Source organism: Methanobrevibacter boviskoreani JH1 (assembly GCF_000320505.1).
GTDB classification, from domain to species: Archaea; Methanobacteriota; Methanobacteria; order Methanobacteriales; family Methanobacteriaceae; genus Methanarmilla; species Methanarmilla boviskoreani.
In genome coordinates, this window is the sequence record NZ_BAGX02000007.1 from 57,672 (window position 1) to 115,342 (window position 57,671).

The 57,671-nt window shown below is 28.7% G+C and carries 42 protein-coding genes and 1 tRNA gene (1 of these 43 only partly in view); 31 read left to right on the top strand and 12 right to left on the bottom strand.

The window, feature by feature from the left end; all coding sequences use genetic code 11:
- Positions 1-235 precede the first annotated feature (235 nt).
- From ON24_RS00960 to ON24_RS00980, 5 genes are all read left to right on the top strand, one after another.
- On the top strand, positions 236-1,258 hold the full coding sequence (locus tag ON24_RS00960) for an adenylosuccinate synthetase (protein ID WP_040681617.1): 1,023 nt from the start codon (positions 236-238) through the stop codon (positions 1,256-1,258).
- 416 nt (positions 1,259-1,674) lie between these two features.
- Entirely contained in the window at positions 1,675-2,064 is a 390-nt protein-coding gene (locus tag ON24_RS00965) for a transposase (RefSeq protein ID WP_016358797.1), read from the top strand.
- A gap of 562 nt (positions 2,065-2,626) precedes the next feature.
- Complete coding sequence (locus ON24_RS00970) at positions 2,627-3,571, top strand: ABC transporter substrate-binding protein (RefSeq protein ID WP_040681618.1); 945 nt, start codon at positions 2,627-2,629, stop codon at positions 3,569-3,571.
- 366 nt (positions 3,572-3,937) lie between these two features.
- Complete coding sequence (locus ON24_RS00975) at positions 3,938-4,681, top strand: ABC transporter permease (RefSeq protein ID WP_040681619.1); 744 nt, start codon at positions 3,938-3,940, stop codon at positions 4,679-4,681.
- A gap of 21 nt (positions 4,682-4,702) precedes the next feature.
- Positions 4,703-5,434 carry an ABC transporter ATP-binding protein gene (locus ON24_RS00980; protein ID WP_040681620.1) on the top strand — a complete coding sequence of 244 codons (732 nt, stop codon included), beginning with the start codon at positions 4,703-4,705 and terminating at the stop codon, positions 5,432-5,434.
- 527 nt (positions 5,435-5,961) lie between these two features.
- On the opposite strand, the gene thiD is transcribed toward ON24_RS00980, so the two are convergent.
- From thiD to proS, 3 genes are all read right to left on the bottom strand, one after another.
- Positions 5,962-6,705: a bifunctional hydroxymethylpyrimidine kinase/phosphomethylpyrimidine kinase gene (thiD, locus tag ON24_RS00985; RefSeq protein ID WP_040681621.1), complete on the bottom strand. Its 744-nt coding sequence runs from the start codon at positions 6,703-6,705 to the stop codon at positions 5,962-5,964.
- Positions 6,706-6,901: 196 nt separating this feature from the next.
- Positions 6,902-7,582: a 2-phospho-L-lactate guanylyltransferase gene (cofC, locus tag ON24_RS00990; RefSeq protein ID WP_040681622.1), complete on the bottom strand. Its 681-nt coding sequence runs from the start codon at positions 7,580-7,582 to the stop codon at positions 6,902-6,904.
- A 17-nt stretch (positions 7,583-7,599) separates the two neighbouring features.
- Positions 7,600-9,012: a proline--tRNA ligase gene (gene proS, locus ON24_RS00995; RefSeq protein WP_040681623.1), complete on the bottom strand. Its 1,413-nt coding sequence runs from the start codon at positions 9,010-9,012 to the stop codon at positions 7,600-7,602.
- 338 nt (positions 9,013-9,350) lie between these two features.
- On the opposite strand from proS, the gene ON24_RS01000 reads away from it, so the two are divergent.
- From ON24_RS01000 to ON24_RS01015, 4 genes are read left to right on the top strand one after another with little or no spacing between them, the layout of a single operon-like run.
- Positions 9,351-10,394: an NAD(P)-dependent glycerol-1-phosphate dehydrogenase gene (locus ON24_RS01000; protein ID WP_016358790.1), complete on the top strand. Its 1,044-nt coding sequence runs from the start codon at positions 9,351-9,353 to the stop codon at positions 10,392-10,394.
- 10 nt (positions 10,395-10,404) lie between these two features.
- Positions 10,405-10,842: a UPF0179 family protein gene (locus tag ON24_RS01005; RefSeq protein ID WP_016358789.1), complete on the top strand. Its 438-nt coding sequence runs from the start codon at positions 10,405-10,407 to the stop codon at positions 10,840-10,842.
- A 28-nt stretch (positions 10,843-10,870) separates the two neighbouring features.
- Entirely contained in the window at positions 10,871-11,542 is a 672-nt protein-coding gene (rpiA, locus tag ON24_RS01010; protein ID WP_040681624.1) for a ribose-5-phosphate isomerase RpiA, read from the top strand.
- A gap of 25 nt (positions 11,543-11,567) precedes the next feature.
- A complete protein-coding gene (locus ON24_RS01015; RefSeq protein WP_016358787.1) occupies positions 11,568-11,765 on the top strand; it encodes a hypothetical protein in 198 nt (65 codons plus the stop codon).
- Between the two features lie 405 nt (positions 11,766-12,170).
- Here the strand turns inward: ON24_RS01015 and ON24_RS01020 are convergent, their stop codons facing one another.
- Positions 12,171-13,502, bottom strand: coding sequence for an FAD-dependent oxidoreductase (locus ON24_RS01020; RefSeq protein WP_016358786.1), 1,332 nt, complete (start codon positions 13,500-13,502; stop codon positions 12,171-12,173).
- 432 nt (positions 13,503-13,934) lie between these two features.
- Here ON24_RS01020 and mch point away from each other — a divergent pair, with 432 nt between their 5' ends.
- From mch to ON24_RS01040, 4 genes are all read left to right on the top strand, one after another.
- Entirely contained in the window at positions 13,935-14,903 is a 969-nt protein-coding gene (gene mch, locus ON24_RS01025) for a methenyltetrahydromethanopterin cyclohydrolase (RefSeq protein WP_016358785.1), read from the top strand.
- Between the two features lie 333 nt (positions 14,904-15,236).
- The gene (locus ON24_RS01030) at positions 15,237-15,647 is read left to right on the top strand and encodes a secondary thiamine-phosphate synthase enzyme YjbQ (RefSeq protein ID WP_016358784.1); all 411 of its coding nucleotides are present in this window, start codon (positions 15,237-15,239) and stop codon (positions 15,645-15,647) included.
- A gap of 125 nt (positions 15,648-15,772) precedes the next feature.
- Positions 15,773-16,498, top strand: coding sequence for an epoxyqueuosine reductase (locus ON24_RS01035; protein ID WP_040681626.1), 726 nt, complete (start codon positions 15,773-15,775; stop codon positions 16,496-16,498).
- Between the two features lie 781 nt (positions 16,499-17,279).
- On the top strand, positions 17,280-19,082 hold the full coding sequence (locus tag ON24_RS01040) for a right-handed parallel beta-helix repeat-containing protein (RefSeq protein ID WP_040681627.1): 1,803 nt from the start codon (positions 17,280-17,282) through the stop codon (positions 19,080-19,082).
- A 602-nt stretch (positions 19,083-19,684) separates the two neighbouring features.
- On the opposite strand, the gene ON24_RS01045 is transcribed toward ON24_RS01040, so the two are convergent.
- The 3 genes from ON24_RS01045 to ON24_RS01055 all read right to left on the bottom strand — a co-directional run bounded on the left by ON24_RS01045 (position 19,685) and on the right by ON24_RS01055 (position 24,419).
- Positions 19,685-21,595 (bottom strand): right-handed parallel beta-helix repeat-containing protein, encoded by a 1,911-nt coding sequence (locus ON24_RS01045; RefSeq protein ID WP_016358781.1) that lies wholly within the window; start codon positions 21,593-21,595, stop codon positions 19,685-19,687.
- A gap of 737 nt (positions 21,596-22,332) precedes the next feature.
- Positions 22,333-23,991 carry a phenylalanine--tRNA ligase subunit beta gene (gene pheT, locus ON24_RS01050; RefSeq protein WP_040681628.1) on the bottom strand — a complete coding sequence of 553 codons (1,659 nt, stop codon included), beginning with the start codon at positions 23,989-23,991 and terminating at the stop codon, positions 22,333-22,335.
- A gap of 71 nt (positions 23,992-24,062) precedes the next feature.
- A complete protein-coding gene (locus ON24_RS01055) occupies positions 24,063-24,419 on the bottom strand; it encodes a hypothetical protein (RefSeq protein ID WP_016358779.1) in 357 nt (118 codons plus the stop codon).
- 327 nt (positions 24,420-24,746) lie between these two features.
- On the opposite strand from ON24_RS01055, the gene ON24_RS01060 reads away from it, so the two are divergent.
- The 8 genes from ON24_RS01060 (at position 24,747) to cysS (ending at position 34,723) form a co-directional block, all read left to right on the top strand.
- Complete coding sequence (locus tag ON24_RS01060; protein ID WP_016358778.1) at positions 24,747-27,476, top strand: valine--tRNA ligase; 2,730 nt, start codon at positions 24,747-24,749, stop codon at positions 27,474-27,476.
- Between the two features lie 201 nt (positions 27,477-27,677).
- Positions 27,678-29,042 (top strand): 3-phosphoshikimate 1-carboxyvinyltransferase, encoded by a 1,365-nt coding sequence (aroA, locus tag ON24_RS01065; protein WP_016358777.1) that lies wholly within the window; start codon positions 27,678-27,680, stop codon positions 29,040-29,042.
- A gap of 2 nt (positions 29,043-29,044) precedes the next feature.
- Positions 29,045-29,692, top strand: coding sequence for an endonuclease III (nth, locus tag ON24_RS01070; protein ID WP_201415758.1), 648 nt, complete (start codon positions 29,045-29,047; stop codon positions 29,690-29,692).
- A gap of 484 nt (positions 29,693-30,176) precedes the next feature.
- On the top strand, positions 30,177-31,166 hold the full coding sequence (cysK, locus tag ON24_RS01075; RefSeq protein ID WP_016358775.1) for a cysteine synthase A: 990 nt from the start codon (positions 30,177-30,179) through the stop codon (positions 31,164-31,166).
- A gap of 179 nt (positions 31,167-31,345) precedes the next feature.
- Positions 31,346-32,029, top strand: coding sequence for a serine O-acetyltransferase (gene cysE / locus ON24_RS01080; RefSeq protein WP_016358774.1), 684 nt, complete (start codon positions 31,346-31,348; stop codon positions 32,027-32,029).
- 399 nt (positions 32,030-32,428) lie between these two features.
- Complete coding sequence (locus tag ON24_RS01085; RefSeq protein ID WP_016358773.1) at positions 32,429-32,806, top strand: transcriptional regulator; 378 nt, start codon at positions 32,429-32,431, stop codon at positions 32,804-32,806.
- Positions 32,807-32,925: 119 nt separating this feature from the next.
- Positions 32,926-32,997 (top strand) — tRNA-Cys (locus ON24_RS01090).
- Positions 32,998-33,259: 262 nt separating this feature from the next.
- A complete protein-coding gene (gene cysS, locus ON24_RS01095; RefSeq protein WP_040681630.1) occupies positions 33,260-34,723 on the top strand; it encodes a cysteine--tRNA ligase in 1,464 nt (487 codons plus the stop codon).
- A 567-nt stretch (positions 34,724-35,290) separates the two neighbouring features.
- Here cysS and ON24_RS01100 read toward each other — a convergent pair.
- Together ON24_RS01100 and ON24_RS01105 are read right to left on the bottom strand one after the other, a co-directional pair.
- Positions 35,291-36,805, bottom strand: a complete 1,515-nt coding sequence (locus ON24_RS01100) for a radical SAM/SPASM domain-containing protein (protein ID WP_040681631.1) — start codon at positions 36,803-36,805, stop codon at positions 35,291-35,293.
- Positions 36,806-37,341: 536 nt separating this feature from the next.
- Positions 37,342-37,575 (bottom strand): hypothetical protein, encoded by a 234-nt coding sequence (locus tag ON24_RS01105; protein WP_016358770.1) that lies wholly within the window; start codon positions 37,573-37,575, stop codon positions 37,342-37,344.
- A 456-nt stretch (positions 37,576-38,031) separates the two neighbouring features.
- Here ON24_RS01105 and ON24_RS08890 point away from each other — a divergent pair, with 456 nt between their 5' ends.
- The 5 genes from ON24_RS08890 (at position 38,032) to nifU (ending at position 45,912) form a co-directional block, all read left to right on the top strand.
- Positions 38,032-38,601: a TetR/AcrR family transcriptional regulator C-terminal domain-containing protein gene (locus ON24_RS08890; RefSeq protein ID WP_050553506.1), complete on the top strand. Its 570-nt coding sequence runs from the start codon at positions 38,032-38,034 to the stop codon at positions 38,599-38,601.
- Between the two features lie 695 nt (positions 38,602-39,296).
- Positions 39,297-41,393: an acetate--CoA ligase alpha subunit gene (acs, locus tag ON24_RS01115; protein ID WP_040681632.1), complete on the top strand. Its 2,097-nt coding sequence runs from the start codon at positions 39,297-39,299 to the stop codon at positions 41,391-41,393.
- Positions 41,394-42,028: 635 nt separating this feature from the next.
- Positions 42,029-43,384 (top strand): O-acetylhomoserine aminocarboxypropyltransferase/cysteine synthase family protein, encoded by a 1,356-nt coding sequence (locus tag ON24_RS01120; protein ID WP_040681633.1) that lies wholly within the window; start codon positions 42,029-42,031, stop codon positions 43,382-43,384.
- Positions 43,385-44,253: 869 nt separating this feature from the next.
- Positions 44,254-45,459, top strand: coding sequence for a cysteine desulfurase NifS (gene nifS, locus ON24_RS01130; RefSeq protein WP_040681635.1), 1,206 nt, complete (start codon positions 44,254-44,256; stop codon positions 45,457-45,459).
- 69 nt (positions 45,460-45,528) lie between these two features.
- Complete coding sequence (gene nifU / locus ON24_RS01135; RefSeq protein ID WP_016358765.1) at positions 45,529-45,912, top strand: Fe-S cluster assembly scaffold protein NifU; 384 nt, start codon at positions 45,529-45,531, stop codon at positions 45,910-45,912.
- Positions 45,913-46,382: 470 nt separating this feature from the next.
- Here the strand turns inward: nifU and ON24_RS01140 are convergent, their stop codons facing one another.
- The gene (locus tag ON24_RS01140; RefSeq protein WP_040681636.1) at positions 46,383-47,234 is read right to left on the bottom strand and encodes an MBL fold metallo-hydrolase; all 852 of its coding nucleotides are present in this window, start codon (positions 47,232-47,234) and stop codon (positions 46,383-46,385) included.
- Positions 47,235-47,279: 45 nt separating this feature from the next.
- Complete coding sequence (locus ON24_RS01145) at positions 47,280-48,242, bottom strand: MJ0548 connectase family domain-containing protein (RefSeq protein WP_040681637.1); 963 nt, start codon at positions 48,240-48,242, stop codon at positions 47,280-47,282.
- Positions 48,243-48,611: 369 nt separating this feature from the next.
- On the opposite strand from ON24_RS01145, the gene ON24_RS01150 reads away from it, so the two are divergent.
- The 3 genes from ON24_RS01150 (at position 48,612) to ON24_RS01160 (ending at position 52,838) form a co-directional block, all read left to right on the top strand.
- Positions 48,612-48,995, top strand: coding sequence for a desulfoferrodoxin (locus tag ON24_RS01150; protein ID WP_016358762.1), 384 nt, complete (start codon positions 48,612-48,614; stop codon positions 48,993-48,995).
- Positions 48,996-49,329: 334 nt separating this feature from the next.
- Complete coding sequence (locus ON24_RS01155) at positions 49,330-51,555, top strand: DHH family phosphoesterase (protein ID WP_040681638.1); 2,226 nt, start codon at positions 49,330-49,332, stop codon at positions 51,553-51,555.
- Positions 51,556-52,301: 746 nt separating this feature from the next.
- A complete protein-coding gene (locus ON24_RS01160) occupies positions 52,302-52,838 on the top strand; it encodes a flavodoxin family protein (RefSeq protein ID WP_040681639.1) in 537 nt (178 codons plus the stop codon).
- Positions 52,839-53,302: 464 nt separating this feature from the next.
- Here ON24_RS01160 and aroC read toward each other — a convergent pair whose 3' ends face one another.
- Positions 53,303-54,412 carry a chorismate synthase gene (gene aroC / locus ON24_RS01165; RefSeq protein ID WP_016358759.1) on the bottom strand — a complete coding sequence of 370 codons (1,110 nt, stop codon included), beginning with the start codon at positions 54,410-54,412 and terminating at the stop codon, positions 53,303-53,305.
- A 924-nt stretch (positions 54,413-55,336) separates the two neighbouring features.
- Here aroC and ON24_RS01170 point away from each other — a divergent pair.
- Both ON24_RS01170 and hemB read left to right on the top strand, forming a co-directional pair.
- Positions 55,337-56,068 (top strand): endonuclease III domain-containing protein, encoded by a 732-nt coding sequence (locus tag ON24_RS01170; RefSeq protein WP_016358758.1) that lies wholly within the window; start codon positions 55,337-55,339, stop codon positions 56,066-56,068.
- An 877-nt stretch (positions 56,069-56,945) separates the two neighbouring features.
- Positions 56,946-57,671 carry the 5' portion of a porphobilinogen synthase gene (gene hemB, locus ON24_RS01175; protein ID WP_040681640.1) on the top strand. Its footprint extends 288 nt past the window's final position, so the window shows 726 of its 1,014 coding nt (coding positions 1-726); the start codon lies at positions 56,946-56,948; the stop codon falls past the right edge of the window.

Here is a 57,671-nt window from a genome sequence, read left to right on the forward strand (position 1 = left end):
TATTTTTTTCATGACTTCAACTTTAGATTTGACCTATTTTTATAGTTTTCTATATTTTTATTTCTTTTTAAAATTTATTTAAGTCATTTATATGAATTTTTCTAAAACTTTATAAACTTTAACAAAGTAATATTACAATGGTTTAAAAACAATTTTTTAATATATGTATTTTTTAAAAAAAGGTCTTTTTAAAGATTTAATTTAATAATGACATTTATAATGTAGGAGATTTTAAATGACTTGTAGTATTTTAACCGGTGGAGCATGGGGAGATGAAGGTAAAGGAAAATGTATAACTTACCTTTGTAATAATGACAAACCTGATATTATAGCACGTGCTGGAGTAGGTCCTAATGCAGGACATTCTGTAGAATTCAATGGAGAGAAATATGGGTTAAGACTTATTCCTTCTGGTTTTGTTCATACTGGTGCTAAACTTATGATTGGTGCAGGGGTTCTTGTAGATCCTGAAGTTTTCTTCCATGAATTAGAATATTTAAATAAATATGATGTGAAAGGTAGAACATTGGTAGATGGTCGTTGTGCTATTATTAAACCTGAGCATCGTGAAAGAGATAAACACTCTGATTACTTATCCAAAAAGATAGGAAGTACTGGTTCCGGCTGTGGTCCAGCTAATTCTGATAGGGTATTAAGGATTGCAGATTTAGCAAAAGATGTTCCTGAACTTGAGGATTATATTACCGATGTATCTTTAGCTATTAATGAAACACTTGATGAGGGTAATGATGTATTTGTTGAAGGCTCCCAGGGATTTTCATTATCTTTATACTATGGTACCTATCCATATGTAACTAGTAAAGACACCTGTGCCAGTACTTTTGCTGCTGATGTTGGTGTAGGTCCAACTAAAGTTGATGAGGTAATCACTGTATTCAAATCATATATCACTCGTGTAGGGGCAGGTCCTTTCCCTACAGAAATCACTCAAGAAGAGGCAGAGGCTAAAAATATTGAGGAATATGGTGTAGTGACTGGTAGACGTAGAAGGGTAGGTCTTTTTGACATGGATCTTGCAAAGGAATCTTGTAGAATTAATGGTACTACTCAAATCGCATTGACCTGTGTGGATAAATTATATCCTGACTGTGCTAAAACACAGGATTTCTCTGATTTATCAGGTGAAACCAAGAAATTCATTGATGATATTCAAACTGAAACTGGTGTTCCAGTAACTATTATTTCAACTGGTCCAGATTTAAAAGATACAATCGATTTAAGAGATGAATTATTATAATTCATTATCCCTTTTTAATATTTTTTTAAACCCTGATAGATATCTTATTTTTTTTATTAATTGATTATTCCTATAACTATGCTTTTTTTTAAATAGGATTATTCCGTTAACTTATTATTGTTTTTTAAAGTTAATTTTTAGTATTTTCACCATTTTTTAAAATAGAACTATATATTATTTATTGCCATTTTTCAAATCGGTTTTATAATTATTATTTTTAAATTATTTTTCTCATTTTAAAAGGCTTATTTTACTTATATTCTAATTTATTTTTATTTAAAATATATTTTAATAGATTGATATTCTTGTTTCTAATTTAAAACTCTTTTAATCTTTTATTATTTTAATATACTTGATTTTTTTTAATAAAATTTAAGTCAAAAATTTTATATTTAATCTTAAACTAAGATTATTATATGACAGAATCTTTGAATGACAGTATTAAAACTCCAAACGATAAGGTTGCTATGGCCTTTTTTAGAAGTCTAAGATGGGTCAATGGGGTTTATTGTCCACAATGTAAATCATATAATATTGTTAACAGGGGTCAACAGGGGAGAGTTCGAAGATATTCCTGTAAAGAATGTGGTTCTAACTTTAATGATTTTACAGGTACTATATTTCATAAAAGCAGAATGCCAATGGGGATGATGTTGTACGTTTTATTTAATATGGATGATAAAACAATTACACAATTATCTGAGGAAACTGGTTATTCTAGACAATGTATTTCTCGTTTGACTCATTTATTTAAAGAGAAATTAATTAATAATCCAGAATTTTATTCCGATGAAGACGGAGCTTGATTTTTTATAAGTTTAATAACCTTTTATTATTTTTTCATTATCTTGTTTAAACAGTGAATGTTAGTTTATTGAAATAATACTTTTTTAATGAATAATATTACTTTTTCACATTCCCTATTTTTTTTAAATTTAATCATTGTTTTAAATGTCTATTTTTTCATATTGTTCTTTTTAGAAACTTTATTTTTTCCAATTAATTGATTTTATTTTAAATTACTCATTTTATATTAAAATTAAAACTTCTCATTGATTTTTTGAAATTTTTTGTATGGTTTTTATTTTTCCATTTTTCTATCATTCTTATTGGTTTCATAAATTTTTTAAGTAAAATATATTGGATTTTGAACTAATAATTTAACATTAAATCTGTTTTGGATAAGCTTTATATATGTAAGTTAAACAATTATTTATTGTATTTTAATTAAATTATGTTATGATTTTTTTCTATAAAGATTTGATAATCTTTTTGTATTTTTATTTATCTTGCTTTTTTAATTAAAATTGAAATTTAATAAGAATTTTCAACAATTAATTTAATTATTTAAAAAATTCAGGTGATTCAATGGATAAAAAGACAGGAGTAATAATAGCAATTGTTATAATAATAATTGCAATTATTGGTGGTTACTATGCTTTCGGTCACTCTGATGAGACTACCGTTAAGATAGGATATTTACCATCAGATCATGATTCTGCTTTATTTGTTGCACAAGCTCAAAAACAATATGAAGCTCAAGGAATTAATGTGGAAACATCATCATTTAATAATGGTGGAGATTTAATGACTGCTATGGCAAGTGGAGATATTGATGTAGGATATGTTGGAGTAACACCTGCTTTATCATCTATTTCTAAAGGCATTCCTGTAAAAATAGTTTCAGGAGCACAAATGGAAGGAAGTGGTATTGTAGTTTCAAACAAATCTTCAATTAATAGTATTGCTGATTTAAAAGGTAAAAAAGTTGCAACTCCAGGTGAAGCTTCTATTCAATATATGCTTCTTGAATATGCATTAAACAAAGAAAATGTCAATATTTCTCAAGTTAATCCAAGTTCTATGAAGGTTGCTCAGATGAATGATGCACTTAAAACTGGAAGTTTAGATGCAATTGTAACATATGAACCATATGCTTCCATTGCAGTTAGTTCAGGATATGGTAAACTCTTAGAAAATAGTTCTGAGATAATGCCGGACCATCCATGCTGTGTAGTTGTAGCAAGTGATAGCTTTATTAAAGACCATCCTAAGGAGTTAAAATCAATTTTAGCTATTCATGAAAATGCTACCAAATACATTAACGAACATCCGGATGAAGCTGCAAAACTATTACCTAGTGATATCGTACCAAATGCAAGTTTAGAGGGTAATGTATTAAAAGGTATTGACTTTGTATCTGGATTAAATGATACATACAAACAATCTGTAATGGACTTTAAAGATACTGAAATCCAATTAGGTGTTTTAAATAAAAACCTTACAGAGGATCAAATATTCTATAAGGGATAAGATTGTTTTAAAAAACGTGTTTTTTTATTAAAATATTTTTAATATTTTAATTTTTTTCTATTTTTTTATTTCATTTTTAAAATAAGATTGTATTTTTATTGGATTATGAAATATAATAAATTAATTTTGGTATTTTCGAAAAATATCAATATTTTTAGGTTTATAATATAAAATATTCTAGTTATGATATATTTTCTTTTAAAAAAAAGTTATTTTTATATACTATTTAAATCTATATTTTATTTAAGAATGTTATAAAACATTTAAATAATATTATTATTTAATTTAATTTTTATAGTGGTAACTTAATTTTTAAATTTTTTAAATTAGAAATTTTTATAGTTTTATGATTAGTAAGTGATTTAATTGAGTTTAAAGAAAAAATTATTACCTTGTATTTTACCGATCATAGTGCTTATTATTTGGTATTTGATTACCGACGGTTTCGGTTTAGTGCCAAGTTTTAAATTACCTAGTCCTATTGATGTATGTCATTCTGCATATACGATTATAATGAATGGACGTCTACTTGACAATACAATAAGTACTTTAATTAAAGTATTTTTAGGTATTATTCTTGCATCAATTGTAGCTATTCCTGTGGGAATATGTTTAGGATACTCTAAAACTCTGGACAGTTTCTGTTCTTTATTAATCAGTATTCTAAGACCAATTCCACCGATTGCTTGGATTCCATTTTCAATTCTCTGGTTTGGAATAGGTTTGAATTCCGCTGTGTTTATTATATTTATGGGATGTGTCTTCCCACTATTGGTATATACAATAGATGGTGTTAAAAGAACCCCTAGTATTCTAATTGAATCAGCTCAAACATTGGGTGCAAGTAATGGTACAATTTTAAGAAGGATTATCTTACCTTCCGCTGTTCCTTATATTGTTTCAGGACTTAAAGTAGGGGTAAGTATTGCTTTAATGTGTACTGTTGCAGCAGAAATGATTGGTTCAAGTACTGGTTTAGGTTATATGATTCAAACAGCAAGTAATCTAATGGATCCAGGTACAACTGTAGTTGGTATGTTAGTAATCGGTTTAATCGGAATTTTATTTGATTATGGATTTACTAAGATACAGGATAAAATATTCTGGTAAATATTTAATGGAGATTTTAATTTGACAATAGAAGTAAAAAATTTAACTAAAACTTTTAAGAATAATGAGGAAGAGAATAAAGTTTTAGATAATTTGAATATTACTTTTGAGGATAATAAGTTCATCTGTCTATTAGGTCATTCAGGCTGTGGTAAAACAACTTTACTTAGATTGATAGGTGGTTTAGATAAACCTACCTCTGGTGAAATCCAACAAGATGGTAAGCCTATTAAAGGACCTTCCACAGATAGGGGTTTTATTTTCCAACAATATTCACTATTTCCTTGGATGACAGTGTTTGATAATGTAATGTTTTCCCTTAAAGTTAGGGGAGACAATGATGAGGAAAGTAGAAGGAGAGTTGAGGCTTATCTTCAGGGTGTTGGATTGGAGGATAGTAAAGACCTTTACCCGTATCAACTTTCCGGTGGTATGCAACAGAGAGTTGCTTTAATTAGAACCATGATCAACCACCCAAATACAGTTTTAATGGATGAACCCTTTTCTGCATTAGATATGTTAACTAAACATGATCTTCAGGAGAAGTTGCTTGATTCACTTGGAAAATATAATACAATCCTCTTTGTAACTCACGATGTTTCCGAGGCCACATTCTTAGCAGATCAAATTGTGGTTATGGGAAGACATGGTGGAGAAGTTAAGGATGTAATTGATATTGATATGCCACATCCAAGAAAAAGAAATGATCCTAAATTATTGGCTATTCAGGATAAGATTTCCGAATACTTATAATTTCTAAACCTTTATTTTCTATTTTTAATTCTTTTTTATTGATTTTTTTTATTGGCTATTTCTGTGGGTTTTTTTTTAATTCTTTTTTTATTGATTTTTTTTATTGGCTATTTTTGCTGATTTTTTTTACTTTCCAGTTTTTTCTTAGTTAATCAGTTTTTTTATAGATATTTTGTTGTTTATTCGCTTTTGTTGATTCTTTTTACGTTTCCATTTATTAGTTGCTTAGTTAGTTTTTATTTTTTTTTTTATCAGATATTTTTCCATTTGGCTTAGATTATCTTTTAATTATGTTATTTTAATAATCTGTCATTTATTTGATTATATTAGATATAATTTCTTATATTATTAAATTTAATCTATTAAAATTGTTAAAGTAGAAGCAGGGGATTTTTTCATTAAAAAATTGATTTAATGGATTTTGCTTTTATTAAAATAGTTTAATTGATTTTAGTAGAATTTTTTAATTAATTAAATTAAAAGAACGATTAATAATTATTGTAGTTTATGAAACTATTATAATATTTTTATTCTTCTAATTTATATAATGGATTCAATGTACCATATCTTCCATATTTAATGGAATGATATACATATTCATTAGATTTTTCAATAGATTCTTTTAAATTAAAACCTTTTATTAGATATCCGCAAACTGCAGCGGAAAATGTACAGCCGCTACCATGGGTATTGTCTGTTTCAATTAACTTTTGTTTGAAAATAGAAATATCACCGTCATAAAAGATATTGGTACCGTTTAAGTGTCCCCCTGTAATTATTACATTGGGACCAATCTTTTCGGCAGCCCGGATTCCGTCCTCGATTGAGCGGATTTTAACCTTGGATAGTTTTTCAGCTTCACTTACATTAGGACAAACAAGTATTCCCTTGGGAATTAAGTATTTTTTTAAGTATTTTGTAAAGTTTTCCTCAGATAGCTGTCCCCCTGATGTAGAAACCATTACCGGATCAATTACAATGTTTAGATTATATTCATCTATTTTCTCACTTACAAGTTTGACTACTTTTTTGGAGTATAACATTCCAGTTTTACCATATTTTATTGGGTATTCCTTCAATATACTGTCAATTTGTAGTGATATAAAATCGGTATCAATTTCTTGAATTCCATAGACTTTTGATGGGTTTTGAGCAGTTAATGCAGTTATGACTCCGGTTCCATGGATTCCTAAGGCACTAAATGTTTTGATATCTGTAAGTATTCCGGCTCCTCCGGAGGGATCTAATCCTGCGATTGTAAGTCCTATCATGTTATCATGTTAATTTTTGATTGTTATAAAAAAAATTGAAAATTTATTGATTGTAGCACAATCCTAATATTTGTTTAAAATTATTTAAAAAAAAGAAAATTGAAATTTAAGTGAAATTTAATCATGTTTTAGGTATTAATTTCTCTTAACGTTAAGTATTTTCAAGTGAAATAAATATTTAATTATGTTTTAAATATTAATTTCTTTCAACATTAAGTCTTTCTGGTCCATGGATGGAATGTACACTAATACCTAATTCCCTTAGGTACTCTTTGGTTTTAGTTCCGTCTCCATGTATTAGTATTTCACCTAAATCCTCGGTTGTATTTACATCCATTGCCATAAAGAATGAATCATGTACCATTGGGGTAAAGTTATGTAAATCTGCTTGTTTTACATGTTTGATGAAACTGAAATCGCCAAATTTCATTTCAATTGATAAAGGACTAATAATTAATGTATTAGTTCCCCCTCCTTTTGAAGGTACAATTACAAAGTCCATAAACTGTGTTTGTTGAAGTAACATACCAATATTGGTCTTTCCAATAAGCGGTACATCTGAAGGTAAAATAATAACTTTCTTGGTTTTATCCTTGAGTTCGGTCATTGCCTGGGTTAATGCGTTATTTAAATTGTTACCATCAGGGTTTTCCTCTTCTATTATAGTCTTTACATCCAATTCTTTAGCAAACTCCAAAACCTCATCATCTGAGCTTATGATATAAATATTATCTACATATTCTCTTAACGCATTTGTCACGTCAGTAAGCATAGCCTTTAATAGTTTTTCTCTTTCTTCTAAACTTAAAAAAGGAGATAATCTAGTTTTTGCATTTGAGAATTTACTAACTGGTATTATCGCATCTATTTTATCCATATTATCATCTATTTTATTTAATATGTTTTAGCTACTGAGGCAATATGTTTTGCTTTCTTACCACAGTGTACGCATACTTTATCTGTATCCTCATCAAGGTCCTCACTTGATCCAAGGAAATCCTCGTCACTAATTTTTCCTATTTCCTTTCCACATTCGGTGTCTCCACACCAGTAGAATTCTGTAATGTTTCCTTCTTTAATACTTTCTTTAATGTCTTTTTCATCTTCAACAAGTTTAAGTGATTTATTAAATTTATCCCATGCCTTCTTGTATAGATCGTCATGGATATCATTTAATAGGTCTTTTATGGAGGATACTAAATTGTCGTCAATTGTAAGTTCTGATTTTTCACCATTGTCTCTTCTTACAACAACAATCTTATTTGCTTTTAAGTCTCTTGGTCCAAGTTCTATTCTTAATGGTATGCCCTTGTTTTCAATACTGAAGAATTTTTTACCGGGACGGATATCCCTATCATCAATTTTAACCCTAATATTATCTTTTGATAATGCATCCTTAATTTCATTGCATTTATCCAATACTTCCTCAGCACCTTTTTTAAATAGTATTGGGACTATTACAACTTGAACAGGTGCTATAGCAGGCGGAAGAACCAAACCCTTCTCATCTCCATGAATTGCAATTGCTGATGCAATTACTCTATCGGATATTCCATAACATGTTTGGTATACATATTCATGCTGACCCTCTTTATTTTCGAAGGTAATGTCAAATGTTTTAGCAAATGTTTGGCCTAGGTTATGCACTGTACCGATTTGTAAGGTTTTTCCATCGGGAAATACTGTATCGAATGCCATAGTATAATCAGCACCTGGGAATTTATCCCATTCTGGTCTTTTGCTGATTAAGTAGGGTACTGCAAGACTATCAAAAATTTGTTTATAAATTTCAATACCTGTTTGGACTTGTTCCTCTGCCTCCTCAGGGCTTGAATGGGCTGTGTGTGATTCAACAAATGAGGTAATTTCACGTACCCTTATCATTGGTCTGGTGTGTTTAGTTTCATATCTAAATGTACTTCCTTTTTGATAAATTTTAATAGGTAAGTCTATGTGGGATCTTATCCAAAGTGAAAACATAGGATAAATTGCTGTTTCACTGGTAGGTCTTAAAGCTAACTTTTCATTTAAATCTTTTTGACCACCTTTAGTTACCCAATATACTTCATCCTCAAATCCTTTAACATGTAAACCTTCCTTTGCAAGTTCTTCTTCAGGAATCAAAAGAGGAAATGAGGTTTCATCATGTTCCTTATCCATTAAGTCAGTAACTATCTTAAAAAAATTTTTTCTAATCTGAAATCCGTAAGGCAACCATACTCCCATACCTTTAATAGGATATCTAGGGTCTATAATATCTGCTGTTTCAATGATATTATGAAACCATTCACTAAAATTCTCCACTATATCACCTAAGTATTTATTTTTTCATAATATAATTTAAAATAAGTATTTTTTATTAAATTAAACTAATATTAAATCTTTAATTTAATTGTTTAAATTAAAAAATCAATTATTCTATGATTTATAATTTATCTTTTTATTAATTAATAAATATTATTATATTAGATTTTCTTGGATTTATTGAAAATATTTGAATAGGTTTGTTTATTTGATTTTGAAATTTAATTTTTATTTAAATTTCTAAACAAAAATTATTTTATTAGATACTTACAAATATATTCATAATATAAATATTTTTATATTTCATTAAAATTTAGTTTTTATTGTTAGGTGAATTAATCATGGATTCTAAAACTATTCAAATGCCGAGGGAAGTTCATATTGGTCCAAATGTCATTTATGAAACAGGTGAAATTGCTCGTAATTTAAGACTTCCTGGTGAACCTTTAGTTGTGACAGGTAACCGTACCTTAAAAATTGGAGGGAAATTGGTATATGATAGTTTAGAGGAAGCAGGATTTAACCCTGAGATTATTCAGGTTAGTGATGCTACTCAAAAGTATGTTTCAAAGGTTGAAGACAAATTAGCTGAGAACTCTTTTGCATTAGGGGTTGGTGGTGGTAAAGTTATAGATGTTGCTAAACTAGCCTCAACTAATAAGAATTCTTATTTCATATCAGTACCAACAACAGCTTCTCATGATGGAATTGCTTCACCTATGGCATCTATTAAAAACTCAAAAGGTTCTGTTTCAGTTAAAGCACATGCTCCAATGGCTTTAATTGCGGATTCTGAAATATTAAAAAATGCACCTTTTAGATTTTTGGTTTCTGGATGTGCAGATATTGTATCAAATTATACTGCCGTGAAGGATTGGCGTCTTGCACAAAGACTTCAAAATGTAAGTTTTTCCGAATCAGCAGCGGCACTATCTTTGATGACTGCAAAATTAATAATAGATTCTGCAGATAGTATTAAGGAAGGTTTGGAACTTAGTGCCAGATTGGTTGCTAAAATGTTATTTAGCAGTGGTATGGCAATAAGTATCGCTGGTTCAAGTAGGCCTGCAAGTGGTTCTGAACATTTGTTTTCCCATGCTTTAGATAAAATTGCTAAAAAGCCAGCTTTACATGGCGAACAATGTGGTTTAGGTACTATTATGATGATGAATCTTCAAGGTGGAGATTGGAAATTTATTAGGGATGCTTTAAAAAGTATGAAAGCCCCTACAACTGCATATGATTTGGATTTAGATCCTGAGGATATTATTGATGCTTTAACAATGGCACATACTATTAGGCCTGAAAGATATACAATTTTAGGAGATAGGGGAATATCTAGAGATGCAGCTCGTAATTTAGCTATAAAGACAGGAGTTATTTAGAGGTAATATTATGATAACATTGGTAGGAAAGGATTTTGCCCGTGAAGGAACTAAATTTATTTTTTATGGTCCTGCAGAGGAATGTAAAAACTGTAGATATAAATCTTCATGTATAGATTCCTTGGAGAAAAATAGAATGTATGAGATTATATCTGTTAGAAACAATGATCAAAATTGTCCTCTTCATGCTGAAGGAAAGGTTGTTCCAGTTGAAGTTCAGAAAGCAGATATTCCTATTTTATTTAATTCTAAAAAGGTATTTGAAGGTTCAACTATAGTCTATGATTCTCCTGATTGTGATGTCTATTGTGAATATCATGACCTTTGTTTCCCTGAGGGATTATATAATAATGATAAGTGTATTATCATAAAAGATTTAGGTAGATTTGAAGGAGTTTGTAAGAAGGGTTTAACTTTAAATAAACTTTATATAAATTTTATTGAATAATTATTTATTAAGCTATTTTGGTGTGATTATGAATCTTAAACAAGATGTTGGTTATAAAGCAGCTTTGGAAGTTAAAGATGGTCAAATTTTAGGTCTTGGTACTGGATCTACTACTCATTACTTTATTGAAAAGGTAGGTATGAGAGTTAAGGAAGAGGGTATTGAGGTTATGGGAATTCCTACTTCATATCAATCTGCGTTACTTGCACAACAGTGGAATATTCCATTAACTAGTCTTGATGAACATAGTATTGATTTAGCAGTTGATGGTGCAGATGAAATCGATCCGGATTTAAACCTAATCAAGGGTGGTGGAGCAGCCCATACAATGGAGAAGATTGTAGACTATTCCGCGGACAAACTTATTATTATTGCAGATGAGTCTAAATATGTTAGTCAATTAGGTGCTACACCGGTACCTGTCGAAGTTATTCCTAAGGCTAAAACCACTGTTTCAAATGCCTTAAAGGATATGGGTGCAGAACCTCTTGTAAGAATGGCGGTAAATAAGGATGGTCCTGTAATAACTGATAATGGTAATTTTATCATTGACGCTAAATTTAATGAGATTTCATCTCCTATAGATTTAGAAATAGATTTAAACACTCTTCCAGGTGTAGTTGAAAATGGAATTTTTACTGAAATGGTGGATAAAGTTATATTAGGTACTAAAGATGGAATCAGAGAAATAACTTTATGATTTTATTTGTTTTTCAGGTGATTTAATGCCTTTGCCATATGATGTTGAGAAAAGGGTATATCAATTTACCCTTTTAATTGGTATATTAATTGTTATTTATGCAGTTTTATGGATTTTGGCTAAATTAGGTTTAATCCCATTAATTGTATTTGCATTATTCCCTCAAATCGTTTTACTTGCAATTGGAATATTTATAATATATATTGCATATAAGCGTATTTGATTTTTTTTAGCTATTTCTATTTTTTATTCTATTTTAACTTCTTATGTGGATTATTTTTAAATTGATTTTCTAATAATTTATTCTTTTGTTTAAAATCAATATTTCATTTTTTTTTACTTCGGTTATTTAATATTTGGAATTGGCGCTAATTTAATTATTATAATTGGATATTTTGATTAATCTTTATCATTAATCTTTTAATATTCATTTTAAATAGTTAATTTAATTTAAATTAAAAAATAGCAGTATATTAAAAATAAACTTTACTTTAAAGATTTATCTTAATTTAAATTAGAAAAATGGTCGTATTTTAAGGATAAACTTTACTTTAAAATAAATTTAAAAATAATTTTTAAAAACAGAATTAATGCTTAATTTAAAATTATAAAAAATAAAAAAAGAGATTTAGTTGAATTTTTTACTTACTTCATCTACAGCAAGTACTAATGGATCAGTAACCATTGATACTGGAGGAGCGTAAGCAAATTCCATATTACTTAAATCAAAGCAGTCTAATCCTTCGGTAATAGCAAGGGTCATAGTATCTATTCTTTCTGCTACACGTTCTTCTGCAATGATTTGACAACCTATGATTTTTCCGTCTGCATCACAGATAACCTTGATGTCCATAGGTTTTGCATTTGGATAATATCTTGCTCTAGTAAATGCCTCAATCTTTTCTGAAACAGTTTTTATGTTGTTTTGTTGAGCAAAGTTAGTTGTAAGTCCTACAGCACCAAATTCCAATTTACCTACTTTGGTAACCATTGAGTTTAAAACAGGATTAAACTTGGATTTTTTACCAGTAATTGTTTGTGCACATGTTTTTGCTTGACGAACAGCAGTAGTACCTAATTGTGAAATGGTATTGGATTCTAATATGGCATCATAAGATTCAACACAGTCACCTACAGCATAAACATCTTTAACTGAAGTCTCCATTTTATCATTAACTAAAATAGCCCATCTTCCAATGTCACAACCAATCATTTCTGCAAGATTAAGTTCAGGTCTTACTCCAGTTGCAAGAATAACCATATCTGCAGGGTTTTCATCTGTACCATCAACGACTACAGATTCAACTTTTCCATCACCTTTAATCTCGGTAATTGGTTTTCCAAGAACAATATTAAGTCCTTCACTTTTAAGATATTCTGTAACAATTTCAGCCATGTCAGGATCAAGGGACCTTGGTACTATCTGAGGTAACATTTCGTTTAATGTTACATTCAATCCTAATTCTTTAAATGCATAAGCTATTTCAATACCAATTAAACCTGCACCAGTAACCACTACATTTTTACAGTTTTTAATCCATTCTTTAACTTTTTTACCATCGTTGATGTTTCTGATTTTGAATACTCCGTCTAAATCAGCACCAGGTATAGGTGGTATAAATGAGTTTCCACCTGTAGCAAGTACAAGTTTATCATATTTCATGGTTTTAACTTCACCTTCGGAAGTATAGGTTAATTCTTTTTTATCATTATCAACATCAGTTACTTCGGAGTTAGTTAAAACTTCAATATCTTTCTCTTTGTAATCTTCAGGGGTTTTCATAACAATGTCATCGAATGTTTCAATAGTATTGCTTAATACATAAGGTATTGCACATGGTGAGTATGCAATATAATTGTCACGAGTGATAACTGTTATTTCAATGTCTTTATCTATTTTCCTAATATTTGAGGCAGTTGGCATTCCTCCAGCTCCCCCACCAATTATTACTACTTTCATTGTTTCATCCTATAAATTCATAAATATAAAACAAAATATTATATAAATTTAATTTATTGAAATTATTATATAACTATTAGCTTTTTTTAAAATTTTCACTGTAAAATTTAATATTTTACTAATTATTATAAGATTATTATATAATTGCTTGTTTTGTATCCAATAACTTCAATATTCTGTAATATTTTAAAGATTTTTTATATTTTTTATAGATATGTTGAATATTTTACCATTTTTTTATTTATTGTAAAAACTTTTCTTTAAAATTTTTAATTCACCCGGCTATATTTTTTATAAATCAGAATCACTTATAAAATTTTAAATAATTTAATAAATATACTATTAATACTTAGCTTATGTTAAATTATTTCCAATATGTTAATTTTATATAAGTTTAATAATAATTTAAAATATTTATTCTGAGGTTTAAATATGGTAAGTGTAAATGTAGAAGCTAAAAAAGTAGTCGATAAAATGATTGATGATGCAGATGCTTTAAAAATTGCTGTTTCTAAATTAAGCAATGGAGCTACTGTTATCGATTGTGGAGTAAATGTTGAGGGAAGTTTAAAAGCAGGACAATTATATACTGAGGTATGTCTTGGTGGACTTGCTGATGTAGGTATTTCTATTCCTGGAGATTTGTCTGAAAAATTCGCACTTCCTTCAGTCAAGGTTAAAACTGATTATCCAGCTATTTCAACATTAGGTGCACAAGAAGCAGGTTGGTCTGTTTCAGTAGGAGATTTCTTTGCATTAGGTTCAGGACCTGCAAGAGCATTATCTTTAAATCCTAAAGAAACATTTGATGCAATTGGTTACAAAGATGATGCTGATTTAGCTATTTTAACTTTAGAATCTGATGTTTTACCTGGTGAGGATGTAGCACAATATGTTGCTGATGAGTGTAATGTTGATGTAGAAAATGTATATTTACTTGTTGCACCTACCTCCTCATTTGTTGGATCTATCCAAATTGCAGGAAGGGTAGTTGAAAACGGTGTATACAAAATGTTAGAATTCCTCGGATTCGATGTAACTAAAATTAAACATGCTGCAGGTATTGCACCTATTGCACCTGTAACTCCAGACGGCCTAAAAGCTATGGGAAGAACTAATGATGCAGTATTATTTGGTGGAAGAACTTATTATTATCTTGAATCTGAAGAAGGAGATGATATTGAAGCTCTTGCTAAACAAGTACCTTCATCTGCGGCTGACGGATATGGTGAACCATTCTATGATACTTTTAAAGCTGCTGGATTTGACTTCTACAAAATCGATAAAGGAATGTTTGCACCTGCTGAAGTAGTAATCAATGATTTCACTACTGGTAAAGTTTACAAAGAAGGATTTGTAAATGCAGATTTACTTAAAAAATCATTTGGTGTAGATAACTAAATAGATTAGTAATTTTTACTATTCTATTTTTTTTAATTTTGGTGTGTTTTGTTTTTTTATTTTGATTGATTGTTTTTTGTTCTGTTTTTTTAATTTTGGTGTGTTTTGTTTTTTTTATTTTGATTGATTGTTTTTTGTTCTGTTTTTTTAATTTTGGTGTGTTTTGTTTTTTTTATTTTGATTGATTGTTTTTTGTTCTGTTTTTTAATCTAAGTAGTTATTTACTAGTTTTTTCCAATAATCTAATAATTTTATAATATTCATAAAAATTTTATATGATTTTTAATAGAGATTAATTTATATTATTAATATCATGGATTATGAGGTGTTATTATGATTGTAAAAGATAGATTATACATAAATTCGATTAATCGATTTCAAATAGTTGATATTACGCCATATATTAATGAAAAGATTAAAAAATCACAGATTTATTCAGGAATCATTAATGTTTTTACAAAACATACTACCTCTGCAATAATAATTAATGAGAATGAGAAGGGCCTTCAAACAGATATTTTTAATATCCTATATGATTTAATTCCTGATGGAAATAGGTATAGTCATGATATGATAGATCACAATGCAGGTTCACATTTAAGATCCCTATTCTTAGGTCCATCAGAAATAATTCCAATATATGAAGGTAGTTTGGATTTAGGAAGATGGCAATCTGTTTTCTTCATTGAACTTGATGGTCCTCGTTCTAGACGTCAAGTTGATTTAACTATAATGGGGGATTAGCCTTTATTTTAATTATTTGTTTATTGTAAAGATTTAAATTTTAGAAAATACAAAATATTTCTAATTAATTTAAAAAAATAATTGTTTTTTAATGATTTTATAATGTAATAAAGGGTTAGTTTTTTATGTCTCTTTCTAATGATCTAAAGAAATTTATTCTATCTAAAGGTGCAAAACAGGTGGGTTTTGCAGATTTAAATGACATGGGTGTAAGTAATATTAATGGTGAGGATTTGGGTTTTAAGGTTAAGTCAGGTATTTGTTTTTTAATTAATCTTGATGCCAATATTGTTAAAACTCTTTTGGATGGACCTTCACTTGAGTATTATAATCATTATTCTAAGATAAATGATGAGTTGGATTCAATAGGTAAGGATGTGGAGGCTTTTCTTAAATCTAAAAATTATAATGCTTATGCTCAAACCTTTGATAGAACATGTAACGATTTTATTTTTAATAATGGTTGTGATAATACTATACCCCATAAAACTGTAGGGACAAAAGCAGGTCTGGGGTGGATTGGTAAATGTGATGCATTTATAACAAACGAGTTTGGTTCTGCTTTACGTTTATCAACTGTTTTAACTGATGCTCCTTTGGAGTATGCACATCCAGTTACAGCTTCACTATGCGGTATGTGTACTGAATGTAGAAATATATGTCCTGGCGGCGCAGTTTCTGGAATTACTTGGAGTCCGCGACTTAAAAGGGAAGATTTCTTTGATTATGAGAAATGTATGGAAGCAGCTAAAAAACAATGTAGGGAAGTTCTTGGAAGAGAGGATACCATATGTGGCAGATGCATTGCTGCATGTCCACATACCCAGAAATATCTAAGGAAGGTATTATAGTCATTATTTTTATTTATTTCTATTTTAACTAGTTTTTTATTTTTATTTTATCTTTTTTGTATCTTTTAATATTGGTTTCTTTGTTTTATAGTTATATCTTATGTTATTTAGGTATTTGATTTATATTTGAATCTATTTTAAATTTCTAATATTTATTTAATCTCCATTATTTTCATTGTTTTTTTATTGGTGTTTGTTCTATCTTTAATTTTATAGTTTATTATTAAACACGTTTTTAAATATGATTTATGTTTATTTATTGTTTTAATTAAATATTTTACTATTAAATTCGTTTATCTAGCATTTTTCATTGGTTTTTCATTTCATAACTTATATTTGTTTGAATATCATATTCTCGTTTAACATTTTATGTATATGGTTTTATTTTCCTTTTGTTTTAAATATTATACTATGTTTAATTTTTTTTATAAAAATCATTTTATTTTATAATTAAATTATCAAATCTTTGTTCAAATTAAATTATAACTTTGTTAATTTTTTAAAATAAGATTTATATATTGTTTGTTACATATAATAAAATATTAATTAAAATTTGATTTTAGCTAATTAATTTAAAAATGGTTTATTTATTTAATTTGGCTTTAAATTAAGTTATATTTATTTAATTAATGTTTAAACATATTATTTTTTAATTATATAATTTAAATTCATGTTTAATAATTAATATTTAAATATCGTTAGTTTATTTTTATTTTAATATGTAAATTTAATTTTAAATTAATTATGAAGAATTTTAATTAAAATATTGATGTTGATTTATATGGATTTAACTAAAGAAAAATCCACAAAAAATTATCAGCATGGAAAAGTAATCTTTTTCATATTGATAATTATTTTGTGTTTTGCTTTAATTACATCTGTATCTGCAACAGATAATACAAATTCAACCGAGGTAAAATTAAGTTCTTCCTCAAATACTTATAATGTTAATTCTAGTTTAAATACCGAGGAAATACAAAAGGTCTTTGATGGGGCTAAAAGTGGTGATACAATTAATTTCACCAGTAAAACGTATAATAATTTCTCAGTAGTTGTTGATAAGAAATTGAACATTATAAGTGATTCCAATAGTGTATTAAATACTAATAGTCAACTATCAACTAAAGCTAAATCTTTAGGTTTGGGAAATAGTTTCGGATTTTATTTTATCAATAGTAGCTCTGGATGTTTGCTTAGAGGTTTTACATTAAATGGTAATGCTGATTATCAGATAATAGTAAATGGCGCTAATAATGTTAATATTCAGAATAACACTATCAATGGTGGAAGGGAAGGTGGAGTATTGATTAAGAATTCTATTGGATCTAATTTAACAGGTAATAAAATTATGAATTCCGGAAGAAATGGTCTTGATCTATATGATACCAAAGACACTATTGTTAAAAATAATAATATTAGTAAAAATACAAGAGATGGAGTATACATTCATAATGCTGATAAATTAAACTTAACTTATAATGATTTGCTTTCTAATGGTAGAGCGGGTTTAGATATGGAGGGAAGTACATCTAACTGTAACTTCATTCATAATCATATTCAAGATAATGCAAATAACATTCTCATCAATTCACACTCTCATAATGATGTTATACGTGAAAATACTATTACTGGAGCAAAGTATTCCTCAGTTTATGATGATGGATCTGGAAATACTGGTAATGGTATTCTATTTGGTGATGATTATAAATCTGCGGGAATTAGGATATATATTGGGTATAATACAATAGGATTTAATTCTCAATTTGATGCTAAAAACACAATGACCCAACCAGTATTTACATTAGGTGCAAATTATTATATTACCAATGATGGAGAACAAGCTAAGGCTCACCTTTGTCCAATGTTAATGGGTGGTGAGTTAAATTGGGAGAAAATCAAACATCTGTCATTAGGATTTTCTAAAAAAGGTAATCAAGTTTATGGTTTGTTATATGATGATAATGGTAATGTTGTTACTGCAGGTGACTTTGATATGGATGATGTTTCAATCAATGGTCAAAGTTATGGTAAGGCATCATATGTAGACGGTAAAGCTGTAATTGATGCTGATGTAGATGACGGTTCACAGATTACTGTTAAGTCAGGTTCTAGTACTACTACTGTAACTGTTAAAAAATCAAGTGAAAACACTGATTCAACAGATACCAAAAAAGACGACCCATCAAACACTAATCTTAATAATCCTAATAATTCTAATAATCCATCAAATTCAAATAATCAAGGTACAAGTACTAGTAATCAAACAGGTACCGGTTCAGGAACTGGACAAGGTTCTGGTTCCGGAACTAATTCCAATTTAAATGGTACAGGAATCATGTCTGGTGAAAGTTCCGGTGTATCTAATGGTGGTAGCGGACAATCTGGAGATAATGGTGCAGGTAGTTCCTCATCAAGTTCCGGATCTGCTGATAATGGTAAGGCATATGAAATTGCAACTCAGAAAACATCTGCAGGATCCGCTGCTCAAAATAGGCAATGGCTTGCTGTTGCTGCAATAGTTGCTCTTGTATTATTGTTTGTTGTAGGATACAAACGTAGAAATAATGATGATGATTTCGATTAAATTAAATCTATAATTTAATTGATTAAATTTATTTTTTCTTTTTTTATTTAATTTTTAGATTAAAATGCTTTTTTTGATTTCCTCTAAACTATTGCCTTCTATTGAATGTTTAAAAATAAATTAATCTTATTTTTATGGTCTTATTTATTTTAATTAGTTGAATATCTAAGAGACATTCTTTTTTTTTAAAAGTAGTTTATATTAAATTAAATAAAAGATTTAACTTTCATAATTTTTTTCAAAATGAGTCAATATTTTATTAAGGAAGTCTTTCTATATTAAATGGCTTAAATTAATTTTAATTTTAGTCTTATAAATAGTCTTTAAATTGTTAAAATCAATCAGATTTTTTAGTTTTATAAAAAATAATCCTTCTTTTTTTAAAATTGTTAAAATCAATCAGATTTTTTGATTTTATAAAAAAATGGTTTTTCTCTTTTTTTATATTTGAATTAACTTCAATCTTTAGTTTTTATAAAAAAGGGTCTTGTTTTTTCTGAATTAAGTTAATTTTAATAAAAATAATTTAAAATAAGTGTGTTTGATTTTTAAAAAGTAAAAGAATATTCACTTAAGAAAAGTGAATATCCTATCTTTATAATTTATTTTCTAACTACTAAGTTAGTACTTTTTGTAACTTTACCGTTGGAGTAAAGATTGTTGTTTACTAAACTGTAGGTAATTTTGTATGTTCTTGGGTTTAAATTAATTTTAAGGTAAACTTTACCCTTTGAATCAGTAGTTTTGTAGTAAGTTTTACCACAAACAGTAATTTTAACTTTTTGGCCAGAAACAACTTTGTTTTTACTGTCTAATACAGTAAAGCTGAAATTATTTCCACGTTTAACATTAGTAGTTATGGATGTGTATTTTACAGTACCTTTGTTTACAGTTACAGTACTTTGAGCAGTTATTCCTTTATAAGCTCCAGTAACTGTGTAAGTTCTAGGGTATAAATTAATATTTAATGTAGCAGTTCCGTTTTCATCGGTAATTCTTGTATAGGTTTTACCACAAACAGTTATTGTTACAGTTTCATTAGCACAAGCTACACCGTCTTTAGTAAGTTTTAAAACAACTTTACTACCATCTTTATAGGTCATATTAACATCAGATACAGTGACTGTGTATCCTTCTTCACCAATTACATTGATGTAACCTGTCCAGTTAGATGCACCGTAGTCAGTTCCATTGTAGGAAACATATACGGAGTGTGTACCGATAGTAAGGTTGCTTATATCTATATTTACAGCACCACTATCGTCAGTTACATTTACATAGGTTACACCATCAATGGTTACATATAATGTTTGGTCTGGGATTGGGTAGTTAATAGCATCATGCCAGAGTTTAGCAGTAAATGTACTATTTTCAGTACTTTCATATCTTCTAGTTACGTTTTTTGCTTGTATATTGGTTTCAGTTGCAGTATATGAGGAATCAGTATAGGTTCCATAACTTGGAAGTGTACTGTCACTTGTTACGATTTGGTAAGTGAAAGTAGGGGTCATAGGAACGAAGTCTAAATTATATGTATTGTGGTTACCGATAGTGATGTTACTGTATCCACTTGCAAGTAAGTATCCAATTCTACTACCACTAATGTTGTTGTAATCAAATACAGTATTAGAAGCACCATATCCAGTTATACCGCTGATTGTAGTGTTTATAATAGTGTTGTTTTCAACAGTATGACCTGTAGAATGCATTATATAAATACCTTCTTTTCCACCAATTACGGTATTGTTAACAACAGTACAATTAGGTCCAGTTCCATGTCTTACATCAATACCATGGTTACTTGAGTTTATAACAGTGTTGTTTGTAATTAATGTACGTGCTGAACCAAAGGATTGGATTCCTGCATCTAATGCATTATATGCAATATTGTTTCTTACAATCGCATCGTAATTAGGTGCATTGAAGTTACTGCTTATGGCAATACCGAATCTTCCACCAGTTACAGTATTGTTTTCAATAAGGGTATTGGTTGTATTTATAACTGTTAATGTAGATGGAGTATTCATCATTACAGGTCCTGTAACGCCTTCACAGATGAAATTAAATCCTGTGACATTTGTGTTGCTACAGTTTAAGATCATCATTATACCATTCCATCTATTACCTGAAGCAGGAGTACCTGTTAAGGTTGCACCATTACCAATTAGGTTAAGTGATTTATTAACAACTAAATTAATATTGGTGTATGTTGAATTTTCAAAGTTTATAGTGTCGCCATCATTTGCGCCATCAATTGCAGTTTGGATAGCACTATTATCCATGTCCTTTGTAATTTGAACAGTACTTGGATCTGATACAACATCTTTAGTATTATTAGTTGCAGAATTAACATCAGTATCTACATTGTCTGATGTTACCTCATTAGCATCATCAACTGATACGGTTTGAACTGAACTGTCACTAGTACCATTATCAGGTGCTGCACTTACACATCCAAGTGTTAAAATTACAAATAATATTAAAACTGAAAAGATTAGTTTCTTATTATTCATATTTTAAACCTCTTTGTAAAAATATTAAAAATTAATCATTAAATGGAATTGAGTAAATTAAAAGTCTATTAGATATTATTTTTTTTAGTGTTATCTAATCATTTATCTTTTAATAAATGAAATAATTAATAAATTTTAATTTTTATTAATAAATTTCGTCTTATAATCCTTTAACTTTATAAAAAAGTATTTTAAGAAATTTTCTTATAAAATTTTATTACTCGAATTGCACTTAACATTGTAATATAACTTTATGTTTGTATATAACTTTATTGTTTTTACAAGTCAAAACATGATTTTTTGAAAATTTTTCTTAAACAAACTATTGAAATTATATATTTATTATAGGAAATATTATGGATTTGCACTATTTTTTTATAAATATTTATTTATTTTTCATAATCTTGATTTTAAGGATTACTGTTTTTTATTTTTTGTTTAAGGTTAGTTTTGGGGTTTCTGGGTTGTGTAGTTCTGTGCATATTGTCTATGAATTTAAGATGAGATTTATGATAAGTTTTAAATAACATTTTAATCCTTAAATCATGATCTTGATAATTGAATTATTTCAATAAAAATCTTAATGGATTCAGATATTTTTTTAAAATAGGGGTTCATTATTTGATTTTATATTTGATGTAAAAATGAGATTCTGGCCACGTTTCTATTTGTAAGACAGTATAAAATAAGTAATTTTTTTTAAATATTATTAAAATGTGAAAAAAAGAAGAGATTGATTAATCTTTTAAAAATTCAATCTCAAATGCAATTACAGGATATTCTAAATCGAAGTTTGTAATTACTTCCGGAGATATTTCACCAAAGACTCCTTTAATGTTACCATTTTTTGAACTTCCTTTAACATCTGAAACTCTTCCCTTAATGAAACTAGGATTTTCTGATGAGGAAATTTCCATTGTATAACCTAAATTTGAAAGGACGGATGTCATAATAGATTTAATTTCAGTAAAATTAGCATTTGAATGACATACAGCTGCCGCTAACTTTTTACCGGATCTTGTGTTAAACTGGGTTGAATCATCTAAATATAGGACATCTCCAATTTCAAATATTTTCTGAGGTAAATCCTCGGCTTTGTTATCTTCTAAAAACTCAAGTAATGTATTGAGAAGACTGGTTCTTATCATTGTTCCTTCAACACTAATTGGTTTTGCAACTTGAACATGTTCCTTTTCTTCCTGTAACATTTTTTTGTATTGGGATTCCTCTGAGGTTAACATTAAACTCATAATCTCGGTAAATCCGAGTCCTACCATAAGTTCACGGATGGTTTTTTCCGCTTTAAACCAATCATGCTCATATGCAATAGTGCTTATATCCGGTAGTTTACTAGGGATCTTTTTAATACAATATTGTATTGCAACATTTTCAATAATGTCCACTTCATGTAAGATATCTATCCTAAATGGGGGAATCTTAACATTTAACTCATTTTCATTTAATATCTCAGCATCAAATCTAGCTTTCTCAAGTAACCTTTTCACATCTTCTGCATTAAGGTTAGTTCCACCAATAAGTTGATTTGTATAATCCACATGCACTGTTTTTTCCCTTGGAGTTAGATCGGGGGTTGTGATTGTTTTATCCTCATAAACCATTTCCATACTCTTTATTTTTCCGCCAACCTCTGCAAATGAACAACAAATTATGTTTAATGATTGTTCTACTGCTTTTTTATCTGTTCCTGTTATATCTACAATGATTGTATGTGTATCCTCTTCTAATCTTGTAAGATTTCCATTTATAATTGGTGGCATGGATAAAATTTTACCTTCATTGTCTGTAATCATTGGGTATTTGTCAAATCCTTCAAGAAGATGTGCATATTTTTTACCTTTTTCATTTTCTTCTAGGATTTCTGCAGGTGTATATTCTTTATCCATTTCAAGGGGTATGAATGGATGTTCATCCTTTTCTGTTGCAATGTAATGGAAGTCTCCAGATACTACATCCGCATTATGAATACCAATTGCAACTTTTTTTCTGTCACGGCCAATTACCCAGTGAAGGTTTTCCTGGAAATCCATGATATATTTGATTTTATTTCCTGTAAAATCTACATTTTCTATCTTTGCAAATGCAATGTAAGGTCTAATATTTTCCACTTCCTTAGATATAAAGACCTTTTCCCCTGATGGTTCAACTTCGTATTTTGGAAGTCCAGTTTCCATTGATAAAAAACCTTTAAGTGATCTTGCAACACCTTCAATAGATAAATTATCCGGACGGTTTGGGAAGAATTCAACCTTAATTTCTTTATCGTTATAGTCTTCAATGTCGCTTCCCATCATTGGTAATGTGTTAATAAGTTTATCTTTTTCGATATCAATTCCTAAGTCTTTTAAATCTTGATATTCAAATGTAATAACTGGCATTATATATCTCCAAACTTTTTTTAAAAAAATAATTAGTAATATTAAATTTTAAATAAATTTAATTAATAAATTTAGAATCCGAAGATTATTATGAAAAATAATGATTCTATTACAAAGTGCATTGCCCTGTGTTCAATTGTTGACATATTTCTAATAAATATGGAATGGGTTAAATCTATTGTTAAATGTATTAATGCGGCTAAAAATCCAATTTCAATATTTAAGAATACAAGTGACAGTATAATGAAGTGGAATACCGCTTCTAAGAATTCATGAATCAGCCATGCCTTGACATTACTTTTAGTACTTATATGAAGTATCCCTCCAAATAGGATATAGAAATCATTAAATATGTTCCAAGTAAGTTGTCCATGGACAATATCACTTATGGCTAATACGATTGCAATATAAAACCATAATAGTTCCATAACTCTTTCTCCATTAGTTTTTTAAAAATCAATTTATTAAATTATAATAATGTATTTTATTAATTATATTAATTAAATATTTATCTATTATTAATAATAATATAATATTATAAAATATAATTTTTTTAAAATAATCAGATTGAAAAATTTTTAGTTTTCTTGCTTTTAAAAATTCTTAAAAAACTTTATTTTTAAAATAAAATATATATTATTATATACTTAGTTTTTAGAATTTATTATGGTATGAATATTTTAGAAAATTATTAGTTTTTTTAAATTTATAATTGATATTTACTTAATTTTTATACAAGAATTCGTTGTGAAAATATGGCAGCCGAAGATATACCAAAAGATTATGACCATAAGAAAGAGAAATTATGGCAAGAGAAATGGCAAGACGATGAGATCTATAAATATATTGGTGATGGAACAAGACCAAGATATATTATTGATACTCCCCCACCATATCCAACAGGTAAAATCCATTTAGGGCATGTTTTAAACTGGGTTTATATGGATATGGATGCAAGATACAGAAGACAGAAAGGTTATGATGTACTATTCCCTCAAGGCTGGGATTGTCATGGACTCCCTACCGAGGTAAAAGTTGAAGAAATCCATAACATTAAGAAAAATGATGTTTCAAGAGCCGAATTTAGGGATATGTGTATTGATTTAACTACTGAAAACATTGCCCTTATGAAGAAACAGATGTTATCAGTTGGTTTCTCACAAGACTGGTCTAGGGAATTTATTACAATGACTCCGGAATACAGAAAGAGAACTCAATATTCCTTCCTAAAAATGTATGAACAAGGATTGATCTATAGGGGTATTCATCCTGTATATTGGTGTCCTAGATGTGAAACAGCTATTGCATTTGCAGAGGTTGAATATACCGATAATCAATCTCATTTGAATTATGTTAATTTTCCACCTGCAGATTTGTCTGGCGTAAGTGAATTTCCAGAGGATAATTCTTATATAAGGCCTGATGGTAGAAATTCCGACCCTAAGGAAGATGGAATTTTAATCGCAACCTCAAGACCTGAATTAATGTCTGCTTGTGTAGCTGTTGTAATTCATCCTGATGATGAAAGATACAATCATCTTTTAGGTAAATATGTGGAGGTACCTTTAACCTCTCAAAAAGTTAAAATTATTGCAGATGAGGAAGTGGATCCTGAATTTGGTACAGGTGCAGTAATGGTTTGTACCTTTGGGGATAAAACCGATGTAGCTTGGGTTAATAAATACGATCTTGAAATAATTGAAGCTATTACAGAACAAGGTACTATGACTTCCGCAGCAGGTAGATATGAAGGCATGACCTTGGCCGATGCTAAAGAAGCTACAATTAGGGATTTAAAAGATGAGGGATATCTTGTAAAACAAGAAGACCTTGAACAAAATGTTGGAACCTGTTGGAGATGTAAAACCCCTATTGAAATTCTTGTTAAAAAACAATGGTTTATTGCTGTTAGAAAACTAATTGACCAGGTTAAAGAAGCATCTAATGAGATTAATTGGGTTCCAAAACATATGGAATCAAGACTCTTAAATTGGGCGGATTCAATGGAATGGGATTGGTGTATCTCAAGACAAAGATTATTTGCAACACCTATACCTGTCTGGTATTGTAAAAACTGTGGTAAAATCATCTTACCTGATGAGGATCAATTGCCAATTGATCCAACTGTGGACAAACCAAACCATCCTTGTGAATGTGGATGTGAAGAGTTCATTGGTGAAACTGATGTATTGGACACCTGGATGGACAGTTCAATTTCACCACTTTCTATTGCGGGATGGCCTGATCCGTCATATGTTAATGATTTTCCGGCAACCATACGTCCTCAAGGACATGATATTATTCGTACATGGACATTTTATACCATTTTAAGATGTTTGGCATTAACAGGTAAAAAGCCATGGAGTGATATTGTAATTAATGGTATGGTATTCGGTGAAGACGGATATAAAATGAGTAAGTCCCGTGGAAATGTTATTGGTCCAGAGGATGTCATCGATGAATATGGTGCAGATCCGTTAAGGACATGGGCGGCAAACAGTCTTCCAGGTTCCGATGTAGCATTTGCATGGAAGGATATCAAACATGGTTATAAGTTCCTTAGAAAATTCTGGAATGCATTTAGATTCATTAGTATGCATATATTCTCCGATGATGATCTATCCAATGATGGTGAAATAAAACAAAATTTAAATCCATCTGATATGTGGATTTTAGCTAAGTTTAATAAGGTTAATCAAATTGTTGATAAGGCATTTGAGGACTTTGAATATGCAAAAACCATAACCACCATCGAACAATTTGTATGGCATGATTTCTGTGATGAATACATTGAATCTGTAAAATACAGGTTATACAATGATGACATCTCAGACGAATCAAGAATTGCAGCAAAATACACCCTTAGATATGTGGTGGAAAACACTTTAAAACTACTTGCTCCAATTACCCCATTCTTTACAGAGGAAGTATTCCAACACTTTAATAAAGGAAGTATCCATTGTACTTCTTGGCCTGAAGTGGAAGAGGAATTTGATAGGGATGAGTTAAGGGACAATGGTGATCTTGCTGTACTTTTAATTGACGAGGTTAGAAGGTTTAAATCCTCTAATAAAATAGCATTAAATGCTCCTTTATCTGCTGTTAACGTTTATACAAATGGTGAATTAAAAGAAGTATTTGATGAGTTTGCAGGGGACATTAAAGGTACCTTAAAAATTAATAATTTAGATGTACAAACCGGAAAACCAGATGTACATGAAATTGTTGTTGAAGTAGAACCTGATATGAGTAAAATCGGACCTACATTTAGAAAAGATGCAGGTAAAATTATAGGATATATTAAATCCCATACAGCTGAAGAGATTGCAAAAGAATTAGAAGAAAATTCAAAACTTACCATTGATGATTTGGAAGTTAGTGAGGATTTCTTAAATTTAAAAACAGAGGTTGTAGGTTCTACTGGTGAAAAGGTAGATATATTCCAATCCGAAGACTTAGATGTTATATTGGAAGTTATCAGATAGTTAATTTAATAACCTCTCTATTTTTATTTTTTTTAGGATTATTTTTTATATTATCTTTTTTTTATTAATATTTCTGAGATATTTATTTTAAAATTATAAAAATTTATAAAATGAGTATATAATAATATAATATATTATACTATTTTATTTTGAAAATTTAATTTTACTTCTTATTATTAAATAATTTATGACTTGATTGATATGATATTAAAATTTAAAAGATGTTTAGATATTGAGGGGGTTATTCAAGCTCCTCCATCAAAGAGTTACACTCATAGAGCTATTATTTTAGCTTCACTTGCAGAAGGTGAAAGTTTACTTTTCAATCCTTTAATTTCTGAGGATACACTTGCAACTTTATCTGCATGTTCCACTTTAGGTGCAAAGATTACTAATTTTTCAGATTATATTGAGGTTGAGGGGGTTGGCGGTAAAGTTTCCCCTAATTTTGAACCTTTAATTGCAGGTGTTGAAAGGGAACCTATTATTGATTTGGCTAATTCCGGAACATCCCTTAGACTTTTAACATCTGTTGCAGCTTTAGGTAATAATAAAGTAATATTTACAGGGGATGAATCACTTAAAACAAGACCGATGGCTAATCTTTTAAATGCCTTAAGTGATTTAGGTGTTAAAACAGAATCTGATAATGGTAAAGCGCCTATAACTGTCTATCCAGGTTTTACTGGAGGAAATACTTCTATCTCTGGTGATGTGTCCTCCCAGTTCATATCCTCAATTCTTATATCAGCACCGTTAAGTGAAAAAGGTGTTGACTTAGAAGTTTTACCGGAATTTGTTTCAAAACCTTATGTGGATATGACTATTGATTTAATGAATAAATTCTCCGTTAATGTAGAATCCTGTGAGAATATTAAACATGATTCCTGTAGTAAAGATTATAAATCATGTACAGTATCCAATTTTAAAGTTGAACCTCAGATGTATGAGGGTTGTGAGTATACAGTTGAAGGGGATTATTCTTCCTGTTCATATCTTCTTGCAGCCTGCTGTATATTTGGTGGTGAAATTACTATATTAAATCTTTTTAAAGATTCTAAACAAGGAGATAAGATTATTTTAGATATCTTAAGCAAAATGGGTGCAGATATTACCTGTGATGACTCCTCTGTAACTATTAAATCCGATGGAAACCTCAATGCAATTGATACTATTGATTTATCAGATGCTCCTGATTTACTCATTACCGTTGCGGTTTTAGCATCACTTGCAAAAGGTAGAACTAAAATCATTGGAATCGGTCACACCAGATTTAAGGAAACAGACAGAATTTCCACTACATGTGAGGAACTTAGAAAATGTGGCTGTGAACTTGAGGAGTTTGAGGATTATATTATAATCAACGGCCAGACTATGGATAAGAATAAGGAGATTATTTTATCTTCCCATAAAGATCATAGGCTAGCCATGGGATTGATCTTACTAAATCTTAAGGGCTATAATGTTTCAATTGAAGACGGTGATGTCTTCAATGTGTCTTTCCCGAATTTCATTGAACTTATGAAAGAAATTGGTATAAATTTAAAATTAGAGTATGAGGCATAATCATGACAGATAATCGTGTTGATAGGATTAAAAAAATCATGAAAATTTTAAATGAAAATTATACCATTAGGGTCGTATGTAACAGGGATCCATATAAGGTTCTTATTAGAACTATTTTATCCCAGAGAACGAGGGATGAAAATACAGACCAAGCTACTGAGAATCTTTTCAGTGTTTATCCTGATATTTATGCTGTAGCCGATGGGTCAATTGAAAAAATTCAGGAACTTATAAAACCTGCTGGTTTTTACAGAGTTAAGGCAGGCCGTATTAAGGAGGTTTCCAGAATTCTAATAGATCAATATGGTGGTGAGGTTCCAGATGATTTAAAGGAGCTTATGTCACTTCCAGGTGTTGGAAGGAAAACTGCTAATTGTGTTTTGGTATTTGCTTTTAATGAACCTGCTATTCCGGTAGATACCCATGTTCATAGAATTTCAAATAGGTGGGGTTTTGTAGATACTAAAAAACCGGAAGACACTGAAAAGGAATTAATGAGTTTTGTTCCAAAAGATTTATGGATAGAACTTAATGATCTGATGGTACAGTTTGGTCAAACCATATGTAAGCCAACTTCACCCCAATGTGAAATTTGTCCGATTTATGATTTATGTGATTATGATCCATTGAATGATGAAAAGGATAATTAATATATTTTAATTTATCATTTTACTTTGATTTTGCTCTTTTTCAAATAACTTCCTTATATCTATTATTTTTTATTATTTCAAATATTTCTAAATTTAAATCAAAACATTTATAAGTAACAAAATTAAATATAACTATAGTTATATAATGAGGTTTATAATCTTAAAAATTTTTGCGATATTTATAAACTTGTTATATGATTTTTTTTAAAAAGCCTTCAATTTTAATTGTTGGCTAGATTGTTGAGATGTTTTTATTAAATTTAAATTAAGAAAAATCTTACATTTAATAAATTATAACAATAGTTATATTTTATATTAAATGTAATTTTTTTAAATATATTTGAAATAATATTTATTAAAAATTATAATACGTTAAGGAATTAATGACAACAATTATATTATAATATACATCTTAAATAATAAAACAAAAATTTGTTAAACTTTAAAAATAAAATTATATTAATTGAAATTATGGTGATAAAAAATGGTCAACTTACCAAAATTAACAAGAGGAATAGCAGAAAACGTTACAGAAATTATAGGAAATACTCCATTAGTAAGGTTAAATAATTTAGCCGGAGACTTAGATGCAGATGTGCTTGTAAAGGTTGAGGGTGTCAACCCTTCAGGTAGTGTAAAAGATAGAATCGGTGTGGCATTGATTGAAGATGCTGAAGAGAGAGGAATTTTAAATAAAGATTCTGTAATTATTGAGCCAACAAGTGGTAACACTGGTATTGGACTTGCATTTGTAGCTGCACAAAGAGGATACAGATTAATTTTAACAATGCCTGAGACCATGTCTGTTGAAAGGAGAAAATTACTTGCAGTATATGGTGCTGAAATTGTATTAACTCCTGGTTCAGAAGGTATGGGTGGAGCTATTGCTAAAGCTGATGAATTACTTAAAGAAATTCCAAATTCTGTAAACCCTGCACAGTTTAAAAATCAAGCAAATCCAGAATTCCATAAGAAAACCACAGCTCAAGAAATTTTAAGGGATACTGATGGAAATGTGGATATTGTTGTAGCAGGAGTAGGTACTGGAGGAACTATTACCGGTATTGCAGAAGGTATCAAAGAGGTAAATCCCGATTTAAAAGCTGTTGCAGTTGAACCTGAAACATCACAGACTTTAGGTAAAGGTGAAAAGGGTCCACATAAAATCCAGGGTATTGGTGCAGGATTTGTTCCAGAAACTTACCATGGTGATGTAATAGATGAAATCGTACCTGTAAGTGATGATGATGCAGCAAAAACTTTACTTGCACTTGCAAGAGAAGAGGGTATTTTTGCAGGAATTTCCTCTGGAGCAGCAACTTATGCGGCTTTAGAACTTGCCCGTAAACCTGAAAATAAAGGTAAAACCATTGTAGCTATTTTACCAGATTCAGGAGATAGATATTTATCTACCGAGTGGGTTTTCAGTGATATTTATGAGAAATATGGTCCTGAAATATTTCCACAGGATTAATTTCAGAGTTTAAATTCGAATAGTAATTTTGAGAATTAGATTAATATTAATCTAAAATCATTTATTTTCTTTTTTTAAATCATTTAAATTATTTTAAATTCTGAATTAATTTTATATATTATATAATTAAAAATATATAATAATTAAAATTTTTTTAAATAATTTTTAGGTGATATCTAATGTTTAACAGAATAAGAGAGGATATTGTAACAGCTAAAATGAGAGATCCTGCATGTAGGAGTTCTATCGAAGTCTTATTTTGTTATCCTGGAGTTTATGCAATATGGTTCCATTTATTTAGTCACTGGTTATGGATTCACGGAGCTAAATTTTTAGCAAGATTTAATTCAACAATTGGAAGATGGTTAACTGGTGTTGAAATCCATCCTGGTGCTCTTTTAGGTAGAAGGGTTTTTATAGACCATGGTATGGGTGTTGTAATAGGTGAAACTACTATTGTTGGTGACGATGTGTTAATTTATCAGGGTGCCGTTTTAGGGGGTACTTCATTAGAGAAAAAGAAAAGACATCCTACTGTTGAGGATGCGGTTGTAGTAGGTGCAGGTGCTAAAGTAATGGGGGATATTACAATTGGTTATTCCTCTAAAATTGGTGCTGGCTCTGTTGTGCTTAAAGATGTTCCACCACATTCAACCTGTGTAGGCATTCCTGGCAGAGTGGTTAAGTCTAAAACCAATTCATGTCCTTTAGATTTAGAACATAATAAACTTCCAGATCCTGTTAAAGATAAAATAAAATCTATTAATAAACGTCAATCTGATATTGAAAAAGAGATTACGGCTTTAAGAGAATTATATACCGCACAGTATTCCGGAACCAAGTATGAAAATTTTAAAGAATAATTTTTAATATTATTCCTAGATTCATTTTATTTATAATATTATTGAACCTGGATAAAAGATTCATTATCAATTTAATTTAGGTGTGGACTTTTAGATTTTTTTTATTTTCTTAATTTTTTTTAATAAAAAATTATATTTTATTTATAAGATTGGATTAATATTACAATGTTATATTTTCTTTATTTTTTAAAATACAGCTATTTTTGAATTTTTTTTTAATATTAACCAGTTAAATTAGCTTTTTTACGGCTAATTTCCCTTTAACATCATTATTTTATTATTGGATACTTTTATATACTAGAAAATTATAATAATATTTAAATAAGTTAACAATAGTAAAGTTTATTGATAAAAGTTGTAGAATTTATATATTTAAATAAAAAATATGAGGGGATTAAAATGAAACCACCTTGTGAAATGGTAGTTTGGTATGTAATTCCAGCAATTCGTTCTGAATTAGCTAAACAACTCTTATCTTTAGGTATGAAACAAAAAGATATCTCAGAGTTAATGGACATTACTCAACCAGCAGTTAGTCAATATATTACTGATAAAAGAGGTAGTGAGTTAGAACTTTCAGATGATGTTAAGGCATTAATAAGAAATTTTGCAATTGATCTTTATAAGGGGGATGCTAAAAAATTAGATATTATACCACGTACATGTGAGATATGTCGTTTTATTAAAGCGGAAGATGTAATGTGTCAATTACATCATGATAAAGGTAATATGCCCCTTGAATGTCATGCCTGCTTAGGTTCTAATATGAGATGTTAAGATACTTTAACTTTTATTAAAACCTCTTTTTTATTTTTTATTTAAAAAAATTTATATGCTATGAAAAATACATAACTTTATATACTAGTTTTTACTAAAATTATAATGTTGAATAAATTGGCAAGGTGACCGAGAGGCTTAGGTGCGTGGCTGCAGACCATGATACTGGGGTTCAAATCCCTATCTTGCCTTTAAATTATTTAATCTGACTTTTTTTTATTATTTAAGTTTCTTGTGATAGTTTTTATTATAAATTTTCATTGATTTTTAGATATGTCCTACTATTTTTTTTTAAGAGATTACAAAATTTTATATGTTATAATTAAAAAAATATTAGTATTATATATTTAATAGACTTAAAAAATTATAGGATTCATGAATTCTTAAATTTAAATGTTTGAATACTATTTTTAATAATCAATTTTAATTTTATACAAAGAAATGGAGAATATTATGAATAATAATAAGAAAGAAAATAATACTTGTTCACTTAAATTATATTCTACTTTAACACGTAGAAAAGAATATTTTAAACCAATTAATAAGAATATAGTAAAATTCTTTGTATGTGGACCTACCGTTTATAATGATGCTCATATAGGTCATGGTAGAACTTATATATCTTTTGACATGATAAAAAGATATTTGGAATATAAAGGTTATTCAGTTATTTATATGCAAAATGTTACTGATATTGACGATAAAATTATCAATAGGGGAAAGGAAATCGGAAAGGTAAATGATGATTTAAGTTCAGTATGTTTTGACCTTGCAAGAAAGTATGAACGTAGATATAATGAGGATATGGAATCCCTAAATGTTAAAGGTCTAAACCTTCAAATGAGAGCAACAGATCATATGGATAAAATCATTAATCAAATTGAGAGATTAATAGAAAAGGGTTATGCATATGAAACAGATACAGGAGTTTATTTTCAGGTAAATAAATTCAAGGATTTTGCCAAATTGTCCAATAGGAAAATAGATGAACTTGAAGGTCATAGACTTCAGGAAGATAAAACTAAAAAGGATCCTAGGGATTTTGCTTTATGGAAGAAAAGGGATGGTATTGAATATTATGGTGAACCTGTATGGAGTTCCCCATGGGGTAAAGGTAGACCTGGATGGCATATTGAGGATACCGCAATTACTGAGGAATACTTTGGTGAACAATACGATATTCATGGTGGAGGTCTTGATTTAATATTCCCTCATCATGATGCAGAAATTGCACAGATGGAAGCGGTATCAGGTAAAAAACCGATGGTTAATTATTGGTTACATACAGGATTTTTAAATGTTGACGGGGAGAAAATGTCAAAATCTCTTGGAAACTTTATTACAATTAGAGATTTACTTAAAGAAGTATCTCCAGAGACTTTTAGATTCTTTGTATTATCCACCCATTATAGAAGTCCTATAGATTTCTCAAAAGACAGTCTTCACCAGGCAGGTAAGAGTTTGGATAAGATTAAATCATATGTTGATGATGTTGATGAGATCCTAAATAGTGAATTTGAGGATGAGGATGTCATAGAGGATAAAATCGATTCCCTTGAATCAACTAGTTATGATGTTTTAAAATCCACCATTGTTTCTTTCTTCAATGCAATGGATGATGATTTTAATACTCCTAAAGCTATCGCATCTTTGTTTGAATTAATTAGTGAATCTAAAAGTCAGCTAAAAGACCTGGATATTAATGATATATTGGCTATTAAAGGATTTTTAGTTACTGTTAATGATATTTTGGGAATTATTTTCCTAGATGATAATGGTAACAATGGAGATAACGAGGAAGCTTTACTTGATTTAATCGCAGACACCCGTAAAAAGCTTAGAGCTAATAAACAATATGATTTATCCGATGATATCCGTGCAAAATTAACTGATTTAGGTTATGAAATTAGTGATTAAAAATTTCATTTCCTTAATTATTGATTTTAATATTAAATTCTTTTTTTTAATCTCTTTTTTATTGATTTTAGGTTTCTGCTGTTTTTCAGCTATTACTATCTTGTTGATTTTATATGTTTTTTAGCCATTTATTATTTTTTAAAAATTAATCATTTTTCCAATTTAATAACTTTATTATAATCTATTTTTTAATAGATTTTTAATTTTTAATTATTCTTTGATGATTATCTTTTTTATAAATTTATTTGGATATAAATATTCTGATAGTTTAAATAGTTCTGTTATTTTAGTTAATCATATTTTTGTTTAAATTAATTTCTTTATTTTTATCTTGTTTTTGGTTTATAGAATATATATAAACAGGATTTAAATAGTCTAATTTTTAATTTTTTTATTGACTTTAAAATTTAATATTTTTTTTTTTAAAAAGATTATCTGTAAAATATTCTAATTATAATCTTCATTGGATTTAAATATCTAAAATAAATTTGGTATATGAAAAACAGTAGTTTGGTAATTTAAAAATTAGTTGCTTTGGTTTAAAAAAAGTTGGAAGTAGATTGGGAATTATTTTCCTGCCTCTACTTCTTTGTTAATATAATTTTGTCTATGGTTTTGGATATATTCGTCATATTTTCTACAACCGGGATCGCCTGCAAGGTAATCTCCAGTAATGGTATATGCTCTTGCTCTACATCCACCGCAGATGTATTTGGATTCACATTCGCTACAGCTATCTTTAAGAATATCTTTATTTCTTAATTCCTTTAGGACTTTACTGTTTGTCCAAATGTCGTCCATATCATCTTCTTTAATGTTTCCTACCCTAAGTATCTCATCATGTGGGAAGAAGACACATGGGTAAATATCACCGTTAGGTTCTATACCAAGATAGAACCTTCCTGCACCACAGCCTCCAATAAATCTTGAAAGTTCCATCATTGCAGGGTTACTGTATTCTACATTATAGAAGTGGGTAGGAATTAATCTTTTATCATCATCCCTATCAAGATCTGCAGGATTTGTATGGACAGCAATATCTGCAAATTGTGGGGCTGTAGATAATATTTGTAATTCTCCTTTACCATTTTCTCTATAGATTAAATTTAAAAGTTCCAATCTGTCCTCTGCAGTTAGATCTAATTCCCTTGCCTCAGAACCTTTACCCGTTGGAATAAAGTTATATAACATAAACCATCCGACTTTTAGTTCTCTCATGAAATCAATCATATCGGGGATTTCATTTTTGTTTTTCTGTGTAACTGTAGTTGAGACCTCGACAAATGCATCGGTTTCATTGAAGTTTTTTATGGCCTGTACTGCATGTTCCCAGGAACCAGGTACCTGTCTAAATTCATCATGTGTTTTAGGGTTAAGACCATCTAAACTAATCTGTACGAATTGTAGACCTGCATCCACAATTTCTTGAACCTTCTCCTTTTTGGAGTATATGTAACCATTTGTTGCCATTGACACATACATTCCTAGACTGGAAGCATATCTAACATAATCCACTATATGTGGATCTGTACTAGGTTCTCCACCTGAAAATGCAATTGAAATTACACCTGCATCAGCTAATTTTTTAATTCCTTTAAAAATTTCATCGGGACTAAGCTCATCATCACCTTTGCGTCCTGCGTTTTCATAACAATGTAGGCATTTAAAGTTACATTTTCTTGTAATGTTCCATACAATCTGGTAAGGTGCTCCAGGTACAAATGGTGTTTGTACACCAAATTTGGCCATACCCTGGAATGTAGTAACTAATCCTCTTATCCATGTCTCATCCTGCATTGCTTTCATGAAACTTTCTTCTGATGTATCAAAAGTGGATAAACCTTTGTTAATTATAAGTTTAATACTAGGAACTAATACTTTACATTTTAAACAGATATCATCTTGAAGTCCTACAATGTATCTTAGTGCAGATTCAAGTCTTGTTTCTCCACATTTATCACAATAGGAAAGTGCACTATTAAGAACTTTATGAGAGATTGAGCTGTTTACAATGTTTTCAAAGGTTTCTATCATTTGTTTTGTATTTGCAGCTTCTTCCTCTGGGGATTTATTTTTGCTCATAAAATCATCTCGCCTATTTTTTTATAAAGTATTAACAAATTTATATTATAATCCTAATTTTTTAAAGATTATCTAATTTTATGAACTTATTTCACAAAATGTTCATTATATAAATATTTTTTCAATTATTATTACTATTTTTATAATTGATATACTTTATTATTTTTTATAACTCTCTAATAAAAAAACGGTTGTTTGTTCACTTTTTAAAATTTGTCTAGACTATTATTTATTTCATTAATTTTATTTTATCAATTTATTTCTCTTTTATTTTACAAAAAAAGTAATATGTTCAAGTTAAAGTCTTTTTTAAAGTTTTTTATTAAGATAAACTTGATGTGTAATTTATTCAATAGGTTTTTTTTATGGATTTTAATTTGATCCTAGGTATGATTAAAAAAATTAGTAATACTCTTTTCTTTGTTTTAAGGGTCTTAAAATTTCAATTGTCTAGATATCAGTTAGTTTTTGAATTGTTTTTTTTTTAAGTTTTAGAAAAAATTTTTAAGAATCTCCAAAAGATGGGTAAGTAGTGATTATTCACTACTTCTGCCATCATCTTTATAGGCATAGTATGCTGCAATAATACCTATGATGAAATAAATAATTATGGCATACCATACATTAGGTTGTGTGAAATAGTAAATTGCATATGCAATAATTAATGTGATAATCCATGTTGCTATTCCATAACCTGTCTTGCCTTGAGCAGCTTGACCTATTCCTGGTAGGAAAAAGGAGATAACTGCAGCACTTTTATTACTAACCATTTTTATCATCCCTTTTAATTTCTAATTAAAAATGGTTTATATGTATATATAAAGCTTTCCTTTGTTATCTATCTTTTGTTTTATGTTTAAACATTTATAACACTATATTTAAACATTTAATTTTATTTTGTTTAATGGATTTAGAATTAAAACTCTTTTATCCCTTTTTTATCTTATTTATTTCTTTAATTCTTCTTATTTTTTCATTAATTTAATACCTTTTCAAACAATTTTAGTTTTAAGTAATGTTTTATTCTGGTTTATCGCTTTGGGTTATTTAAAAATTTTTTTCATGTTTTTATATTCTTAAAGTTAATCATGAACCATTTTTTGATTATTTGTTCATTCTAGGGTTTTAACTGTACAACATTGATATTTTGTACATATAAAAACTTTTATTTATTATTAAATACATACAATATTCTAAATTTTTTTTACAATTAGGAGGAAAAGAAAATGGTTTCTAGAGGAAAAACTAATAAAACGGGTATAGATGAAGCTTTAGTTAAGGCACTTGGAAATCTTCTAATTGATAATTCTATTGAAAATATTAAAGTTATAGACATCTGTAAGGAGGCAAATATTCCAAGAAGTACCTTTTATTATCATTTTAATGATAAATATGAATTATTGGAATATACGGTTAAGTCTTTAACTAGTAATATTGCAAATGAAGTGATTAATAATAACCCCTCAAATATTAGGGAATATTATTCTAATTTAGAAAAGATAATTACTCATTATATTTATGATAATAAAGAGTTGTATTCCTCAATCATTCTTAAAAATGAAGATATGAGAACCCTTAAAATCTTAGGGGATATAATATCCGATGATCTTAAAGAAAGATTATATGAGGAGGAAGAAAAGGGTTATAAATTTAAATATCCTGTTGAGGTAGTTTCAGAATTTTACGTTGGTGGAATTTCAAGATTATCCTCATTTTGGATGAAAAATATTGATAAATATGGTCCTGATGACTTATATAGATATTTGGATGAGTTAACAACTTCCTTATTTGAATAGACTATCAAAATCAATATTTTTTATTTTTTTATTTTATTTTATTTTGGATCGTTTCTTACTAATAAGAGGAAATATTTTTAGAATTATATTATATTATATTATTATTTTAAGATTTTTTAAAGTACCCATTTTCATATTATTATAAATTATATGATTATCAGTTATTTTTAATTGATTCTTTTCCAGATTTTAATAAAAACTGTAATATTTTTAATCTTTATTCATATTCACTTATTTTTTGTTTAAATGATATTTTTTAGTTGTTTTTTCAGTTTTCTTTTAATTTCTTATTTTTTTATATAAAATAATGGTTATTAATGAGAAATTATTTAAAACATCTTAAACTTATTATTATATAGGAAGCCGATTTAGTTTTTTTAATAAAATTTTTTTTATAAACTTTATAAATATCATTAATTTTTAATTATTTATAATGATAAATTATTTATATTACAATAATTAAATAATACATGTTTATTAATTTGGAAACTAATCCCTATCGGATTTTTCCAAAAATTATTTAAATCTTAAAGTGAATTAATGATAAAATTAATCTAATGGCAAAAAAGATTACTATTTAGTTTAATTAGATTATAGTATGTTTGTTATATTAAATCAGAGTATAATGACTCTTTAATTCTAATTTTAAGTAATTTAATTTTTAACTGAATTAGATTAACTATAGGAGACAAAATATGGATAGTCTTGACAAGATGTTTAAACCAGATTCTGTTGCAATTATAGGGGCATCAAATTCTGAAGGTAAAGTAGGATATATCATTGTTAATAATTTATTAGAGGGTAATTATAAAGGAAAGATTTACCCTATAAATCCTAAGGACGATGAGATTCAAGGATTAAAATCTTATAAAAGTGTTTTAGATTTACCTGAAGCACCTGATTTAGCTGTTATTTCAATTCCATCTAAAGGAGTTAATCCAGTTCTTGAAGAATGCGGTAAAAAATCTATTAAGAATGTAGTGGTGATTTCTGCAGGATTTAAAGAGATTGGTGGTGAAGGTGTAAAATTAGAAGAGGAACTTAAATCCATTGCTGAAAAATATGATATGAATCTTATTGGACCGAATAGTTTAGGTATTTCCGATTCTCACACTCCATTAAATGCTTCATTTTCACAATCTATGCCTCCTAAAGGTAATATGGCATTTATTTCTCAAAGTGGAGCTATGATGGTAGCAATTATTGATTGGAGTTTCACTTCCGGAATTGGTTTCAGTAAATGTATTTCCCTTGGAAATAAAGCAGGAACTACTGAGATTGAACTTATTGAAAATTTAGCAAACGATCCAGAAACTGCTGTAATTACTGTTTATCTCGAGTCAGTTAGTGAATCCGATGATTTCATTAATACATTAAGAACAGTATCCAAGAAAAAACCTATTGTGGTACTTAAATCTGGTTGTAGTGTTGCAGGTGCTGCTGCTGCATCATCACATACTGGCGCACTTGCAGGAAGTGATACCGCATTTACAACCGCATTTGAACAAGCAGGTATTTTCCGTGTAACAACTATGGATGAATTATTTGAAGTTGCTTCTGCATTTTCTAACTGTGAACTTCCGAAAGGACGTAATATGGCAGTTATTACAAATGCAGGTGGAGGGGGAGTTCTCTCTGTAGATTCAATGGAAAGACACAACATTAACATTGCCGATTTTTCCGATGAAACTGTTAAAAAACTTGAAGAGATTTTACCTCTAGAGGCGGCATGTACAGATCCAGTTGATGTGTTGGGGGATGCACCTACCGATAGATATAAAGATACCTTAGAAATTCTCTTAGACTCTGATGAGGTAGACGCTATTTCAATTATTGTCTGCCCTACTGCTAAGGCGGATACCGATGGAATTGCAGATGCGATTATTGAGGGTACTAAAGATTCTAATAAGCCTGTACTTGTTGTAAATATGGGTGGTCCTTCATTCACTGAACCAAATAAAAAGTTAAGGGAAAATGAAATTCCGGTTTATGTTTTCCCTGAGTCAGCAGTTAAAGTAACAGATTATCTCGCATCATTTGAGGAATTGCAACATAAGAAATTCGATACACCTGTTGATGATATTGACGATGTTGATAAGGAAGCTGTTGAAAAAATCTTTGAAAAGGTCAAAGCTGATGGAAGAGATACCCTACTTGGTAGTGAGGCTTATGCTGTGGCTGAGGCCTATGGAATCTCAGCAGCACCAATCAAACTTTCAACCTCTGCAGAGGAAGCTGCAGATCTTGCTGAGGAAATGGAATTTCCTGTGGTACTTAAGATTGCCTCAGATAAGATATTACACAAATCAGATATTGGTGGTGTAAAGGTAGGAATATCTAATAGGGATGAAGCTAAAGAGGCATATGATGAGATTATTGCAAATGCTAAAAAAGCTCACCCAGACATAGTACCTGACGGTGTGGAAGTACAGAAAATGATGGATTCAGGTATTGAAGTCATTGTTGGTATGGTACGCGACGAACAATTCGGACCAATGATTTCCTTTGGTATGGGTGGAGTATTAGTTAACCTTATCGAGGATGTTTCATTTAAACTTGCAAAAGGTTTAAGTTCTGAGGAGATTGATGAACAAATCAATGAAACCAAAGTATCCAAATTATTAAAAGGATACCGTGGAGAAGCTCCTGGAGATATAGACGAGGTTAAAAACACCATCAAACGTGTTGCAAAATTAACACTTGACTTTGATGATATCTCCGAATTAGATATAAACCCAGTATTTGTTTATGAAGAAGGATCAAGTGCTCTTGACATTAAGATCAAATTATAATTTTTAATTTAATCTTTCTTTTTTTAATTTTTAGCTATTTTTTATAAACTGATTTTTAATTTTTTTCATTGTTTAATTTAAATAGTTTTTTTAATTTTTGATTATGCTTTTTTTCTATGTTGTTGTCTTATTTTTAACGGTTTTAAATTTAATATCTTTTTTCAAGATTTTAATTTTTAAATTATTTACAAAAGATTTATATATGAAAAATAACTATTGTTATATATTGAATAAATAATTGCTTTATAAAAATTAAAAGGTGATTTTTTCGATATGTTTCTTAGGCTATTTTCATTTTAAAGGAAACCTTTATATATGAAAAATAACTATTGTTATATATTGAATAAATAATTGCTTTTTATAATAATTGTATATATTTTATAAAATTGAAAAATTATTTTCAATATATGCTTTTTAATTATCATGAGAAAGGAAAATGTTTTTATATGGTAATTAACAATTGTTATATATTGAATAAATAATTTTTTTTAAAAATTTATATCTTAAAAAGCAAAACATTAGATTTTATAACTATAGTTATATTTTAATGTGGTAAAAAAAATTAACTGTTCAATTTTATATTTAATCATTTAGAAAAGAAGAAAATTAAAAAAAATTACATTGAGGTATTTATTATGAGTTATGATAACACAAAAAATTATGGAAAAGGTACAGCAACTTTAGGATTACATGCAGGTCAAGAAGAAGCAGATCCAGCCACTGGCGCTAGGGCGGTTCCAATATATCAAACAACTTCCTATGTATTTAAGGATACAGACCAAGCGGCAAACAGATTTGCATTATCTGAGTTTGGTCAAATATATGGTAGACTAACAAATCCTACAAGTGATGCATTTGAACAAAGAATTGCAGCTGTTGAAGGGGGAAACTACGGTATCTCCGCAGCAAGTGGTTTGGCAGCTATTTCATATTCAATATTAAACATTACACAACCTGGAGATAACATTGTATCTGCAGATAACCTTTATGGTGGAACTTATGATTTATTTGAACACACCTTTAAAGAACTTGCTCGTGATGTTAAATTTGTAAAATCCGACGATTACGACGCATTTGAAAAAGCAATCGATGATAAGACAAAAGCTATTTATGCAGAATCAATTGGTAATCCAAAATTAGATGTTCCTGATTTTGAAAGATTAGCGGATATTGCTCATTCACATGGTATTCCATTAATCATTGATAACACTTCTGCTGTAGGAATCTTAAGACCTCTCGAACATGGTGCAGATGTGGTAGTAGGATCCGCAACTAAATTTGTAGGTGGACATGGTACCGCTATTGGTGGATTTGTAGTGGATAGTGGTAAATTCAATTGGGGTAACGGTAAATTCCCAACCATCTCAGAACCAGACGAATCCTATCATGGATTAAACTTCTGGGAGGCATTCCATGATGTACCGAATGGAATTGGAAATATTGCTTATCCGATTAGAATTAGAGCTAGGTTATTAAGAGATTTAGGTGCAACCCTTGCTCCTGTACATAGTTTTATTTTCCTACAAGGTCTTGAAAGTTTAGATGTTAGGGTAAAAAAACATGCCGAGAATGCACAAGCTGTAGCAGAACACTTGGAAAAACATCCTAAGGTAAGTTGGGTAAGTTATCCTGGATTAAAATCTCACCCATCACATGAAACTGCTGTAAAATATTTAGGTAATCCAAATGGTTTTGGTGATGATCCTGGATATTATGGTGCAATATTAGGATTTGGTATTAAAGGTGGTCGTGATAAAGCTATTGAATTCATTAATAATGTAAAACTTTTATCACATCTTGCAAACATTGGAGATGCAAAAAGTTTAGTAATACATCCTTCAAGCACTACTCACTCACAATTAACTGAGGAAGAGCAACTTGCAGTAGGTGTAACTCCTGACTTCATCAGACTATCTATTGGTCTTGAAAATATTGAGGATATTATTGCCGATATAGATCAAGCATTGGATAAAATTGATGTTGATGAGTAAATCGATTTATTATTAACAGGAGTCTATGTGATGTCATCAAGAACATTCTTGTTTATCTTAGAGTACTGTTGACTAAAAACGCCCTTCTGAATTAATAATTGATATTAGATGTGTGTCACCTTAAATTAAAAATAAACATTCATCTGCCAGAATTATTTGAAAAATACATTTAATATTTTAATTATTTCTTCTTATAATGGTGATTTGATGTTGAATTTAAAATCTTAGATAGGAGGTAAAATAAATTGGAAAATTAAATAAAGTCAAATAAAAAATTTTAATAAGATTCAAGAAGTCTTAAAAAAGTCATTAAAGTCATTAAATATATAATAAAACCTAAACTTTAGGTAAATCAATTAGATATTTAGATTTTTTTATAAAATCTATTTATCTATTTACATATGTTTTTTCCTCAATCGTTTATCATATGTAAAATTAGTTATAAAACCTCTGTTTTATAAATTAAAGCCTTAATTAATAAATCTATAAATGAAACACGGATAATGATACAAATATCGTTATTAATTTTAAATATTAAAATATTGTCTCTATATTTAGAATTTGTTGTTGGATTAGGCCCGTCCAATAATAAATTTTCATTAAGATAAGTAATCTTCAATTACTTATCTTTTTTTTATCAATTGAAATCATTTATCTTTTTTTAATAAATTTGCAGCTGTATATTAATTTTCAAGAAAACTTTTTTTAAAAATAGTAAGCTTTATATAGTACCATAACCTATATAACTATAGTTATAATATAACAGGAGTTATATTTTTAAATTAATTTTTAACTTATAAAAAACTTTTGTTATTTATATAAAAATAAAAATCATTAAATAATTTTATTAATAAGAGGAGGAGTTTTATATGGTATATATGGATAATTCAGCAACTTCACCTGTTGATTCAGAAGTTTTTGAAGAAATGAAACCATTCTTTGTAGAGAATTTTGGAAATGCTTCTACATTATATGAAATAGGTAGGGTTTCTCAAAGAGCTGTTGCAAAGGCTCGTCAACAAGTTGCAGATTTAATTAATGCTGATACAAGAGAAATTATATTTACTAGTGGAGGTTCAGAATCCGATAACTTTGCAATTAAAGGAATTGCTTTAAGGGAAAGGTCCAAACATCCAGAAAAGAATCATATTATCACAAGTCAAATTGAACACCCTGCAGTATTAGAGACTTGTCGATACTTGGAAAAATGGGGATTTGAAGTCACCTACCTGCCAGTAGGACCTACCGGTTTAGTTGACCCTGAAGATCTTGAAAACGCTATTAAAGATGAAACATTCCTTGTAACAATTATGCATGCAAACAATGAAATCGGTACAATAGAGCCTATCGAAAAGTTAGGAGAAATTGCACATAAACATAATGTTTTATTCCATACCGATGCAGTTCAAAGTGCAGGTAAAGTACCGATAGATGTTAAAAAACAGAATATTGATTTACTTTCAATAAGTTCACATAAATTATATGGACCTAAAGGTGTAGGTGCATTATACATTAGGAAAGGTGTTAAAATTGATCCTTTAATCCATGGTGGTGGTCAGGAAAGAAAACTTAGAGCTGGAACAGAAAATGTTGCAGGAATTGTAGGATTCGGTAAGGCATGTGAAATTGCACAGAGGGACATGGAGAAAAATACCGCTAAGTTAACTGAAATCAGAGATGCTATTATCAAAAGGGTTCTTGAAGAGGTACCTGAATCCTATGTAAATGGTGACTTGGAACATAGGTTAGCTAACAATGTTCATTTAAGATTCTCTGGAATTGAAGGTGAATCATTATTATTAAGACTTGATGCTAAAGGAATTCAAGTAGCAACAGGTTCCGCATGTTCATCTCAAAAATTAGAACCATCACATGTTTTAACAGCTATCGGTTTAGAACCGGCATTAGCTCATGGATCTTTAAGATTGTCTTTAGGTGTTGAAAACAGTATTGATGATGTTGATTATGTTGTAGATTCCATTAAGGAAGTAGTTGACGGTCTTAGAAAAATGTCTCCTTTATGGGACTATACCAATCAGAAATATATTGAAATTAACAAAGAAGATGTATATTAAATTTGTGAAATTGAAAAGAAAGAATCTATTAATTTAATTTAAGTATTTATAGAAAATGAAGGTGAGTTTATGGAAGAATATACAGATAAAGTTTTAGATCATTTTGCACATCCAAGAAATACAGGAGTTATTGAAGATGCAAGTGGGGAAGCTACAGTTGGAAACCCTACTTGTGGAGATTTAATGACATTCTATATTGATGTTGATGACAATGATGTAATTAGGGATGTTAAATTTAAAACATTTGGTTGTGGTGCAGCTATTGCAACAAGTAGTATGATTACTGAACTTGCAATTGGTAAGACTGTTGATGAGGCTTATAATATTACAAGAAAAGATGTTGCTGATGAGTTAGAAGGTTTACCTCCAATTAAGATGCATTGTTCAAATTTAGCAAGTGACGCATTACGTGCTGCAATCGAAGATTACAGAAAAAAACAAGATAATACATAATTTATGTATTATTAATTCTTTTTTACAATAAATTATTCTAATATTTTTTCTATGTCAACTACATGGGAAAATATTATTTTTTTATTTAGTTTAATGTAATTCTAAACAGATTATCAATCTATAAACTTTACTCTTAACTTATTCATCTGTTTGGTTTTACATCTTATGGTCAAAGTTAGATTAAAAATTCAATTTATCACTTTAATACCTACTCTACTTTGACCACTTAATCTATACTTTTTTTAAATCGTTTGTATATATTGATTTTTAAATATTATAAAATAAGATTCTTATTATCTTTTAAAATTACTTGGCTGTTTTTTAACTTTTATGTGTTCTAAAATAAGATGTTTGTATATAATCTGCTAATTTTTAAACTGGTTATTTAAATTTTTAACTAGTAACTACAATATTTAACATATGCTTTAATGGTTTTAATCAATAAATCTATGGGAGATTTAGATAATAGTTTAATAAAGTTTAAAAATATCATTACTAAATCTTCCAGGAATGGTTCTTCTTTTCATTTTGGATATATAGGATTTACTTGGATTTTTATAATCAACATCAATTACCATCCCGTCAGTGGCAGCTATTGTTTTAACTCCAGTTTCTTTTTTAATTTCCTGAGCCTCTTTAATGGGATTATTCTTTAACATTTTAAATCCGAAGTGGGTCATTATAGCAAGTTTCGGTTTAATCTCCAATATTAAATCCTTAAAGTTTTTACTACACATATGGCCCTTAAGACCTTTAGTGCCCGGTCTAAGTATACTTCCGATTAGAACATCGGCGCCTTTATGGTAATCTTTAAGCTCTTCAAAATATCTTGTATCAGAGGTGTAGGAGATTGTGATGTTTTCTGTTTTTAATTGAAAACCAACTCCAAACGGGTCACCATGTATTGTTTTGGTTCCAGTTAAACTAAACTTTTCAAGATCTATTTCCTTATTTTCCTCTAGAATGTATGTTTTAGAATTGCTTTTGTGGTAATTTGAGATACTTGGTCCCCACTGATCAACTCCTTCCATTACACTTTTACTTCCAATAATGTTGCCCCTCTTTTTAGTCATTCCTTTGGTCATTGCTTCAATTAATATTTCGGCATCATTATAATGGTCGGTATGGCAATGGGAAATAAATACTCCATCTAAATTACTTGGATTAATTCCAAATTCTAAACTTCTTAAAAGACCCCCTGGGCCTGGATCGACGTGAAGATTAAAACCACTAATATTATCTATTCTAAATCCTCCGGTCATTCTTTTTTGGCTGATTGTAGCAAATCTTCCGCCTCCAGTACCTAAAAATGTAATTCTCATATTTATTCCTACTATTTGTTATAAACTTTAATTTGAAAGATGAATTCATTCGTTACATAAGATAATTCCACAGTTTAAAGGGATGTTATTTTTATCAATACATAAATTTTCGTTTTTAATAACCACTTTATCATTAACCTTTGCATAGGAAGATACATCTGCCTCTTTGATTTCATTACCTTCTGTATCCTTATCTAAAAACATAATGACTTCCTCATTTGATCCTGCTACCTTTTTTAAATTTGTATCATATGCATTGACCTTATCTGTTAATTTTACATTTAACATTTTACCTTCTATCTTACTGATATATCCAATTGTTCCTTTGTTGATGATTTTATTTGCAACTTCAATGCTTTCCCTTTGTTCTTCTAAATCCTCTGCAAGTTTTTGTCTATATTTTTCTAAAACTTTTATATCCCTGGTTTCAGTTTCATCTAAATATTTTTGGGCAGTGGTTTTAGTGAGTTTTGAATCTTTTCCAATTATCACATCAATATTCTTACCTACGGAAGGTGTTTTCTCAGCTATTTCCTTAATAATTTCCTCAAAAATATCACCGGTATATTTTAAACTAATACTTGATTTCCATCTTTGTTTAATTAAGGAGTTAGCCATTTGTTTAGCTATTTTGTTACCAAATATGATAATTCCACTGCTGCCTGTTTCCTTGTTTTTTAATTCGGAGCCTATCAATTCAATTATTTGATAACCATTAGTAGTACCATATATTCTTCTTCTCCTGACCTCCCTGGTTGTTTTTGAAGAAACTTCACCCATTACAGCATTACCGATGCTTTTTATTTTTTTGGCATCATCACTGATCTTTAAGTCAATCCCTAATTTAGCCGCTTCCTTATATAATTCCTCATCATTTCTAATGTTTCCTGAATATAATTCCTCTTCTAATTTTTCTCTATTGTCTTTATCACCAAAATAAGCTATTCTTCTTTTATCACTTGCCATTACGCAACCTTTTCTACCAATATATGCTATAATAATACTCATGAAAACACCCTAATTTTTTTTAAAAAAATAATATTCGATTTTAATTTAATAAAAACAATTAATTATCTATATATGTTTTTTATTATTATTATAAATTGTTGTAATTATTCTAATTATAATTTATAAACTTTAGAAATATATTTGTTTGATAATATACGAATATTTTTTTTATAGGCTTTTAATTGATTATATTTTTATTAAATTCTTAAGAATTACTATCCTTTTCTTATTAATATTATTATTACTTGGTTTTGAACTATTTAGCCAATTTTAGTTTATTTTTTCATTTTAATAAATTATATATTATAGATGAAACATAGATATTATTGTGATTAAATCACATTTTTGAATAATCGGAAGTGAACGAATATGACAGAATTAAATCAAGTATATAGATGTAATCTTTGTGGAAATATTGTAATTGTAGCTGATCCTAATGGTGGAACTTTAAGTTGCTGTGGTCAAGAAATGGAATTATTAGTTCCTGAACAAAAAGAAGAAGGTGGAGCTAAACATATACCTGTTATTACCAAGGTTGATGAAGGTATTAATGTAAAACTTGGTGAAGTTCCACATCCAATGGAGGAAGACCACTACATTAAATTCATTTTATTAACTGATGGTGAACAAATATTCAGAGCAAACTTAAAACCTGGTGATGCACCTGAAGCTACTTTCAAAGTAACAGGTGATGCAGCAGATTATACAGCTTGCGCTTACTGTAATAAACATGGTCTCTGGCCATCAAACTAAATTAGTTATTAATTAAATTTAACATTTTTATATTTTAATTTAATTTCCTATTTTTTTTTTAACCTTAAGGATTTTTAAAGTCTTATTTTAGTTTTAACATTTTAAGAATTATTATTTTAAGTTAAAATTAAGTATATCTCTTGTTGTATTTTTTTTTAATAGGTTATTGAGATTTTTAATATTAAATTAATTATTTTATAAATCCTCTATTTTATTTCTAAAATTTTTATTTAACATAAACTATAATATAAATATCGGATATATATCTAAATGTTAAATAGTGGATATTTAAAAAATGAAGTTATTTTAAAAATTTAATGTCTAAGTGAAAAATATGAAAACTAAATGTCCAGAGTGTAAAGGAAAAGGGACTATTGTTATAGATTATAAAGAATGTGATGCCTGTGGAGGATCAGGGTATGAAGATACAATTGACCTTGGTGATCACTTTAAAGGAATAAATAGTCGGGCTAAATCAAAATTTGACTTAGATGGTGCCGAGGATATACCTTGTGAGGTTTGCCATGGTAAAGGACAAATCGAGATTAAAGAGAAATGTGATAAGTGTAATGGAACAGGGTATATTAACATATGTAAATCTTGTGGTAAAGTTTTGAAATCAAATAAAGAATATTGTGATGTTTGTATGAAAGAAATAAAAGTTAATAAATCTAAAAATAATGATAAAAATAATAAGAAGGATATCATTGTCTATACATTAGATCCTTTATGTGAGATGAGTGACTTAAAAGTAGGTAATTTCTATCAGGGTAAAATTACGAAGGTTGCTAAATTCGGTGTTTTCGTTAGTTTGAATAACCAGGTTTGGGGTTTAATGAGAACTGGTAAATCCGGATATAAGGTAGGACAAATTATTAATGTTAAGGTTACAGAAATTAAAACCCGTAAACATGAAGTGGATATGGGTCCGGTATCATTTACGAATTATACCCTTAAGAAACTTAAGAAGGATATTGAAAGAACTAAAATATCATCACTTGGTGATGATTTAATGGGTAAGGTTGTTAAAATCCAAGGTTTGGCAGCTCAAATCCAACAGACATCTGGACCAACCATATTTACAATTACGGATGAAACAGGTACTACTTATGTTGCTGCTTTCCAGGAGGCAGGTGTCAGGGCATATCCTGAGATTGATGTTGAGGATATGGTCGAGGTTGTTGGAGAAGTTAATAAACATGACGGTGATGTTCAAATAGAGGCTGAGACTATCGAAAAGCTTCAAGGCGAATCTAAAGACGAATTATATAATTTAATCGATCAGGCTTTAGACGAAAAAGCTCAAGTTGAATTTAACGGGTTTTTAGTTCAATCCGAAGTTTTGGATAAACTTAAACCTAAAATGTTAGATGCAGCTAAAAGGATTAGAAGGGCAATTCTTGATGGTAGAACTATTCTTTTGAGACATCATGCAGATGCGGATGGTATCTGTTCTGGTGTTGCAATGGAAAAGGCTGTTGTACCTCTTATTGAAAAGGTAAATCCCGATAGTGATGCAAAATATCATTACTTTAAAAGATCTCCTTCAAAGGCTCCATTTTATGAACTTGAGGATGTTGTAAAGGATTTATCATTCGCGCTTGAAGATCTGGATAGACATGGTCAGAAATTACCACTTCTTGTAATGTTGGATAATGGTTCTACAGAGGAGGATATTGTGGCACTTATGCAGACTAAAATTTATGATATTGAAGTAGTTGTAATAGACCATCATTCTCCTGGTGATGTGGTGGACGGTCGCGTTGCTGTTGATGATTATGTTGATATGCATGTAAACCCTTATCTTGTTGGTGGAGACTCTCAGATAACTGCAGGTGCACTTGCAACAGAGGTTGCTTGTTTAATCAATCCGGATGTTAAAGATGAAATCAAACATTTACCTGCTATTGCCGTAACCGGTGACCGTGCCGAATGTGATGAGGTTGATCAATACATAAAAATTGCGGAGGATGAAGGTTACAGTAAAGAGGATCTTAAAAAGATTGCAGAGTGTACTGACTTTGAGGCTTATTTCTTAAGGTTCATGAATGGAAGGGGTATTATTGATACCATTTTGGATGTTGACAATAAAGATAAACATGACGCAATGATAGATGCTTTATATAAGGAATATGAAAAACGTGTTGATACCCAACTTAAAGCTACCCTTCCTAACGTTAAAAAGATTAAATTCGATAACGGCATTTACTTTAATCTGATTGATGTTGAGAAATTTGCACATAAATTCACATTTCCAGCACCAGGTAAAACCTGTGGATTTGTTCATGACAGTTTAATTAAGGAAATTGGTGAGGATAAACCTGTCGTGACCTTAGGTCATGGACCTGACTTCGGTGTTATAAGGGCAACCGATGCAGTTAATGGAAACTATGGATTTGATATTAATCAAATTATCGATGAACTTATAGATCAGTTACCTCATGCTGGTATTGACGGTGGAGGACATGAATGTGCAGGTTCAATAAAATTCATTGAAGGTTTTTCAAAAGAAGTTTTAACTGGATTTTTAGAAGAAGTTAAGAAAATGAATTTAAATTAAATTTAATTTTTTCATTTAATTTAATCAATTTTCTATTTTGCTATGATTTTTTTCATTATATCTATTGATTTGATATTTTTTTTATCTGCTTTTTTTTTATTGTTTCACATGTTTTTTCTGTTGTTTGCATTGTTTGTTTAACTTTTATATCTTGATTTTTTCATTGTTTTACAGTCATGTTTTTTCTTTATTTAATATGTTCATATATTTTGCTTTCTTTATTTTTTAAGATTCTTTTTATAATTATTTGAATAATTAAAAGTTAATATTTGTTTTAATGCTATTTTTTACACTATTTATCTTAATATATTACGTTTAAACATTGACAATACTTTTTGTAAATAATTTTTTGTAATGAAAATATAATATTAAATCGTTATATTTATATATGTGAATATATTAATTTATAATTGTGTTTAGAAATATGAAGTTAGAAAATATTCTTGCATTCAATTATTAAAATTTAAACCCTATATGTCGTAAAAAAAATTTTCTTATATTTCCTAACTTTTATATTTCATAACCGGTTTCGATCATTGATAATAAATAAGAAACTAAATTTTAATCTTTATTGAGTTTATGTTAATTATTTTTATCATTTAATTGACTTTTAAAAGAAGTTTAAATATAGCATAAAATTATAAGAATTGAATTAATAAAATCATTAGGACTTTTAAAATGAGATTGGATTGAAATATTTTTTTTAATTTATTATATAAGGGGATGATAATACGGGTTTGAAGATTATGGTTCTTAATGGTTCACCAAGGCCTAAAGGAAATACTTCTACCTTAGTGAAACATTTTAAGGAAGGAGCGGAAGAATCTGGAAATGAGGTAACGGTCTTTAATTTAGATTCTATGAATATTTCTGGATGTAAAGGCTGTTTCGGTGGAAATATTAAAGATTCCAATAGTCCTTGTGTTCAAAAAGATGATATGGATAAAATTTATCCGGTTTATAAAGATGCAGATATTGTAGTATTAGCTTCTCCATTATATTACTGGAATTTATCAGGACAACTAAGAACGGCATTTGACCGTTTATTTGCAGTTGAAGAAACTGTTCCAAATTGGAGGTCACATGAAAAAGGAGCCATTTTATTAATGGCTGCTGGGGGAGATGCTTTTGATATAGCTGTCCAATATTATAAAACTCTACTTGAACACTTAAATTGGAAAAACTTAGGAATAATTTTAGCAGGTGGTGTTAATAATATAGGTGATATTGAAGGTAGTAATAAATTAAATGAAGCAAAAGAATTAGGTGCTTCATTAAAATAGTTCAATTGAAAATTCTTTTAAGAATTTTTCATCTCAATTAAAAAATTAGTTCTAGAAAAACAGATTAAATTAATTTTAAAACAATTAATATTTTATTTAAGTTAAAAATATATTCTTCTTCGTTAATTTTTAACTAATAATTTTAATCATTAAATAGGTATGTGACAATAATTAGATTTTAATTATTAAATAAAAGGTTAATATGTTTAAAATTATTTTAATCTTAAAAATAGTAAATTGACTTTATTAGAAACGCCTTTTAAATGTATGTAAGTTAGAAGATAAAAATATTTTAATATGTCCTATATATCCTTATCATTCTTTTAGTTTACATATATTTAATTAATATTCTTGTTTTGGCTGTTTATGGTAGTTTGTTTGTTTTTTGCATGGTTTATGTATTTTTTATCTTTTTTTTTGAATGGTATGTCGTTTATATTTTTTTATATTTTTTTTTATTGAGACTACTTATTCATGGTTTTTTCAATATTGTTTGGATGTATAAAACCAGATCTTATCATATGGTCTGCTAAAACCATGGCTATTGAGGATTCGCTAACAGTTGTAATACGTGGACATATGCATGGATCATGACGTCCCTTTATATTGATTATGCAATTCTCTTTCTTTTCATAATCAATAGTTTCCTGGTCTATGGATATGGAAGGTGTAGGTTTAACTGCAATTCTTGTGATTATTGGCATTCCATTAGATATTCCTCCGAGAATTCCCCCTGAACTATTGGTTTTTGTATATACCTTTCCGTCTTCATAATAGAATTCATCATTGATTTCTGAGGCTGATGCCCTTGCAACATCAAAACCAAAACCGACCTCAACTCCTTTAACTGCGCCTATGTTCATTAGGGACTGTGCAATATCCCCATCAAGTTTACCGAATACCGGTTCACCTATTCCTGCAGGGACATTGGTAGCTATTGTTTCAACTATGCCTCCAACGGAATCTCCTTCGGCTTTTTTTGATAGGATTAATTCTTCCATAGCTTTTGCAGCATCTTGGTCTCCACATCTTACAGGGTTTAACTCAACTTCCTTTTCAATCTCATCAATATCTGTACTGTGTGCTAAGATATCTCCAATTTGAACTACATGGGATATTACTTTAATTCCATATGTGTCTTTAAGTAGTTTTTTAGCTATTGCTCCACCAATTACATGTCCAATGGTTACTCTTCCACTTCCACGGCCTCCACCATTATAGTTATAATTTCCGTATTTCATTCTCCAGCCATAATCCCCGTGTCCTGGTCGTGGTGTGTTTTTAATGTTTTCATAGTCTTTTGATCTTTGATTGTTATTGTAAACTACTCCACATATAGGTGTCCCATCAGTTTTACCATTGAAAACTCCAGACAATAATTCAATTTTATCTGATTCTTTACGTGGGCTTGTTATTTTACTTGTTCCAGGTTTTCTTTTGTTTAATTCCTTTTGAATATCCTCTTCACTTAATTCAAGATTAGCTGGACAACCATCAACTATTGCTCCAATAGCTTTTCCATGACTGGTTCCGAAACTAGTAGTTGTAAATATTTTTCCAGTTGTATTTGACATGTTATACCTTTTTGAATATTTTAATAATTTTGAGAAAATAATTGTTTTTTATAATATATTATATAATTAATATTTATAAAATTCTTATTAAAATTTTTATATTTTTTAAATAATCTTTTTAGCTTTATTTTACCGATTTAATATTTAATTATCGTTATTTTTTAAAAATAAATATTTCTTCTGATTTTAATTTTGCCATATTGATCTAAAACCACTAACTTTTCATTTATATTGCTTTGGTGTTTTTAATGGTTTTATTTAATATAGGTATCTTCTCATGAATTTTAACGGATTTTTATATGGATAATTTATTTTGAAATCATCGGATAATTTTAAACAAATATTAAAATATTGTATTTTTTTTATAATTTGGCTGTTTTTTTCATATTTTAAATGAATTTTGTATAAAATAATTAATTTTTTTAAATCATTAACTTTATATATGATTATTGTGTTATATAATATTGAGTTTAAAATATATTGGATTTTTACTAAACACGTTATTCATTTCTTTTTTACTCCTTATTCATCGAACCTATGTTTTTTTCCAATATTTTTTAAACTCCATTTGATTTACGCTTTTTTATTTTTTTAAGTTTAATGCTTCTTTTAATTTATTGATTAATTAATATTTTTTAATTCTTAAACTAACCTGATTTATTTTATTTTTCTAAAAATCACTTTTTTAACTTATTAATTCATTAATATTCTTGATTTTTAAAATAATTTATTCTCCTTATTCTTTTTTATTCTATTAAATTATATATTATAATAACTTATTCAAATTCAAATTATTTTTAACTTCTAATTTCATATTAAACTTTTATAAAAATTTTACAATATAAAAGAATACTTTTATAAATGTTAAAATTATACTCATAAATGACAGATAAAAATTATTAATAAATTATCTAGGATGTTCTTATGGGAAAAAGTAGATATAAATTAAATGAAATTTATGAGAAATTGCTTGACGCATATTCTTATCAAGGATGGTGGCCTATAATAAATTATAAAGGTGAAACTCCTAATAAAAAAGGTTCAATAAAAGGTTATCACCCAAATGACTATGACTTTCCAAGAGATAATAATGAGCAGTTTGAAATTATCATTGGAACTATACTTACTCAGAATACCTCATGGCTATCTGTTGAGAAATCTTTAAATAATTTAAATAAAATCATTGATTTTACTGAGGGTAATTTATCTTTAAAATTCAAAGAATTATTGGAAACGGAAGAAGACCTTGTTAAAAATGCCATTAAACCTGCAGGTTATTATAATCAGAAATTTGTTTATCTAAAAAATATCACTGATTTTTATATTAGCTTGGATGGAAGGAAGCCTGGAAGATCCGAAGTTTTAAGTGTAAAGGGAGTAGGTAATGAAACCGCAGACTCTATTCTATTATATGCCTATGGTATGCATGAATTTGTTGTAGATACATATACTAGAAGAATATTTGTAAATCTAAATTATATTGATAAGAAGGATTCCTATATTAAAATTAAGAAATTTTTCCAACATAATTTTAATGGTGGGGTTAACGAATATCAGGAGTTTCATGGTTTGATTGTGGAACATGCAAAACATTATTATTCTAAAAAGCCATATGGTGTTGATGACAAACTTTTAGAGGAATATAAACTCATTTAATCTTAAATTATAATTTCTTTATAGTTTATATATTTAGATTAAACTATCAAATATTATAACGTGATTTTGCTATTTTAAACTGTTTTTCATATTCCAATAGTTAAACCGTAAACTCTAGACATTCTATACACTCATTTCCTATTTTAAACATTTCTATTAACTTGTTTTACTATTTTAACTATTACTTCATGTGTTTACTGTTTTTTTATTTTAATTAATAGTTTAATCATTATCTTAATCAATAATTCCAGTTCCTTTTATTTTGCAATAAATTTTATATTGTCTCTATTTAAACTAAATTCAACTTAATATTTTGGATATGAACCGGCTATATTCATCTATTTGTTGAAAGTTTTTAAATCTTTACTAATTTTTAAACTGAAGATTCTTAAAAGTAAAATTATATTATATTTAAAAATTATATTAATTTTATATAAGATTGAAGTGAATTTAGTTGAATTTCAAGTGTAAAATTTATTGGATGAAAAATTTTTTATTTGTTGAAATTTTTTTTATAAGATTTATATTTTTGATTTATTTATTTTTAATTTTGTATAGATTTTTATATTAAATCTTATTAAATTTTCAATAATCTTTTAAAGTTTTACATGCTTATCTATTAATTATAAGTTATAAGTGCTCATTTATAACAAAAGATTTTAATAGGAATTATAATAAATTTTCAAGGTTAATTTAGCTTTTATATGTGAATTGCTGATTAATTTATTTTGTTTGGTCAAATTAAATGATGATATTTCTTTAAAATATTTAATTTCCATAATTATTTACACTTGAAATGTAAGACTAATTTTAAATAATTTTACACTTGAAACTTATCACTTAAATAAAATAAACTTTTTAAAATTCCGGTGATGAAATGGATTATCCAACTGTAAGAATGAGAAGACTTAGGAAGAATAGTAATATTCGTGATATTGTAAGAGAAACTAAACTAAATAAAGAAGATTTAATCTATCCTATTTATTTTAAGGAAGGTTTAAAGAAAGGTGAAAAGGAAGAAATATCCACAATGCCAGGACAATTCAGATATTCAATAGAGGATGGAGTGGAATATGCCAAGGAATTAGAATCAAAAGGACTTAGATCAATTATTGTATTTGGTATTCCTTTAGAGGAAACCAAGGATCCTGTTGGTTCACCTGCTTTTATGGAAAATGGTATTGTTCAAACAGCTATTAAGGCATTGAAGAAAGAAACAAATCTAGTTATTATTGGTGATGTATGTCTATGCCAATACACTTCCCATGGTCATTGTGGTTTAATCCAGGAATATGATAAAGGGGATATAAATGATACTACTGATGATGGAGTTAAAATATTGAATGATCCTTCACTTAAATATCTTGCAAAAACAGCTGTATCACAAGCTAAGGCTGGAGCTGATATTGTTGCTCCATCTGATATGATGGACGGTAGAGTGGAGGCTATAAGAAATGCTTTGGATGAGGAAGGTTACGAGGATGTCATGATCATGTCCTATTCTGCCAAATTCGCATCTTCATTCTATGCACCATTTAGGGATGCTGCCGATTCCGCTCCAGGTAAAGGTAATAGGAAATCTTATCAAATGGACCCTGCTAAT

Coding starts and splice junctions, on each gene's coding strand:
- ON24_RS00960 (WP_040681617.1), top strand. CDS start 236: ATGACTTGTAGTATTTTAACCGGTGGAGCATGGGGAGATGAAGGTAAA.
- ON24_RS00965 (WP_016358797.1), top strand. CDS start 1,675: ATGACAGAATCTTTGAATGACAGTATTAAAACTCCAAACGATAAGGTT.
- ON24_RS00970 (WP_040681618.1), top strand. CDS start 2,627: ATGGATAAAAAGACAGGAGTAATAATAGCAATTGTTATAATAATAATT.
- thiD (WP_040681621.1), bottom strand. CDS start 6,705: ATGATAGGACTTACAATCGCAGGATTAGATCCCTCCGGAGGAGCCGGA.
- cofC (WP_040681622.1), bottom strand. CDS start 7,582: ATGGATAAAATAGATGCGATAATACCAGTTAGTAAATTCTCAAATGCA.
- ON24_RS01000 (WP_016358790.1), top strand. CDS start 9,351: ATGGATTCTAAAACTATTCAAATGCCGAGGGAAGTTCATATTGGTCCA.
- ON24_RS01005 (WP_016358789.1), top strand. CDS start 10,405: ATGATAACATTGGTAGGAAAGGATTTTGCCCGTGAAGGAACTAAATTT.
- rpiA (WP_040681624.1), top strand. CDS start 10,871: ATGAATCTTAAACAAGATGTTGGTTATAAAGCAGCTTTGGAAGTTAAA.
- ON24_RS01015 (WP_016358787.1), top strand. CDS start 11,568: ATGCCTTTGCCATATGATGTTGAGAAAAGGGTATATCAATTTACCCTT.
- ON24_RS01020 (WP_016358786.1), bottom strand. CDS start 13,502: ATGAAAGTAGTAATAATTGGTGGGGGAGCTGGAGGAATGCCAACTGCC.
- mch (WP_016358785.1), top strand. CDS start 13,935: ATGGTAAGTGTAAATGTAGAAGCTAAAAAAGTAGTCGATAAAATGATT.
- ON24_RS01030 (WP_016358784.1), top strand. CDS start 15,237: ATGATTGTAAAAGATAGATTATACATAAATTCGATTAATCGATTTCAA.
- ON24_RS01035 (WP_040681626.1), top strand. CDS start 15,773: ATGTCTCTTTCTAATGATCTAAAGAAATTTATTCTATCTAAAGGTGCA.
- ON24_RS01040 (WP_040681627.1), top strand. CDS start 17,280: ATGGATTTAACTAAAGAAAAATCCACAAAAAATTATCAGCATGGAAAA.
- ON24_RS01045 (WP_016358781.1), bottom strand. CDS start 21,595: ATGAATAATAAGAAACTAATCTTTTCAGTTTTAATATTATTTGTAATT.
- pheT (WP_040681628.1), bottom strand. CDS start 23,991: ATGCCAGTTATTACATTTGAATATCAAGATTTAAAAGACTTAGGAATT.
- ON24_RS01055 (WP_016358779.1), bottom strand. CDS start 24,419: ATGGAACTATTATGGTTTTATATTGCAATCGTATTAGCCATAAGTGAT.
- ON24_RS01060 (WP_016358778.1), top strand. CDS start 24,747: ATGGCAGCCGAAGATATACCAAAAGATTATGACCATAAGAAAGAGAAA.
- aroA (WP_016358777.1), top strand. CDS start 27,678: ATGATATTAAAATTTAAAAGATGTTTAGATATTGAGGGGGTTATTCAA.
- nth (WP_201415758.1), top strand. CDS start 29,045: ATGACAGATAATCGTGTTGATAGGATTAAAAAAATCATGAAAATTTTA.
- cysK (WP_016358775.1), top strand. CDS start 30,177: ATGGTCAACTTACCAAAATTAACAAGAGGAATAGCAGAAAACGTTACA.
- cysE (WP_016358774.1), top strand. CDS start 31,346: ATGTTTAACAGAATAAGAGAGGATATTGTAACAGCTAAAATGAGAGAT.
- ON24_RS01085 (WP_016358773.1), top strand. CDS start 32,429: ATGAAACCACCTTGTGAAATGGTAGTTTGGTATGTAATTCCAGCAATT.
- cysS (WP_040681630.1), top strand. CDS start 33,260: ATGAATAATAATAAGAAAGAAAATAATACTTGTTCACTTAAATTATAT.
- ON24_RS01100 (WP_040681631.1), bottom strand. CDS start 36,805: ATGAGCAAAAATAAATCCCCAGAGGAAGAAGCTGCAAATACAAAACAA.
- ON24_RS01105 (WP_016358770.1), bottom strand. CDS start 37,575: ATGGTTAGTAATAAAAGTGCTGCAGTTATCTCCTTTTTCCTACCAGGA.
- ON24_RS08890 (WP_050553506.1), top strand. CDS start 38,032: ATGGTTTCTAGAGGAAAAACTAATAAAACGGGTATAGATGAAGCTTTA.
- acs (WP_040681632.1), top strand. CDS start 39,297: ATGGATAGTCTTGACAAGATGTTTAAACCAGATTCTGTTGCAATTATA.
- ON24_RS01120 (WP_040681633.1), top strand. CDS start 42,029: ATGAGTTATGATAACACAAAAAATTATGGAAAAGGTACAGCAACTTTA.
- nifS (WP_040681635.1), top strand. CDS start 44,254: ATGGTATATATGGATAATTCAGCAACTTCACCTGTTGATTCAGAAGTT.
- nifU (WP_016358765.1), top strand. CDS start 45,529: ATGGAAGAATATACAGATAAAGTTTTAGATCATTTTGCACATCCAAGA.
- ON24_RS01140 (WP_040681636.1), bottom strand. CDS start 47,234: ATGAGAATTACATTTTTAGGTACTGGAGGCGGAAGATTTGCTACAATC.
- ON24_RS01145 (WP_040681637.1), bottom strand. CDS start 48,242: ATGAGTATTATTATAGCATATATTGGTAGAAAAGGTTGCGTAATGGCA.
- ON24_RS01150 (WP_016358762.1), top strand. CDS start 48,612: ATGACAGAATTAAATCAAGTATATAGATGTAATCTTTGTGGAAATATT.
- ON24_RS01155 (WP_040681638.1), top strand. CDS start 49,330: ATGAAAACTAAATGTCCAGAGTGTAAAGGAAAAGGGACTATTGTTATA.
- ON24_RS01160 (WP_040681639.1), top strand. CDS start 52,302: ATGGTTCTTAATGGTTCACCAAGGCCTAAAGGAAATACTTCTACCTTA.
- aroC (WP_016358759.1), bottom strand. CDS start 54,412: ATGTCAAATACAACTGGAAAAATATTTACAACTACTAGTTTCGGAACC.
- ON24_RS01170 (WP_016358758.1), top strand. CDS start 55,337: ATGGGAAAAAGTAGATATAAATTAAATGAAATTTATGAGAAATTGCTT.